General features: G+C 32.9%; 63 protein-coding genes and 2 tRNA genes (2 of these 65 cut by a window edge). 32 read left to right on the forward strand and 33 right to left on the reverse strand.

Translation table 11 applies throughout. The features are described 5' to 3' along the window. Positions 1-1287: the 3' portion of a M20/M25/M40 family metallo-hydrolase gene (locus K5790_RS07775; protein WP_297593909.1), read on the forward strand. It extends 879 nt beyond the left edge of the window; only the last 1287 of its 2166 coding nucleotides appear in the window; the start codon falls outside the window, past its left edge; the stop codon is at positions 1285-1287. Between the two features lie 17 nt (positions 1288-1304). Here the strand turns inward: K5790_RS07775 and K5790_RS07780 are convergent, their stop codons facing one another. Continuing rightward, entirely contained in the window at positions 1305-1961 is a 657-nt protein-coding gene (locus tag K5790_RS07780) for a superoxide dismutase (protein ID WP_297593911.1), read from the reverse strand. Between the two features lie 113 nt (positions 1962-2074). Between K5790_RS07780 and K5790_RS07785 the strand changes: the two genes are divergently transcribed. The 3 genes from K5790_RS07785 (at position 2075) to K5790_RS07795 (ending at position 3218) form a co-directional block, all read left to right on the forward strand. Then, complete coding sequence (locus K5790_RS07785; protein WP_297593913.1) at positions 2075-2542, forward strand: pyridoxamine 5'-phosphate oxidase family protein; 468 nt, start codon at positions 2075-2077, stop codon at positions 2540-2542. Positions 2543-2648: 106 nt separating this feature from the next. Beyond that, positions 2649-2795, forward strand: a complete 147-nt coding sequence (locus K5790_RS07790; protein ID WP_297593915.1) for a hypothetical protein — start codon at positions 2649-2651, stop codon at positions 2793-2795. A gap of 42 nt (positions 2796-2837) precedes the next feature. Beyond that, a complete protein-coding gene (locus K5790_RS07795; RefSeq protein ID WP_297593917.1) occupies positions 2838-3218 on the forward strand; it encodes a hypothetical protein in 381 nt (126 codons plus the stop codon). A 33-nt stretch (positions 3219-3251) separates the two neighbouring features. Here K5790_RS07795 and K5790_RS07800 read toward each other — a convergent pair whose 3' ends face one another. Next, entirely contained in the window at positions 3252-3689 is a 438-nt protein-coding gene (locus tag K5790_RS07800; protein WP_297593919.1) for a universal stress protein, read from the reverse strand. Next, positions 3686-4174: a universal stress protein gene (locus K5790_RS07805; RefSeq protein WP_367182873.1), complete on the reverse strand. Its 489-nt coding sequence runs from the start codon at positions 4172-4174 to the stop codon at positions 3686-3688. Before K5790_RS07805 ends, K5790_RS07800 begins: the two co-directional genes overlap by 4 nt. A 91-nt stretch (positions 4175-4265) precedes the next feature. On the opposite strand from K5790_RS07805, the gene K5790_RS07810 reads away from it, so the two are divergent. The 4 genes from K5790_RS07810 to K5790_RS07825 all read left to right on the forward strand — a co-directional run bounded on the left by K5790_RS07810 (position 4266) and on the right by K5790_RS07825 (position 6380). Further along, positions 4266-5237 (forward strand): nitroreductase family protein, encoded by a 972-nt coding sequence (locus K5790_RS07810; protein ID WP_297593921.1) that lies wholly within the window; start codon positions 4266-4268, stop codon positions 5235-5237. Between the two features lie 175 nt (positions 5238-5412). Continuing rightward, on the forward strand, positions 5413-5658 hold the full coding sequence (locus tag K5790_RS07815) for a hypothetical protein (RefSeq protein WP_297593923.1): 246 nt from the start codon (positions 5413-5415) through the stop codon (positions 5656-5658). A gap of 171 nt (positions 5659-5829) precedes the next feature. Next, the gene (locus K5790_RS07820) at positions 5830-6192 is read left to right on the forward strand and encodes a hypothetical protein (RefSeq protein ID WP_297593925.1); all 363 of its coding nucleotides are present in this window, start codon (positions 5830-5832) and stop codon (positions 6190-6192) included. Beyond that, positions 6189-6380, forward strand: coding sequence for a hypothetical protein (locus tag K5790_RS07825; RefSeq protein ID WP_297593927.1), 192 nt, complete (start codon positions 6189-6191; stop codon positions 6378-6380). Before K5790_RS07820 ends, K5790_RS07825 begins: the two co-directional genes overlap by 4 nt. 16 nt (positions 6381-6396) lie before the next feature. On the opposite strand, the gene K5790_RS07830 is transcribed toward K5790_RS07825, so the two are convergent. From K5790_RS07830 to K5790_RS07845, 4 genes are read right to left on the reverse strand one after another with little or no spacing between them, the layout of a single operon-like run. Continuing rightward, complete coding sequence (locus K5790_RS07830) at positions 6397-6744, reverse strand: hypothetical protein (protein ID WP_297593929.1); 348 nt, start codon at positions 6742-6744, stop codon at positions 6397-6399. Positions 6745-6784: 40 nt separating this feature from the next. Beyond that, positions 6785-7546 carry a class I SAM-dependent methyltransferase gene (locus tag K5790_RS07835; protein ID WP_297593931.1) on the reverse strand — a complete coding sequence of 254 codons (762 nt, stop codon included), beginning with the start codon at positions 7544-7546 and terminating at the stop codon, positions 6785-6787. Positions 7547-7571: 25 nt separating this feature from the next. After that, positions 7572-7841, reverse strand: coding sequence for a UPF0147 family protein (locus K5790_RS07840; RefSeq protein ID WP_297593933.1), 270 nt, complete (start codon positions 7839-7841; stop codon positions 7572-7574). A gap of 36 nt (positions 7842-7877) precedes the next feature. Continuing rightward, positions 7878-8186 (reverse strand): non-heme iron oxygenase ferredoxin subunit, encoded by a 309-nt coding sequence (locus K5790_RS07845; RefSeq protein ID WP_297593935.1) that lies wholly within the window; start codon positions 8184-8186, stop codon positions 7878-7880. Between the two features lie 39 nt (positions 8187-8225). Between K5790_RS07845 and K5790_RS07850 the strand changes: the two genes are divergently transcribed. Continuing rightward, entirely contained in the window at positions 8226-9011 is a 786-nt protein-coding gene (locus K5790_RS07850) for a GNAT family N-acetyltransferase (protein WP_297593937.1), read from the forward strand. On the opposite strand, the gene K5790_RS07855 is transcribed toward K5790_RS07850, so the two are convergent. Genes K5790_RS07855 through K5790_RS07895 form a run of 9 tightly spaced genes read right to left on the reverse strand, consistent with a single transcriptional unit; the run spans position 9008 to position 17069 of the window. Next, a complete protein-coding gene (locus tag K5790_RS07855; RefSeq protein WP_297593939.1) occupies positions 9008-9877 on the reverse strand; it encodes a fumarylacetoacetate hydrolase family protein in 870 nt (289 codons plus the stop codon). The two genes, K5790_RS07850 and K5790_RS07855, sit on opposite strands and share 4 nt — an antisense overlap. A 6-nt stretch (positions 9878-9883) precedes the next feature. After that, on the reverse strand, positions 9884-11593 hold the full coding sequence (gltX, locus tag K5790_RS07860) for a glutamate--tRNA ligase (RefSeq protein WP_297593941.1): 1710 nt from the start codon (positions 11591-11593) through the stop codon (positions 9884-9886). A gap of 19 nt (positions 11594-11612) precedes the next feature. Continuing rightward, positions 11613-12593, reverse strand: a complete 981-nt coding sequence (locus tag K5790_RS07865; protein ID WP_297593943.1) for a polyprenyl synthetase family protein — start codon at positions 12591-12593, stop codon at positions 11613-11615. Beyond that, complete coding sequence (idi, locus tag K5790_RS07870; protein ID WP_297593945.1) at positions 12580-13257, reverse strand: isopentenyl-diphosphate Delta-isomerase; 678 nt, start codon at positions 13255-13257, stop codon at positions 12580-12582. The genes K5790_RS07865 and idi overlap by 14 nt, the downstream gene beginning before the upstream one ends. Then, positions 13223-13972 carry an isopentenyl phosphate kinase gene (locus tag K5790_RS07875; RefSeq protein ID WP_297593947.1) on the reverse strand — a complete coding sequence of 250 codons (750 nt, stop codon included), beginning with the start codon at positions 13970-13972 and terminating at the stop codon, positions 13223-13225. Before K5790_RS07875 ends, idi begins: the two co-directional genes overlap by 35 nt. Positions 13973-13995: 23 nt before the next feature. Continuing rightward, entirely contained in the window at positions 13996-14943 is a 948-nt protein-coding gene (gene mvk / locus K5790_RS07880) for a mevalonate kinase (protein WP_297593948.1), read from the reverse strand. Positions 14944-14961: 18 nt separating this feature from the next. Beyond that, positions 14962-15585 (reverse strand): 30S ribosomal protein S2, encoded by a 624-nt coding sequence (gene rpsB, locus K5790_RS07885; protein WP_297593949.1) that lies wholly within the window; start codon positions 15583-15585, stop codon positions 14962-14964. 7 nt (positions 15586-15592) lie between these two features. Further along, complete coding sequence (locus K5790_RS07890) at positions 15593-16831, reverse strand: enolase (RefSeq protein ID WP_297593950.1); 1239 nt, start codon at positions 16829-16831, stop codon at positions 15593-15595. Between the two features lies 1 nt (position 16832). After that, positions 16833-17069: a DNA-directed RNA polymerase subunit N gene (locus tag K5790_RS07895; RefSeq protein ID WP_297593951.1), complete on the reverse strand. Its 237-nt coding sequence runs from the start codon at positions 17067-17069 to the stop codon at positions 16833-16835. Positions 17070-17121: 52 nt separating this feature from the next. On the opposite strand from K5790_RS07895, the gene K5790_RS07900 reads away from it, so the two are divergent. Then, positions 17122-17206: transfer RNA gene (locus K5790_RS07900), tRNA-Leu, on the forward strand. 13 nt (positions 17207-17219) lie between these two features. Here K5790_RS07900 and K5790_RS07905 read toward each other — a convergent pair. Then, on the reverse strand, positions 17220-17834 hold the full coding sequence (locus K5790_RS07905) for an RNA-binding protein (protein WP_297593952.1): 615 nt from the start codon (positions 17832-17834) through the stop codon (positions 17220-17222). Between the two features lie 89 nt (positions 17835-17923). Further along, positions 17924-19129 carry a cation:proton antiporter gene (locus tag K5790_RS07910; RefSeq protein WP_297593953.1) on the reverse strand — a complete coding sequence of 402 codons (1206 nt, stop codon included), beginning with the start codon at positions 19127-19129 and terminating at the stop codon, positions 17924-17926. 124 nt (positions 19130-19253) lie between these two features. Between K5790_RS07910 and K5790_RS07915 the strand changes: the two genes are divergently transcribed. Genes K5790_RS07915 through cobT form a run of 3 tightly spaced genes read left to right on the forward strand, consistent with a single transcriptional unit; the run spans position 19254 to position 21578 of the window. Further along, the gene (locus tag K5790_RS07915) at positions 19254-19901 is read left to right on the forward strand and encodes an NAD(P)H-hydrate epimerase (RefSeq protein WP_297593954.1); all 648 of its coding nucleotides are present in this window, start codon (positions 19254-19256) and stop codon (positions 19899-19901) included. After that, positions 19898-20509 (forward strand): MBL fold metallo-hydrolase, encoded by a 612-nt coding sequence (locus K5790_RS07920; protein ID WP_297593955.1) that lies wholly within the window; start codon positions 19898-19900, stop codon positions 20507-20509. The genes K5790_RS07915 and K5790_RS07920 overlap by 4 nt, the downstream gene beginning before the upstream one ends. 4 nt (positions 20510-20513) lie before the next feature. Continuing rightward, positions 20514-21578: a nicotinate mononucleotide-dependent phosphoribosyltransferase CobT gene (gene cobT, locus K5790_RS07925; RefSeq protein ID WP_297593956.1), complete on the forward strand. Its 1065-nt coding sequence runs from the start codon at positions 20514-20516 to the stop codon at positions 21576-21578. Here the strand turns inward: cobT and glmS are convergent. From glmS to K5790_RS07945, 4 genes are all read right to left on the reverse strand, one after another. Then, positions 21565-23319 carry a glutamine--fructose-6-phosphate transaminase (isomerizing) gene (gene glmS, locus K5790_RS07930; protein ID WP_297593958.1) on the reverse strand — a complete coding sequence of 585 codons (1755 nt, stop codon included), beginning with the start codon at positions 23317-23319 and terminating at the stop codon, positions 21565-21567. The genes cobT and glmS overlap by 14 nt on opposite strands. A gap of 54 nt (positions 23320-23373) precedes the next feature. After that, a complete protein-coding gene (locus tag K5790_RS07935; RefSeq protein WP_297593961.1) occupies positions 23374-23988 on the reverse strand; it encodes a 30S ribosomal protein S4 in 615 nt (204 codons plus the stop codon). A 9-nt stretch (positions 23989-23997) separates the two neighbouring features. Then, complete coding sequence (locus K5790_RS07940; protein WP_297593962.1) at positions 23998-24573, reverse strand: 30S ribosomal protein S13; 576 nt, start codon at positions 24571-24573, stop codon at positions 23998-24000. Between the two features lie 92 nt (positions 24574-24665). Next, a complete protein-coding gene (locus K5790_RS07945; protein WP_297593963.1) occupies positions 24666-24818 on the reverse strand; it encodes a hypothetical protein in 153 nt (50 codons plus the stop codon). An 82-nt stretch (positions 24819-24900) separates the two neighbouring features. Here K5790_RS07945 and K5790_RS07950 point away from each other — a divergent pair, with 82 nt between their 5' ends. Then, entirely contained in the window at positions 24901-25212 is a 312-nt protein-coding gene (locus K5790_RS07950) for a hypothetical protein (RefSeq protein WP_297593964.1), read from the forward strand. Here the strand turns inward: K5790_RS07950 and K5790_RS07955 are convergent. Then, positions 25200-25706 carry a hypothetical protein gene (locus K5790_RS07955; protein ID WP_297593965.1) on the reverse strand — a complete coding sequence of 169 codons (507 nt, stop codon included), beginning with the start codon at positions 25704-25706 and terminating at the stop codon, positions 25200-25202. The genes K5790_RS07950 and K5790_RS07955 overlap by 13 nt on opposite strands. A gap of 156 nt (positions 25707-25862) precedes the next feature. Here K5790_RS07955 and K5790_RS07960 point away from each other — a divergent pair, with 156 nt between their 5' ends. Continuing rightward, the gene (locus K5790_RS07960) at positions 25863-26891 is read left to right on the forward strand and encodes a multicopper oxidase domain-containing protein (protein WP_297593967.1); all 1029 of its coding nucleotides are present in this window, start codon (positions 25863-25865) and stop codon (positions 26889-26891) included. After that, a complete protein-coding gene (locus tag K5790_RS07965; protein WP_297593969.1) occupies positions 26881-28056 on the forward strand; it encodes a divalent cation transporter in 1176 nt (391 codons plus the stop codon). The genes K5790_RS07960 and K5790_RS07965 overlap by 11 nt, the downstream gene beginning before the upstream one ends. Here the strand turns inward: K5790_RS07965 and K5790_RS07970 are convergent. Then, positions 28053-29405 carry a cation diffusion facilitator family transporter gene (locus K5790_RS07970; protein ID WP_297593971.1) on the reverse strand — a complete coding sequence of 451 codons (1353 nt, stop codon included), beginning with the start codon at positions 29403-29405 and terminating at the stop codon, positions 28053-28055. The two genes, K5790_RS07965 and K5790_RS07970, sit on opposite strands and share 4 nt — an antisense overlap. A gap of 128 nt (positions 29406-29533) precedes the next feature. On the opposite strand from K5790_RS07970, the gene K5790_RS07975 reads away from it, so the two are divergent. The 3 genes from K5790_RS07975 to K5790_RS07985 are packed head-to-tail and all read left to right on the forward strand — an operon-like array spanning position 29534 to position 34130. Beyond that, on the forward strand, positions 29534-32695 hold the full coding sequence (locus K5790_RS07975; protein WP_367182874.1) for a peptidase: 3162 nt from the start codon (positions 29534-29536) through the stop codon (positions 32693-32695). 55 nt (positions 32696-32750) lie between these two features. Then, the gene (locus tag K5790_RS07980) at positions 32751-33758 is read left to right on the forward strand and encodes an EB domain-containing protein (RefSeq protein ID WP_297593973.1); all 1008 of its coding nucleotides are present in this window, start codon (positions 32751-32753) and stop codon (positions 33756-33758) included. 48 nt (positions 33759-33806) lie between these two features. After that, positions 33807-34130, forward strand: coding sequence for a hypothetical protein (locus K5790_RS07985; RefSeq protein ID WP_297593975.1), 324 nt, complete (start codon positions 33807-33809; stop codon positions 34128-34130). Here the strand turns inward: K5790_RS07985 and K5790_RS07990 are convergent. The 3 genes from K5790_RS07990 to K5790_RS08000 form a co-directional block, all read right to left on the reverse strand. Continuing rightward, positions 34125-35705, reverse strand: a complete 1581-nt coding sequence (locus K5790_RS07990; protein WP_297593977.1) for a radical SAM protein — start codon at positions 35703-35705, stop codon at positions 34125-34127. The genes K5790_RS07985 and K5790_RS07990 overlap by 6 nt on opposite strands. 79 nt (positions 35706-35784) lie before the next feature. Beyond that, complete coding sequence (larB, locus tag K5790_RS07995) at positions 35785-36558, reverse strand: nickel pincer cofactor biosynthesis protein LarB (protein ID WP_297593979.1); 774 nt, start codon at positions 36556-36558, stop codon at positions 35785-35787. Positions 36559-36591: 33 nt separating this feature from the next. Beyond that, a complete protein-coding gene (locus tag K5790_RS08000; protein WP_297593981.1) occupies positions 36592-37506 on the reverse strand; it encodes a malate dehydrogenase in 915 nt (304 codons plus the stop codon). 89 nt (positions 37507-37595) lie between these two features. Here K5790_RS08000 and larC point away from each other — a divergent pair, with 89 nt between their 5' ends. Genes larC through K5790_RS08015 form a run of 3 tightly spaced genes read left to right on the forward strand, consistent with a single transcriptional unit; the run spans position 37596 to position 40773 of the window. Then, positions 37596-38813: a nickel pincer cofactor biosynthesis protein LarC gene (gene larC, locus K5790_RS08005; protein WP_297593983.1), complete on the forward strand. Its 1218-nt coding sequence runs from the start codon at positions 37596-37598 to the stop codon at positions 38811-38813. Between the two features lie 5 nt (positions 38814-38818). Beyond that, on the forward strand, positions 38819-39616 hold the full coding sequence (larE, locus tag K5790_RS08010) for an ATP-dependent sacrificial sulfur transferase LarE (RefSeq protein WP_297593985.1): 798 nt from the start codon (positions 38819-38821) through the stop codon (positions 39614-39616). Then, positions 39613-40773 (forward strand): cysteine desulfurase family protein, encoded by a 1161-nt coding sequence (locus tag K5790_RS08015; protein ID WP_297593987.1) that lies wholly within the window; start codon positions 39613-39615, stop codon positions 40771-40773. The genes larE and K5790_RS08015 overlap by 4 nt, the downstream gene beginning before the upstream one ends. A gap of 1 nt (position 40774) precedes the next feature. Here K5790_RS08015 and K5790_RS08020 read toward each other — a convergent pair whose 3' ends face one another. From K5790_RS08020 to K5790_RS08035, 4 genes are all read right to left on the reverse strand, one after another. Continuing rightward, positions 40775-41578 (reverse strand): PEFG-CTERM sorting domain-containing protein, encoded by an 804-nt coding sequence (locus K5790_RS08020; protein WP_297593989.1) that lies wholly within the window; start codon positions 41576-41578, stop codon positions 40775-40777. A gap of 69 nt (positions 41579-41647) precedes the next feature. After that, on the reverse strand, positions 41648-42478 hold the full coding sequence (locus K5790_RS08025) for a PEFG-CTERM sorting domain-containing protein (RefSeq protein ID WP_297593991.1): 831 nt from the start codon (positions 42476-42478) through the stop codon (positions 41648-41650). 122 nt (positions 42479-42600) lie between these two features. After that, a complete protein-coding gene (locus K5790_RS08030) occupies positions 42601-43455 on the reverse strand; it encodes a PEFG-CTERM sorting domain-containing protein (protein WP_297593993.1) in 855 nt (284 codons plus the stop codon). A gap of 247 nt (positions 43456-43702) precedes the next feature. Next, complete coding sequence (locus tag K5790_RS08035) at positions 43703-44527, reverse strand: PEFG-CTERM sorting domain-containing protein (protein ID WP_297593995.1); 825 nt, start codon at positions 44525-44527, stop codon at positions 43703-43705. Between the two features lie 178 nt (positions 44528-44705). On the opposite strand from K5790_RS08035, the gene K5790_RS08040 reads away from it, so the two are divergent. From K5790_RS08040 to K5790_RS08085, 10 genes are all read left to right on the forward strand, one after another. Then, positions 44706-44957, forward strand: a complete 252-nt coding sequence (locus K5790_RS08040; RefSeq protein WP_297593997.1) for a DNA-directed RNA polymerase subunit H — start codon at positions 44706-44708, stop codon at positions 44955-44957. After that, positions 44958-48305 (forward strand): DNA-directed RNA polymerase subunit B, encoded by a 3348-nt coding sequence (locus tag K5790_RS08045; protein WP_297594000.1) that lies wholly within the window; start codon positions 44958-44960, stop codon positions 48303-48305. After that, positions 48305-52096 (forward strand): DNA-directed RNA polymerase subunit A', encoded by a 3792-nt coding sequence (locus K5790_RS08050; RefSeq protein WP_297594002.1) that lies wholly within the window; start codon positions 48305-48307, stop codon positions 52094-52096. Before K5790_RS08045 ends, K5790_RS08050 begins: the two co-directional genes overlap by 1 nt. 29 nt (positions 52097-52125) lie before the next feature. Beyond that, positions 52126-52356: an LSM domain-containing protein gene (locus K5790_RS08055; protein ID WP_297594004.1), complete on the forward strand. Its 231-nt coding sequence runs from the start codon at positions 52126-52128 to the stop codon at positions 52354-52356. A gap of 77 nt (positions 52357-52433) precedes the next feature. Then, positions 52434-53579 (forward strand): hypothetical protein, encoded by a 1146-nt coding sequence (locus K5790_RS08060; protein WP_367182875.1) that lies wholly within the window; start codon positions 52434-52436, stop codon positions 53577-53579. 51 nt (positions 53580-53630) lie between these two features. Beyond that, the gene (locus K5790_RS08065) at positions 53631-55334 is read left to right on the forward strand and encodes a tetratricopeptide repeat protein (protein WP_297594007.1); all 1704 of its coding nucleotides are present in this window, start codon (positions 53631-53633) and stop codon (positions 55332-55334) included. A 53-nt stretch (positions 55335-55387) separates the two neighbouring features. Continuing rightward, on the forward strand, positions 55388-55711 hold the full coding sequence (locus tag K5790_RS08070) for a ribosomal L7Ae/L30e/S12e/Gadd45 family protein (protein WP_297594009.1): 324 nt from the start codon (positions 55388-55390) through the stop codon (positions 55709-55711). Positions 55712-55772: 61 nt separating this feature from the next. Next, entirely contained in the window at positions 55773-56237 is a 465-nt protein-coding gene (locus tag K5790_RS08075; RefSeq protein WP_297594011.1) for a NusA-like transcription termination signal-binding factor, read from the forward strand. Positions 56238-56240: 3 nt separating this feature from the next. Further along, positions 56241-56681, forward strand: coding sequence for a 30S ribosomal protein S12 (locus tag K5790_RS08080; RefSeq protein WP_297594013.1), 441 nt, complete (start codon positions 56241-56243; stop codon positions 56679-56681). A 2-nt stretch (positions 56682-56683) separates the two neighbouring features. Then, positions 56684-57283, forward strand: a complete 600-nt coding sequence (locus K5790_RS08085) for a 30S ribosomal protein S7 (RefSeq protein ID WP_297594015.1) — start codon at positions 56684-56686, stop codon at positions 57281-57283. Positions 57284-57295: 12 nt separating this feature from the next. Here K5790_RS08085 and K5790_RS08090 read toward each other — a convergent pair. Continuing rightward, a tRNA-Gln gene (locus tag K5790_RS08090) sits at positions 57296-57383 on the reverse strand. A gap of 45 nt (positions 57384-57428) precedes the next feature. After that, positions 57429-57671: the 3' portion of a hypothetical protein gene (locus tag K5790_RS08095; protein ID WP_297594074.1), read on the reverse strand. Its footprint extends 78 nt past the window's final position; only the last 243 of its 321 coding nucleotides appear in the window; its start codon lies beyond the right edge, outside the window; the stop codon is at positions 57429-57431.

The raw sequence follows: 57671 nt of genomic DNA on the forward strand, positions 1-57671 counted from the left end.
AGTTTAGGTAAAGGCGGTTCATTATTTTATGCTGCTAAAACTGCTGGTTATACCTATGAATCACTTATCAATAAAATATTAGACATTGCAGTGATTAGATACTTTGGAACTTCTATTCATCATCATGAAAATGAAGTTGATCTCACCCAACCATTACGCGTAGTAGCTAGAACATATCTGCGTGGACATCTACATACTCTAAAAGAAACATTAAGAGATTTTGTAAATCTCAACACACATGTATACAATTTAGAAAATGTAAATCAATTAGGAGCAATTATTTCTAAGAGATTAAAACATCTTGGATTCACTGAGCATATTCATCGACAGCCAGATGTAGGAAATTTCCATTATTTTAAAAATCATCCAGAATCAGAAAATGACATTTTGATTGTCTCTCATCTTGATACACATTATGGTCCCGATGATTTAGTCAGTTATTATGAAGATGATGATAGAATTGTTGGTTCAGGTATAGCTGAAAGTAAAGGTGGACTTGCTGTAATGTTGGGTGCACTTCACGCCTTACGCTATGCAAAAAAACTCAAAAAAGTCAGATGTGCAATATTGCTTACCACTGATGATAGTTTAGGGGGAAGATACAGTAAGAGATTTGTTAAAGAATACTCTAAAAAATCACATTACATAGTAGGATTAAAATCTGCTAGTATTGATGGTGGAATAATTACAACTTGTTATGGTAGAAGTGATTACAACATTAGATTCACCACAGCTTCTGAACAATTAACTTCAGATATTCATGGAATTATACCAGTTCTAGCAAAAAAATTATCTGTAATTGAAAAACTTTCTAAGGATGAAAAAGATTATCGATTAAGAACTACCTCTGTTGTTGCTCAAGGATCTCATGGTCAAACACCCAACTATGCATCACTATCATTAACTTGTAGTTACAAAACTGAAAAATTGGGTACATTACTTGATACTAAAATTAACACTATTATGAAAAAAAAAGAAACTGGTATCAAACTAGACGTATCAATCAATAAGATACAAACAAGACCCCCAGTAATAGAAGAAGAATCTGATACGAAATTCTATGAATTAGTTGAGGATCTTGCTAAAAAACATGAAATAAAAATCAAAAAACACTCTCAAATAATATCATCTGATATCAGTAATGTTCCATCGAAACTTCCAGCTCTTGATGGGTTTGGACCAATTGGCCACAAATATCGTTCCCCTAAAGAATACATTGTTCATGATAGTGTGGTAGAAAGATCAGCATTACTAGCCTCTGTAATTTACAAATGTGCTGAAAAATAATTTCTGTTCTCTAATTCTTATTCAAAATGTCTAGAAAATAATGCTTTAGCAGTAGTTGCTGCTCTGGAAAATCTATTTTCAACCTCTTCCCAATTTACTACATTCCACCACGCAGAAATGTAATCTGGTCTTTTATTTTCATATTTTAGATAGTATGCATGCTCCCATACATCTAATCCTAACAGTGGTACTACACCGTCCACAATTGGACTATCTTGATTTGCAGTTGTCCTGAATTGAATTTTTTTAGATTTTGGTTCGTAGACAAGCCATCCCCAACCACTTCCTTGAATTACTGCAGTATCTGCTGAGAACTTTTTCTTGAAATCATCAAAACTCCCAAAAACTTTGTTAATCTCATCTTTTAGGACCCCCACTGGTTCTCCACCCCCATTTGGTTTCATACTTGACCAAAATAATTCATGATTGTTATAACCTCCTCCATGAAAATTAAAACGATCTCTGATTTCAGGTTTTATTTGATCAAGATCTGATAATAAAATTAGCAATCCTTTATTTTGATTATCTTCTGACATTTCATCCCATACATCATTTAACCCATTTGTATAAGCTTGGTGATGTTTTGAATGATGAATCTCCATTGTCTGTGCATCAATATGTGGTTCTAATGCATCATATTCATAAGATAATTCGGGTAATTGAAATTCTGACATGCTACTAATTAGGATTCTATACTATTAAACAATTATTCTAGTATTCAAAAATCTAAATATCATTTTTGAAATTCAAATTATCTCTTTAATAGAAATTATCTCAATTCAGAGGTATGGTAAAAATTCCAGATAGCATTAAAAAATTTATTGATGAACAAGGAATTTTTGTTGTAGGGACAGTTGGTGGGACCAAATTTCCAAATGTCTCACCTAGGATATTCTTCAGAGTTGATGAGGATGCAATTTATTGGATTGATTTTTTCAAGCATAAATCCTACAAGAATATTCAGGTAAATCCTTGGATTACAGTTTCAGTTTTTAATAAGGATAATTTAGAGGGATATCAGTTTAGAGGAGTTGTAAGTTATATTACTGATGAGCCTACAAAATCTGAAATTAAAGAGTCTATCTTAAAAGAAATATTGGCAAAAAATTCGTCTCCTAAAGTAAAATCTCTATCTGAAAAAGAATATCAATTAGTGCAATTTGAGCCCAAAGTATGTTATTCTTTAAATCCCGAAAAATATTCTGATATGTCTATTGGCTCAGACATTGATGCTAAATATCTGTTTAAAAATTGATAACTCTAAATTTTCAGTTAAAATCTACTCAGAAAATATTATTCCAACAGATTCAGAATGTAAAATTAACCACTCACTTTATTTAAAACAAATTATTAATTTGTTTATGACTACATTAAGTGAATTACGTGCTTGTAAATCATGCGGAAATGTTTTTACGAAAAGAGCTGGTGTCACAATAATTACTAGCTGCCCTAATTGTGATGGTATAAACTTTGATACAATAGATTTGGATGAAGAATTAATGATCTGATTAGATGTGTCTATTTTAATAAAATAATATTTTGTTTGGAATATGACTTTTCAATTTTCTGCTAGTGATAAGGAATGGCACCAAACCTTGCTTAATGCATTTGAAAATATTTTAAAAATGAAAATCAAGCCTGTATTAGTTTATGATCGTAAACATTTTTCAAATTATGTCTACAAAAATAATGTTAAACCTGGTGAAGTTTGGGCAGAATGCATTAAGGAATGTGGTACTATATGGTTAAATCCACATTTGTCATCAGAACCAAAAGTTGAGACTGTAAATACTATTTACCATGAATGTTTACACATCAAATATCCGAAAAAAACTGAGCGTGAAATAACTAGATTAGCTAATAAAATGATACCTGTTACAAAATCTCTCACATCACGGAAAAAGAAATTTGATATTATACATTTACATTAGGAATACATTCATTATTTCTTTTTATTGAAAAATTTAATTCAAAATTAAAACTGCACCGTGGAAATTTTTAACAATATCTTCGATCGTACTAGGAAAATGAATTTTTTCAAATTTAGTAAGCTTTCTTTTCCCTAAAATGATAATATCAACATTATGTTTGTCTGCATATTCAAGAATTGTTAATGCTGGTCTGTCACTAATTATAATTTCAGAATTTACTGATACATCTGATTTCTTTGCATACTCTTGTAATTTATCGTGTTCTGATTTTATTTGACTTTTTTCTTTTTCAAACTCTTGTTTGTTGGTTTTAGTTTTGAATAACCCAAATGTTGCTCTTTCTTCAATACATGTTAAAATTGTGATCTTAGATTTTTCTAATCCAGCTATTGCAACTGCTTTCTTGAATGCCTTTTGACTACCATCAGTTCCATTAAATGGAACCAAAATTTCCTCAAAATTTTTACTCATTTCTTTTCAATATCAATCATTAAAATTGGACATGTTGTATTCTCCACGACTTTTCTTGATACACTACCAAGACTAAGCAGACCTTTGATTCCTTTGAGTTTTCTACGTTTTGCCATTACTACTAAATCTACCTTGTACTTTTTTATCGCTTTGAGAATTTCGTCATAAGCAGATCCAGTTACTACATGAGAGACTGACTCGATATTATTTTTTTGACATATCTTCTCTCTTTTTTCAAATTCAGGAATCATTCCTTTTCTAATATCTTCATTTGCATCTTTGATGTTTTTCAATAGTTTTTCACGTTCAGATGATGATAATGCGAAAGTTGGTGGATGCTGCATTTCTTCTACTACATGAAGTAAAATGATTTTGGCTTTGGTGCCTTTTGCTGCATGAACTGCATGTTTTAACGCTTGATCTCCAGCAGGTGTTCCTGCATGAGGTACTAAAATATTATTATACATAATTTCTTGAATGATCATTACATAATTAAATCATCCATTGTTTCTCACTTGCATTTTGAGCAATATATCTTCAAATCATTTTTAATAATCATGAAATTTATCCAAAAATATGAATAAATTTTCAAAGATAGAGCCATCATATTTTTCAAAAGATGGCTGTAGGCTGGTCTGGATAGGTATTGATGAAGATGATACAGATACGGTTATCTTAAACAAAGAAGAGTTAGAACGATTAGTAGAGATCCTAAAAAATAATCATGTTGGAAATGTGGAGCTTGAAGATAATGTTAGTGAAATATTGATAAATTCAGATGTTGTGCAGTTTAGATTAAAAGACAGAGATCAACTTGAAGCACCATCTAATGATTTTAGAGATAAGGTTTTAGAGTATGCAAAAATTCCTCATGATACATTATCGGTTCAAACTTCCTCAAAAGAATTCTATGCATCGGGATGGTCAACCGATCAAACTAGTAAATCTCCAGAAAAATCAAATAAACCCAAGATGAGTCTTTTACAAGCTATTCTTTCAGGAAATCCAAAAAAAATTGATCATGAAATTTCACCTTCTGATTTATTTCGAATTTTTGCAACAAGACGTTCAACAAGAAAATTTGCTAAAACTAAAGTTGAAGATTGGAAGATTGAAAAGATCCTAGCAGCAGCAGACACTGCTCCTACTGCAGGAAATTTTCAGGGATTGGAAGTGTTTTATGTTAAAAGCAAAAAAGCCAAAGAAGCGCTAGTTGAAGCTGCAAATAGACAACCATTTGTTAATGCTCCTCTAGTACTTGTGTTTTGTATGAATCCAAGTAGAGTAAAAATGAATTTTCCATCTGAAATGCTAGCAAAATTTTCGTTACAGGATGCTACAGTAGCGGCAACTTATTCTCAATTGGCAGCTCATGCTTTAGAGTTAAGCTCAATTTGGATTGGAATGATTGATGAGAAAAAAGTTCAAGCAATTCTTGGAACTGAATTAAGACCATCTTCGATTCTCTGTATTGGATATCCAGATATGCGAAAGCCACCAAAGTCTAGGCGTAAGTTAAAAGATCTTATTCATGTGCTTGAGGATTGATTTTTTATAAAAAGAGATTTGATGTTATCTAGAATCTATCAAATTTCTCTGGACTAGAAATTGGTTGCAATATATGCAAACTGAATGGTCATTAAATCAACTTCAAGCCAGAGTTTTAGTATAATTTGTAGTTTACAAAATAAATCTTTTAGATACTGTCAATAGTTAGTGGTATATGCCTCACGAAGATTTTTTTGAAGCAACCCTGATTGAGTTTACCTATTGGGAAAATAATATCGAAAAAATTTTATTAAAATTTGACAGTTTTGATGATTTGCCAAAATATCTTATGCATAAATTAGATGAAAAATCGCCAATTTTTACTATACGTGCTAAGAAATGGAGAATTCTAGATATTGATAAAAACATTCGTGCTCATGGTAAAGGAATTCACATTAGAATTAGATTAGAATCTATATGAATCTAAAAATTTTCTTTATTCTAATTTAGCATACCACAACCAGTTCATTATCCACAAATACATTTTGAACTTTACCTTATTGAGGAAAACGTATCTGAGACACAACATATCTGTTGGATGCCTTCGAATCCTGATAGTAGTCTCAAATACGTTCTATCCTGATGTGAAAAAATGATTGAAACTAAATTTACAAACAAAACAACTGCACTATCGCTAATTGTACTTTTGAGTGTATCATTATTTTCCGGTGTTGCTTTTGCAGAGGAAAAAAAGAAATCAAATGTTAATTTAATCAAAATACAATATTTGGCAAAAATATCTGCCAATTCTTATTATATTCAATTTAAAACATGTCTTGGAAATAATTCTGTAAATAATCCCTCATTTTCTATTAATTCTGATACTGATTCAAAATTTGTAACGTATCAAAAAGTGCATTTAGCAAACACTTGTAAGAACTATGAAACAAATATTGAGGCAAAAAATTCTAACAGTATTTCAATATTAATGACAAATGGAATGGTGAAAAAATGAATATCTATGATACAAAATCTATACTTTGCTCAAGATGTAATATTTCAATTGAGGAAATAGATTATGATGCTGAGGTTATTAGGCCACTTTGTGGTAAATGTGCAAATCCATTACCTGAAGGTGACAAAATAATCTATACTATGAGTCATTTCCAGAATAATTCTATAAAAAAATCAATTCTTGCATAAAACTAATTTAAAAATTTTAAAAAATACCATATTTGCTAGATTCCATTTCTTCTTTTATTGCAAGTTTGAATCTAGGAGACTTTCCCTCGATATTTTTTGTAAGCCATGAGAGAAATTTTTTCTCAATTCCTTTTCCTTTTAATTTCTCAAAATCATTGCCCATCAAATCTACCAATTTCTGAACAAGATCTTTGTTAACGCTTACAACAAAAAAATGCCATCCAAAGGCAAATTCAGAATCTGTCATCACAAAATCCTCCTGACCATGAACCATTTCTTCTAAAAGAGTGAGTTGATGTGTTAATGCTTTACTGGTTTTATCATAATCAACTGCTGATACATTGATGTTTATTCGTCCGTCCATGTTCTGATTGTGCAATTACAAAATAAAAGGATTACAGAAATTACTCCTTAAGCAAATATTCAAAATCAATATCAAAATGCATTTTCATTATGTTGATATAAGTTTGAATGGATTCAGGAATTTCATCAGTACATGATACTCCTAATTTTTTTGCATTAATCCAAATAATTAGTGTTTGAATTATTGTCAAAAATCGATCATTTTTGATTTCTGAGGAACCAATTGATTTTGTATATCTTTCCGCAAATTCCCATGCTGTAACAAAATCTACACATTTGACACCAAATACTGCAAGTAATTGTTCTTGCATACTTTGAGCTTTTTTTAATGGTATTTTATTAATAATGTAAGGAAAATTTACTTTTTCTGGAAGACAACCTGGTAATGGTCCCCAAATAGTAATAATTTTAGTCCCTGGTTTTAATTTTTCAAATTTCTTCATCATTTGATTGATGATATTTTCATCTGTAAACCAAAACAAAATTACTGTTGCATCTGAAAATTTACAATCTTCGATATTTTTGCATTCCAGCTGACCTTTTGAGTTTTTTTGCATCAAAATTTCATTTGCCTGTTTTATTTTTTCAAGATTATTGTCAATTCCAACTGCTTTTTTTACATTAAATTCATTTATTGCAATTTCTATTCCTTTACCATCTCCACATCCTAGATGATAAAAAACATCATTTTTTCCTAATTCTACAAATTTGAAAATCTCTCTAAATGCTTTTTCTGGAAGCTGTACGTCTTCACCACTCAATAAATTTTCAGGAAGTGTTTCTAAATATTCTTCAATTTTCAATAATGATTGTTAGGTGTCGGAGAATTTATTCTCTTATGCTTTCTAGTTTTGAAACTGCTTGCCATAGTTGTGTTCTAACATATGATGGCATGTTTGGGTCTTGTGTAACATCATCTAATAGGCTAATTGTGTTTGCTGCTCTGACTGATAAAGAATACTCTTCATTGTTCAAATCTGCAATTAAATCTGTAATTGATTTTTTTATTGTTTTTGGGGTAGAATTACTAGATACAATTTGATTTAATGTCTCTATTGCTTCCTTCATTGATTCTTTATTTTGATTTTTGTCTGCCATATTCTACACCTATTATTAAAAATTAGAGGTATATAGTTACACCTCTACAAAAACACTATCTGATTCAATTGTTACGTTGTATGACGTTAAATCTCTAATTTTTGCTGGAAATTTTACTAAATTACCTTTCTTACAATCAAATTGAGCTCCATGCCAACCACACGTAACCGTATTTCCTTCTAATTTTCCTTCAGATAAACTAGCACCTGCATGAGTACAAGTATCATCAGTTGCATAATATTCACCATCAATGTTAGCTACAAGGATATCTCTTCCATCAATTGACACTTTGATCATACTTCCTGGTAGAATGTCAGATGTTTTTCCAGCGATAATTTTTCCCATTGCAGTTTTTATCTGACCAGACTTAATATTTTTTCGGATATGTCTGAAAAAATAATTCGTAAAGGAACTATTTCAGATAAAAATTCTGTTTTGGAGTTTTGTAAAAACACTTTTTCATGGGGTGACTATATAGATCAAGTCTGGAATTATTGGTTAAAAGAAGGTAATCTGTTCATATTTGAGAAAAAGAGTATATCTGGCATTTGTCATGCATTTTATTCAGATACTCAAGTTTGGATTGAGGGCATTAGAGTAGAACCTAATTCTCGTAGACAAAAAATTGCATCACAATTAGTTCAGCATGTAGAACGTATTGGAAAACAAAAAAATATTTTATTCTCATACATGTTAATTGAAACTAAAAATAACCCCTCCTTGCTTATGGCAAAATCATTGAGTTACAAAATTTTTGAATGCTGGAATTTTTACACTTTGATGCCTAAAAAAAATATGTCTGATAAAATTCAATTTGCAAAAAACCTCTCATTGAATTTTTCACATTATGTAAAATCATGGAGATGGTTTCCAATGAATGATTCATTATTGCATTCTTTTCTAAAACAAAATAAAATTATCAAATCTGATGAGCCTGAAAATTTTTCTTTTGCTATTTTATCTGAATCTGAACATTTTACTAAAACATTGATTATCACCTTGTTTTCAAATTCTCAAAAATCTACTATTGAAATTTTCAAATTTTTACAAAATTATGCTATTGAGAATGACTATCAAAGAATTCAAATTTTATCTAAAGAAGATTTACCTGTTTTTGACAAATTAGAAAAGAAAATTTCATTTTATTTAATGAAGAAAACTCTTCTTTAATCTACATTTACAAATTTGATTGTATTTTTTAAAATCCCTAATCCTTCTATCTCCATTTCAATTTTGTCTCCATCTTTTAAAAAGACTGCATCTGGTTTGTTTAACATGACACCCGCAGGTGTTCCTGTAGATATTATGTCTCCTTTTTCTAATGTCATAACTTTAGAAATTTTTGAAATGATTTCAGGAATTTTTATAAACATATTTCTTGTTGTTGAATTCTGTCGTAACACTCCATTCACTTTAGTTGTTAGCTTTAGATCCTGGGCATTCTTAATTTCATCTACAGTAGTTATCCAAGGTCCACATGGTGCAAATGTATCAAAGCTCTTGCCTCTGGTAAATTGTTTGTCTTTCATCTGAATATCTCTGGCTGAAACATCATTGAAGACCATATATCCAAAAATTGCATCTGTTGCTTCTTTCTCGCTAATATTTTTACAATTTTTACCAATTATCATTGCAAGTTCTACTTCATAATCTAGTTGAGTGACAAAATTTGGGCATATTATCTCTGATTCAGTACTGTTTAATGCAGTTCTTGGTTTGATTACTAGAGCAGGATCCTCAGGTGCCTTTAATCCCTGTTCTTCGGCGTGGTCTATGTAATTAAATGCCAAACAAATTATTTTATTTGGATTTGGAATAGGAGATAGTAATTTAAAATCTGACAAATTTGATTCATACGGTAAATCCATAATTTTATTTTTAATCTCATCAAACCAGCCATCAAATAGAAAATCCTTTAGATTTTGAGGAATTGGAACTCCTGTAAGATAAGTAATTTCATCTTTAGTTGCAACCCTATCTCCTTTGATAAAACCATAGGTTTCATTATTTCCATTTGCTAACCGTGCTATCTTCATTGTAAATCACTTGTGAGTAAAAATTGCTTGATTTTGGGAATCTTTTCTACAATATCCATATCTAACAAATTGTATTTCTTCTCCTTCCTTTAATTGAAGATAATGTGGTTCTGTATAAACGTCTAATTCCTCTAAACTATCTTCATTAAAGTCATCTCCAATGAATAATACCTTTGGAATAATCATTTTAATTTCATGAGCTGTTTTTTGCGGAACCCACTGAATCTTTGGTATATTTGTAATGTCTCCATCCGATACAAATTCTCCTTCTAATTCTGAACCTATTTTTTTAATTAGAACATTTCCTAATCCTAAAAGCCTAACTTGCATTCCTTCCTTGAGTGTTTGTGCATCATCTCCTGAAATTAAAAAATTTTCATCAACATCTATTTTTCTTTTTCCCATATCCTTTATTGGATGATTTGGAATTTCAACAAATGTTAAAGTTAAATTTTTTACAAATAATTTTTTTGCATTTTTAACCATAAATAATCTGATACTTGATGTATCAACATATTTTCTGTTAAATGATTCTAGTGCATCAAATGGTGCTAGTGTGTTTGCTTTTGTTAATCCTAATGACATAATAAATTTTCTAATTGCTTCAGGTTTAATTCCCCTTCTTCTAAGTGCCTCAAGGGTTGGAAGACGAGGATCATCGTACCATGAAACTTTTCCTTCTTCAATTAATGGTTTTATAATTCGCTTTGAAATTGGCATTCCTTTGAATTCTAGTCTTGAGAAAAATCCTTGTTGGGGCTTTCTCATTTTTAGAGCATCTAAAATTGCATCAATCAATTCTTTTCTTAATTCAAATTCTTTAGAGCGAAAAGCATGAGTAACTCCATCAATGCTGTCTTCTATTGCAACAGCCATGTCATAGCTTGGCCAGATTCTATATTTCTCTCCTAACGTGTAGTGTTTTTCCTCTATAATCCTAAACAATACTGGGTCTCGCATTACGGCATTGTCTGCTTTCATATCTCCCCGAAATCTCACAATTGCCTCTCCTGGCTTGAATTTAGTATTCATTTTTTCCCAATTTTTGTTGTTTTTATCGATACCATCCATACTACATTTGCATGCTTTTCTTTCTCTTCTATTCTTGCTAATCTCATCTCGTTTACAAGTACAAATGTAAGCTTTTCCAGAATTAATTAACTCCATTCCTTTTTCATAAAAAATTTCCATATCATCTGATGTGTTTTTTACAATATCGAATTTAATTCCCAACCACTCTAACCCTACTTTAATTGCTGCATGATATTCCATTCTTTCCGCTTCTGGATTAGTATCATCCATTCTTAGAATAAATTTTCCACCATACATTCTTGCATATTCTGAATTAATTATTGCAGCTTTTGCATGACCTATATGTGGATAACCATTTGGTTCTGGAGGAAATCTTGTAATGACTTTCCCATGTTCTGCATTATCTAATTCAGGAAGTCCCTCTCTTTCCTCAATTTTTTCTTTAGGAATTAATATTTCTGGAAAATTTTCCTCAATCTCTTTTTTTTGTTCTTCCAAAGTTAAACTATTTACATATGAAACTATTTCAGAAATCTCTCCAGATATTTCTTTTACTTTAGTTCTTAATTCTGCTTTTACTCCAAGAATTTTTCCTAAAATTATTTTTGCATTAGTTTGACCATCATGTTCAAATGCATTTTGAAGAGACATTTTTTTTATCTCGTTCTTTAATTCTTCATCCATCTAAAATCTTCCTTTGAACTTATACGCTTCTCTTAACTACAAAATCTAATAGTGTGACTAATTCTTTTTTTTGAGTACCAGAATATTTTGATAGGGATTTTTCAGCTTTTTCAGCATATTTTAGTGCCTGCTTTCTAACATTTTCTTCAATTCCTAGAGATCGGATCACATTTACAGCTTTATTTAGATCATTTCTTGAGATTTTAGAATTACCAAATGCCTTTAGAATTATTTTTTTATCTCCTCCTTTTGCCAATTTTATTGCCATCAATATTGGCAATGATTTTTTTCCTTCTCTAAGATCATTTCCAACTGGTTTTTTTGTAATCTTTGAATCACCCATTACACCAATTAGATCATCTGTAATCTGAAATGCAATTCCTAGATTTCTTCCAAATGATGAAAGATTAGAAATATCTTGTGCCTTACTTGTTGCACAAATTGCACCCATTGCACATGATACATCAAATAATGCTGCTGTTTTTTTACAAATCATTGTGGTATATTCTGCTTCACTTGGAATTTTCTTTTCTTCTGCCATTTTGATATCTAATAACTGCCCCTCACAAACATCAACACAAGCTTTAGCCAATCTTGAAATTAACTGTGTAGTTGCATTTGCAGATAATTTTGATTCCGTTATCACTTGATATGCTTTAGAAAATAACACATCCCCTGCAAGAATTGCTATTGGCATTCCAAATTTTTTATGTACTGTTGGAACTCCATGTCGCATTTCATCATTATCCATAATGTCGTCATGAACTAGAGTAAAATTATGTATCATTTCTACTGCACTTGCAGCAGGCATTGCATTGGAAACTTTTCCACCTAAAATTTGGCAGCTTTTGATAACCATGTATGGTCTTAGTCTCTTTCCTCCATTAATTATCAAATGTCCAGCTGCTTCATAGAGTTTTTTTGGATTTCCCTTAAGTTTTGATTTTAGATGTCTGTTTACAATTTTTGCATTATTTTCAATAGGTCTAGTTTTTTTCATTTACTAACCTCCACTTTTCTATTGGTAGATGCGTTTTGATTGCCTTATCCAACCTATCATGAATTTCACTATTCATCCATGTAGATAAGATATTTGCATGCTTTTCCAGCATTTTTTTATCTGATTTATCTAATAATTCTAAAGCTATGAGCATCCATGGACAATACAATTTGGGGTTTTTTTCAAGTTCGGACATTAACTCATTTGCTGATATCCATTTGATTTCATCAATCTCACCAGGAATTTTTTTTAATTCTGTTGATTTATCAATTACTCCAATTAGAGTACCACAAATCTCATTTTCTGAACCTATGTCTTTGTAGGGTACATGATATTCAAATTTGTGTAAATAGTCTAATTTTCCTTCAATACCTAATTCTTCGGGCATTCTTCTCTCTCCTGAAGAAACATACGTTTCAGATTCTCTTGGATGACTAGCAAATGTACCATCCCAGTCATTTGGCCATAACATTTTCTCTTTTGCTCTTCTAGTGAGTACTAGTCTTCCTTCATTATCAAACAACAATGCTGTAAAAGCTCTATGTAATTTTCCATTTGGTAAATGACACTTTACTTTTTCTTCAGTCCCAATAGGATTGTCATTCTCATCAACTAAAATTACAAATTCTTCAGGCATTTTTTCCTCTAAACATAGTTCCTTCATATTTCCTATTTTTAATAGCTTGTACAATTCTTTCTGGATAATTTCCATTTACAAAAAATACATTCATTCCCATCTTAGCAATTTTTGTAGCTTCTTCAACCTTTCTTGACATTCCACCTGTAACATCCATCTTGTTTTCAGAAATTAACGGGTTTTGATCCTTTAGCTCATAGATCAATTTTTTTGATTTAAAATCAGAGTATAACCCATTCTCATTTAGAGCAAAAATTGTTAATTTTGGTTTTAGAATTTTTGCAAGATGAGTCATTATTTTATCTCCTGATAAAATGTAAGTTTTTTTCTGACCATACCATAATGCATCCCCAAATGTGACTGGTATTAATCCGGATTTTGCTATTTCTTGAATCTCTTTAATTTTTTTAACTATTGGTCTGTTTCCTGACATAAAATCTGTTGGAGGTAAACAATATGGATTTAGTTTATTTTTTAATAATGAATCTAAAATTATCTTGTTAAGATCTATCATTGAATTCTTTACAATTGAAACTCCTCTTATGTCATATTTTCTTTCTTTCGTATGCATATCATATTTTACAGACCAATAATGGCCATATGATCCTCCTCCATGAACAATCACTATTGGTTCTTTGATCTTTTTTAAGCTCTTAGCAATGCTGTCTATGGTTTTTCTTCTTGGAGATAATGGTTTTTCTTTATTTGTAATAATTGATCCGCCTAATTTTATTAGAATCATGTAGTTCCAAATTATCTTGTCAATTAAAAAGTATCCAGTCCTCTAAAATCAATTTTTACGGAAAAACATTCGTAATTTTTATTTCTAAATTCATTAATTATGTTATTCAAGTTTGATTCCTCTGTTAAAGAAAATATGCATCCCCCACCTCCAGCACCTGTAATTTTAGCACCAAGAGTAAATTTTTGACTTGTTCTAATCATATCTCTTAACTTCTCATTAGACACGCCAATTGTTTCTAAATATTCTTGATTTTGAATAATTTTCTTTCCTAATTTATCGATGTTATTTTCTTTAAGAATTTTTAAAACCTCTTCAATTAGTTTTGATTCTTTTTCACATAAGTTGGAAAATTCTTCTTGGTTTTCTTCTTTGAATTGATTTACTTTATTTACTATTGATTCTGTAGAATGCTCTATGTTTGAATTAGCAATTACTAGATGAAAATTAGGCTCATATTCTAGTTTTTCGAATCCATTTTTTTTATCATATTTCATAATTCCGCCATATGTGCAAACTGTACAGTCAGCTCCTGAAGTATTTTGAAAAATAGTTCTCTCAGCTTCAATTGCAAGTTCTAGCACTTGTTCTTTTGATTTTTCGCCAAATAACTTTGAAATTGCTCCAGCACCTGCTACACAACATGCTGATGATGAACCTAGACCTACACCCAATGGAATTTCTGAATCCACTATAATTTCAACACCTTTGATTTTGTTTTGAGATTGCAGCATTTTGTTGGCTAAATAATAAAATGGTTTTAATGGTGACTTTATTTCAGAAATTAATTTACATGGTTTTTCTGAAAGACTTCCAATATTTGATTCAATAATTATTTTATTTTCTTCTATATCCTTTGCAGTAACTGTGATTCTTTTATTTATTGCACATAGAATTGCTTTTACTCCATAAACTACAAAATGTTCTCCAAAAAGAATTACTTTACCAGGTGCTGATGCTTTAGATTTCAAGTGAACACTTGGATTGATTTATTCGATTTCCTCTTCGGTGATCTTTGTTTCGAAATCATCAATTTCATATTTCATTGATTCGCCTTCTTTTAGTTCTCCTCTTTCGATTAAAACTTGACGAACTAATAACCAGTAAACTGTTGCCAATGCTTTTCTTCCTCTATTGTTTGCTGGAATAATTACATCGATATTTGATGTAATGTTATCTGTATTTGCAATTCCGATGACTGGAATTCCTGCATTTGTTGCTTCGATAATTGCTTGTTCATCCACTTGTGGGTCTGAGATTAAGACTATTTTTGGTTCAATGTAATATGGCAAAGAAGGATTTGTTAATGTACCTGGCATGAATCTGCCTAAAAGTTTCTTTGAGCCTAAAATTTCACAAAATTTCTCAATCGGAGTCTCTGCATATTGTCTTCCAGAGCATACTATGAGATTCTCAGCACCTAATCTGTTGATGAATTTGGCTGCAGTTTGAATTTTTTCTAATGTGATATCCAAATCAAGCATGTAAAGCCCTTCTGGACTAGCTTTTGTAATAAAAGATTTCATGAATTTGGTTTTAACTTGAGTACCAACTCTGATACCTGTAGTTAGGATCTTCTTTTTGATGTCAGATGTTTCTGCTTGTTGGCTCATGACGATTTTAAATCTCTGCCATACCGCATATTAAATCATGCTCTGATAGGCGTAAAAGTTCATTGAGTTTTGCCACTCTTTCTCCTCCAACTACCCCTACTTTGAGCATTTTTGACTTTGTTGCTATTCCTATGTGTGATATTTGTGAATCAGTGGATTCTCCTGATCTGTGTGATGTGATTAATTTTATATTATTTTGAGTTGCTAAATTGGCAAATTCAAATGCATCAAAAAGACTACCTGCTTGATTTACTTTGAGAATTGCTGCATTACATGATTTTTTATCAATTGCTTTTTGTAAGATATCCTTGTTTGTAACAGTAAGATCGTCCCCTGTTACTAAGGTTTTTGGAAATTTGGCAGTCAATTCTGACATGTCTTCAAATGCTTCTTCGTGAACTGCATCTTCTGCATAAATTAATTTGTATTTTTCAATAATGTCTGCAGCAAAATCAATTTGTTCACCAGTAGAATTTTCAAATCCAGCTCTATTGTATACATATTTTTCTTTTTGCTCATTCCATTGCGTAGATGATGCAAAGTCAACTCCGAGAGATACTTCTTTTCCTAAGGTAAATCCTAAATTCTCAATTGCTTTTACAGAAACTTCCAATGCTTTGTGATTCTCTAATTTTGGTGCCCATCCGCCCTCATCTCCTCTTCCATTAGTAAAACCTGGATCTTCTTTTTCTAAAACACTTCTAAGCTCCCTGTGCACTGCCAAATTTGTCTCAATGGCACTTTCAATTGTTTTTGAGCCTGTTGAACAAACTAGTATCTCTTGAATGTCTGGTGTTCCAGGACCTGCATGTGCTCCTCCTCCTAGAATGTTTCCTAGTGGAAATGGAAACTTGTATGATGATTGTGGTGAGAGTATCTTGAATAATGGCTCTTCTGCTGCTTTAGCAGCTGATTCCATAGCTGCAATAGTTACTGCAAAAGCAAGTGCTCCTCCAACTTCTGAATAATTATTTGTTTTATCCAAACTTCTCACTGTATCATGAATAACTTTGAGATCCGAGGAGTCTAATCCAATAAATTTCTGAGCATTTTCTGATAAAACCCTTAGGCTCTCTTCTGGTTTTCCATTTGGGAAACTGACTGCCTCATATTTTCCTACACTAGCTCCTGATGGTGCACAAACTCTTCCTAGAAATTTTCCATCTGATTTCACATCAACCTCAATTGTCTTGCTTCCTCTACTGTTGTATAGAATACGTCCTTCAATTGAGGATATTTTGGCCAAGTTACTCTAACTCAGATTGAACTTCTTGTTTTCTTCTCTGAATTGCTTCATAAAATGGAATTACTTGCTGAATTGTTTCAACAGTAGTCAATAACATTCGTCTACAACAATATCTTTCAATTCCTAAAGAATCTAAAACTTTGACTGGATCTTCTCCAGCTTTTACTTTATTTTCATAATCTTCAAATTTATCGGCAACTAAATTACCACATGTAAAACATCTTACTGGAATTAACATACGAACAAAAAAGTAATCAAGGATTATAAAAACCATGCAAGGTCATTTTGTTGCGGGCGTCGCCCAGCCTGGCCAAAGGCGCTAGCTTGAGGGGCTAGTCTCTTAGGAGTTCGTGGGTTCAAATCCCATCGCCCGCATTATATGTAAAAATTATTTTTCTATATTTTGTAAAGTCTTGATTAATTCTGAACGTCTTTTTTCTTCAGTTATTGCAGATCTAACATCATCGACAAGTATTCTATTAACATCTATTTTTCTTCTAGCTTCTTTTACAACTTTGTCATATAATGAAAAAGTGTAAAGATTAAGATACAAATTCTCCATTACATCAAAAATTCTTGTAGCCTCTTCGATGTTACCTGTTCGAATTTTATCAAATACCATTCTTTTTAATTCTCCAACACAATCAAGTAAACCTAGAACATAAGATTCTGGAGATACTGATAATTTTTTATCAGACGGAATTACTTTTTTCTCAACTATTGCAATAAGACACACTGCTTCAACATATTCTTGTTCAGGAGTTATTAGATATCTTTTAAGATCGCCCAATGCTTTTTTCTTATATTTTTTCAATAATGTTTCTGCTTGTCTCAAATGTTTTTTGCCTGTTTGTAAATCTCCTTTGTGAACTGCAATAATTGATCTACTACAAAGAATAATCACTTCTCTGGTATTTTTTAAAAGAAATTCTCTTGAATCTTGAACTGTTCCTAATGATTTTGCAATTTTATCTAATGAAGTTTTAACATTTCCTAATGACATTACTAATTATCCTAAATCCTAGGATAAAGCCGTTTGCCAAACTCTTAGGAAGTTCTCAACATCCATTTCCTAAATCAAATTTTTGAAGACTATGATTTGAATGCATTTCTCAATAAAATTGGCGCAATGAATATTGTTGCTAAAATCACAAATACAAGTGTAGAGTAAATCTCATCTGAAAGTATCTCAAAAGCTAATCCTATTCCTGCAACAATAAATGCTACTTCTCCTCTTGCAATCATTCCATATCCAATTAAAAAACCTCTTTTCTTGTTTTTTAACAAAATGGATGCAGGAATTCCACATCCAAGAACTTTAGAAAATACTGCAACTATCAAAATTACTGTAAACAAAACCCAGTTGATTGAAGAAATTTGTGTAATGTCTACATATGTTCCAATTACTGCAAAAAACAATGGAGCGACAATAACCTTTAACCTTCCAACAAACTCGTGCACCTGAACTGCTAATTTAGAACCTGCTAATCCCATTCCAGCCGCAAATGCTCCTACAATGGGATTTAATCCAATACTAGATGCAATTGCAGCTAAACCAAACGCTGAACCGAGTGCAACACCTTCTCTTGTACCTCTTGCATCTAATGTTGACGGATGTGTTTTTGAAACTATGTGAACTATCTTAGGCAACAAATACACTGCTCCTAATAAAATTAAAATCCAAAATACTATATCTGTAATTGTAGTTATTGCAACTGATTCTATTGTTGGAATTGTTTCCAAAGTAACAATCGAAATTACTGCTGAAAGAATTGCAAGACCTAATACATCATCCAATACAGCGGCATTTACCAGAATATTTCCTTCTTTTGATCTCTCTTTTCCTAGTTCTTCTAAAATTACGACAGATACAGCAATACTTGTTGCGCTAAGGGTTGCACCAATTAATACTGCAACTGTCCAATTAAATCCCATAAGAAATACAATAAAGTACCCTGTGGCAAGAGGAACGATTACTCCACACACTCCAATAATTGCAGACTTTGGACCTGCTTTGATTAGATCATGAAATGTAAAATGTAGTCCTGCAGAAAACAAGATTATGATTCCAGAAATTTGCCATAAACCCAACATTACCTCATTCAGTTCAACAATTGGTCTCTCAAAAATTGGGATTACACCACCTAATGCCGTAGGTCCTAGGATAATCCCTGCAAACACAAATCCAACTACCTCTGAGATTTTGAAATGAGAACATAATCTTCCCAAAAGTAATGCGGGTAAGACTAAAAATAAAATCCCGATAATTGTTGGAACTACATCAAACTCTGAGACCATTTGTGCCTAATTTTGATTTATTGCCTTAAAACTCTAGTCTCTTATTTGCAAAACTGAAATCTATGATTAGGCCCTATTTTGTACTTCCAAAGCTCTTATTTTGGTAATTATTTTCTTGAACAATATGGAAATTACCGTAGATCAAATGTACAAAATTGAAAACAAAGGTCATGATATGGGCTTTTTAAAAAAATTCATGATGGAAAATGCTGGAGCCGTATCTGTTAGAAGATTAGTAGAAAAACTCGTAAATTTAGATTCAAAAAAAGTGCTAATTTTTGTTGGTTTGGGAAATAATGGTGGTGATGGATTAGTAATGGCAAGACATTTGGCAGGTTATGGTGCCGATGTAACAGTAATTTTACTTGGAAAACCAGAGAAAATTAAAACTGAAGAAAGTAATTGGAATTGGTCAATCTTAAAAAAAATGCCATCAGTGAAATTAGTCTCAGGTGATTCATTTGATGTAAGTTTTAAACCAGATGTAATTGTGGATGCCATACTTGGCACTGGAATTTCAGGAGAAATTCGAGAACCATACGCATCAGCAATAAATTACATTAATCAAACAGATTGCTACAAATTTGCAGTTGATGTTCCTTCTGGACTAGATCCGCAAACGGGAGAGACAGCAAATATTTACACAAAATGTAACATGACTGTAACATTTCATAAGATGAAACAAGGTATTCCAAAAAGAAAGGATCTTACTGGAGAACTACATGCCGAAAAAATTGGAATTCCACCAGAAGCTGAGGAGGGAATACTTTGATAGTTCATCAAATCCAAGTTGGAAATATGCAGAATTTTACATATATTGTTGAAGATGAAGAAACCAATGAAGCAATAATTATTGATCCTTCATGGGATTTAATGGAATTGGAATTGGTAATTAAAAAAAATGATCTTAAAATTAAATATATTGTAAATACACATCACCATTTTGATCATACTATTGGTAATGAAGCAATGCATGATTCCACAAAGGCTCCAATTATCCAACATGAGTTTTCAGAATTAAAACACGACATTTCTGTAAAAGATGGTGATTTTATTGAGTTTGGAAATTCAAAACTCAAAGTACTGCATACGCCTGGGCATTCAAAGGATAGTATCTGCTTGATAGGTGATGGAAAAATTTTCTCAGGTGATACATTGTTTGTTGGAAATTGCGGTAGAATTGATCTTCCTGGAGGAAGTGCAAAAGAACTGTATCATAGCCTCTTTGACATTCTATATTCTTTAGACGATAATCTGGTCCTTTATTCAGGTCATAATTATGGGCATTCAGAGACATCTGCACTTGGACAAGAAAAGATTACTAATCTTGTATTGCAGAAAAGAACCGAACAACAATTTCTTGAAATGATGGGTCAGTGATTTTTTGGAAAATTTTGAATTATTTGGAAATACTGAAAATGCTCAAAAATTTCTTAATTGTATAAAACCCGGAAAGTTTCTATTCTCTCTTGTACTGTCATATACTGAAACTTGTGAAATTCCAGGAATTTCTTTTGCAGGTGCAGACAAGGACTCGATAAAATTTACTCCTCCTGCTGATGCAGAATATCTTCATTATGGATATTGTAAAACAATTGAAAAAATCCCAATGACTCCTGATGGAAAACCAACTCCTGGATTACTCACTAAAACTGCTTTAGAATCTGCTAGCATTCCTCATATTACAATTAATGCTGGAAGTAAAATTTCTCCACAACTACCATTCATTAATACTGGAATGTCTTTTGGAAAGAATATTTCAATTCAAGATGCAATGACTGATTCTGAAGTATCTCATGCCGTAGATTATGGGCGAATAGTTGGAAGAACTTTAGCTTCTCTAACTGATTGTCTAATAATTGGTGAAAGTATTCCTGGAGGCACTACTACATCATTAGCAGTGCTACGTGCATTGGGTTTTGATGCAAAAGTTAGTTCAAGTATTCCAAACAATCCTGTAGAACTAAAAAATCAAATTGTAACTTCAGCATTAGAACGAATTGATTCAGATCATCCTTATAGAATTATTTCTAAAGTTGGAGATCCTATGATTCCTTTTGTAGCAGGAATGCTAAGTTCTGCCTCTGAGGTATCTAAGGTAATGCTTGCTGGTGGGACTCAAATGACTGCTGTGCTTGCCTTTGCATCAAAAATTGGATTTAATGATGAAAATGCGGCCATTGGAACAACTTCATACATTACTAATGATCAAAGTGCAAATTTTCAAACTTTAGTTTCAAAAATTGCAGATGTTCCAGCATTTTCTGTAGATCCAGGATTGAGCAATTCTAAATTTCCAGGATTAAAGGCATTCTCAGAAGGTTTTGCAAAAGAGGGAGTTGGTGCAGGAGGCAGTATTATTTCATCTATGATCAAAACAGGAAATTCTTCACAAAAGTTTCTGGAATTAGCAGAAAAAGAATATCATAGATTGTTTACTTCACAGTAACTGATTTTGCAAGATTTCTTGGATAATCTGGATCTGTATCTTTCTCTAATGCAGCATAATACGATAATAACTGAATAGGAATTATCTCTGAAATTGGATATGTCAGCTCATCTGTTTTTGGAATTTCTATCCAATAATCATACACATCACTTTCAATGTCTGAAATTCCAATAATTTTTGCATTACGTGCTTTAATTTCTCTTGCACTAGTTAGGGTATCTGCATAAGTCGAATCATTTGGATTGATAATCACTACAAACACATTTGAGTCCATTAATGCCAGTGGACCGTGTTTTAATTCCCCCCCTGCAATTCCTTCAGCATGAATGTATGTTAATTCTTTTAATTTCAAAGCTGCCTCAATAGCAATTGGATAGTGCATCCCTCTGCCCAGAATATAAATATCTGAAATGTCTTTGAGCTCCTTTGCAATTTGCTGAATTTTTTTTGGGTTTTCTAACGTTTTTGAAACTGTTTGAGATATTTTATCAAAATCTATGGTTATACTCATTAATTTTTCAACAATTTTATAGATGATGACTAGCTGTGAAGTAAAACTTTTTGTGGCGGCAACCCCTATCTCAGGCCCACAGTTCATGCCAATTATAACATCTGCCTCTCTTGCAAGAGATGATGTTAACAGATTTACAATTGCAATGATCTTACAATTTGCCTGTTTTGCAATCTTTACAGCCTCAAGCACATCTGCACTTTCACCGCTTTGAGAAATGGCAACAAGTATTGAATTCTCTTCTATGCTGTCAGGGGAAAATTGTAGCTCACTTGACATTATAGTGTCTATTTTGATTTTGGCATACTTTGAAAAAATTTGTTTGGCAATTAATGCTGAATTATAACTAGTTCCACTTCCTGTTACATAGATGTTTTTAGCATGTTTCATATAATCCGCAGTTTGCTCTATTGCCTTTGTTGTTTTTTCTCCAGCTTTTAGTATTGTCTCATGTTGTTCATAAATTTCCTTTAATGTGAAATGTGCATAGTCTCCTTTGTATGCATCTCCAAATTCTTTTGAGACTTTGGTAATCCCATACTTTGCATGTTTTCCATTAAAATCTAAAATTTGAAATTTATTTTTGTCTAAAATTACAAAATTTTCATTTTCCATGTAAATTGCATCATCTGTGTATTCAATAAATCCCAATACATCACTTGACAAAAAGAAATCACTTTGTCCTACTCCAATAATTAGTGGCTCATGAAATTTTGCAGCTGCAAGTTGCCCATTCTCAAACATTGCTACAAATGCATAATGACCTTTTAGTTCTGCAACTGTTTTAATTATTGTTTCTTTAACATCGTTACTTTCTTCATAATTTTTCTGGAGTAAATTAGCAATTATTTCGCTATCTGTTTCGCTTTTGAAAACATATCCCTTACTTTCTAACTCTTTTTTTAGCTCTTGGTAATTTTCTATTATTCCATTATGCACTATTGCAATTTTTCCTGAATTGCTAGGATGTGGATGTGCATTTACATCTGTAACTTTTCCATGTGTTGCCCATCTGGTGTGGCCAATTCCTATCTTTCCTGGAAGAGAATCTAATTTTACTTTGAGATTTACTTCATTTACTTTACCTGTTCCTTTCTTTAACTCGATTTGATTGTTTGATTCTGTTGCTACTCCAACACTATCATATCCACGATATTCCATTCGTTTTAGCCCCTTTACTATAATTGGGGCCGCAATATCGTTTCCATAATATCCAATTATTGAACACATTTCTTATCTATCTGATAATTAGGGGGTTATTTACTGATAAGCCTATTTTTTCTATTATTCTGTTGAAGAACTTTCATCTTTTGTTGCTGTTTTTGCTGGAGTCTCTGCTACAGGAGTCTCAGCACCTTCGACTTCCTCAGCTGGAGCCTCAACAACAGGCTCCTCTTTTGTTTTTTCTAACATTTGAGGAATTTTTGATTCAGGTGAAAAATGAATATTGTTTTCTTCTGCAACAGTCACAATATATGATGGAATGTTTACTCTTCTTTCTCCAATCATAATATGACCATGAATTACTGCTTGTCTTGCTTGATAAGGTGTTTTAAATCCAAGTTTCTTTGTTACAATAGTCTGTAATCTACGAGAAAGTAAATCATTTGGAGTCAAATTCAACACATCGTCTAATGATGCATCACCACTAACTAATCCAATTCGTGCAAGTGATTTCATTAATATTGGTTCTTTTTCTTCTCTGATTTCTTGTCCTAATGCAAGTAATGATCTTGCTTGATGTCTAACTCTAGATAATTCAGTATGTGCTTTCCATAATTCTCTTTTAGTTCTTAATCCAAATGTTCCAAGAGTTTTCAACTCTTCCATTTTTAATTCATAATTAAGTGGTCTTTTTGGTTTTCTCCAAACTCTTCGTGGATATTTAGGATCTCCCATTCAAAACACCTATTTAGCTTTCTCCGCTGGAGCTTCTTTCTTTTCAGCTGCTGGAGCTGCGGCTGCTGTAGTTGGTGCTGCTGCCGTTGGTGCTGCTGGAGATCCACCAGAAGAATCTTTTGTAGGAGCTGCTTGTCCACCAGCTTTAGCTACACCTACTGCTCCACCCTTTCTACCTGATGTTCTAGTTCGCTGTCCTCTAACTTTTAATCCATTAAGGTGACGATAACCTCTCCAACTAGCAACTATTCTTTCTCTTTCAATATCATTTCTTAAAGTAAATGGAATATCTGATGTAAGTAAATGTAAATCCGTTCCTGTTTCAATATCTTTTCTTCTGTTGATAAACCATGAAGGAAAATTTCCTGCAATTGGATCTGTAATTAATTTTTCAATAGCTTGAACATTCTCTTCTGTCAAATTTCCTATGTGGGAATTTGTGTCAATATTTAGGGTGTCAAGAATTGCAGTGGCAAAATTATAGCCAATGCCTTTGATTTTAGTAAGACCTACGATTATCTTTCTCTCTCCTGGGATATCGTTACCCACAATCCTTACAATGTGTCTGTATTCCTGACTACTCAAGTATTCAAAAATTCAAAGAAACCCCGATAAAAACCATGCTAGGCGTCAAATTCTGTGATTTGTTTATGATTATCTTCCTCATTAAGGACAAGTCATCTAAAATCCTCATCATCTGTCCAATCTCTTCCTTGGATATTCCAAATGTTACATTTGCAGCATTTTTTGACTCCTCTTTGAGGGTCAATATCTATGCAATAGCAATGTTCCCCTTTTCCTGAAGGATCAAGTCTGCATAGTTTTTGCATGATCTCTATATTCTCTTTTTCCTAATTATCTTTTTGAAATAAATCAAAAAGTTATAAATTTCAACATTTTTTCTGATAGTAAATGGAAGTCTCATTTGATAGAGAAAAAGTTGTTGAAAGTATGTTTGATCCAATAACTTCATCAATTATTGCTGAACTTGAAGACGGCGAGAAAGAATGTTCTTTTTTAGCCAAACAAACAGAAATCTCAGAGAATGATGTACTTGATAGACTTGGATATTTAATTGAGCATGAATTTATTTACAAAAAATCTAATGATGGTAAATATTTTCTTTCAGCAAATACTGATAAACTTAACACCGTAATTGAAAATAGTGAAAATTTTGAAAATACAATTAGCGGTCTTGAAAAAATGGATAGTTATTTGAATTGATTTTTTTTATTTTTAATTCCTATTACTGCTATTACTACTAATCCTCCCATGCCTATTATTAATACGTAAATTGATAGAAATCCAAGTATTTTCTTTCCAGTATCTGGAACTGGTCCTATTGCTCCGAAGACTTGTGATTCTTCAATATCTGCACTTTCAATAATTAATTTATAGGTACCAGATTCAAAAACCTCAAATTCATTTTCAATTGTATCTTGATCAATCTTCTGTGAAACAATTTCAATACTAAATGGATCTAAAATTTTTGCTGAAAATGTATTTTCTTTAAACTCAATTACTTGAACTGCAAAAACTCCTGTTGATGTTTTTTGAGAATCAAGTTCGGTAGAGATTAGAATTTCTTTTGAGGAACTGATTTTACCACTTCCTTGATTTACCCCTTCTAGAATTATCTGATTACCCACGACCAGTAAAGCTAATCCTAAAACAATTAATCCTCCTGATACAACAAGAATTATTCCTGATTTTTGCACAGGTTAAGTGGAATCATCTTTAGTTTAAACCTAATTTTTATTAAAATTATTAGGCGTTTGTGATAAAGTTAGACTGGACTAAAAAAGTTAGCTTAGGGTAAATTTAAATAGAGATTTTTGTAATTTTTATTATTGCAAATTACTCGATCGAATATAATGATCCTAGTGATATCTCTACTACTTGGTTTCTCTGTAGTGATGATCTATCCGACAATCTCTGAAGCTCAATCCGAAGAGAAAACATTTGTTACGCATTCTGGTGCATTAGTAAAAACATCTGGGGAAATAATTGATCCACTCTATGTTATATCTGATGTAGAATTTGATCCCATGGAATACTTGAGAGATTTCAACTATGGTAAAGTAACACAACTTTCTGATGGAACTACGTTGAGAGAATATACGATAATAGCTGAAGATGATAAAATAATGGAGGTATCTCCAGGTGTTTTCTATAATGTTTGGACTTTTAATGGAACTGTTCCAGGACCAACAATTAGAGCAACTGAAGGTGATCTGTTAAGAATAAAATTTATCAATAATGGTGATAAACAACACACAATACATTTTCATGGAATTCATCCAGCAGAAATGGATGGAGTTTTTGAACCAGTAGGGGCAAATGGGGGACAATTTGTATATGAATTCACAGCAGGACCTACAGGCGTTCATCCATATCATTGTCATGTAATGCCTCTAGAGGAACATATTGTTCATGGTCTTTATGGTGTCTTTATTGTTGATCCAAAAGAAGGAAGAATGCAAGCCGATGAAATGGTAATGGTTCTTAATGGTCTTGATACTGATTTTGATACTGAAAATAATTTCTATGCTGCAAACACTATTCCATTTTATTATCAGCATCATCCGATCCAAATTAACACCAATGAGTTAATTCGAATTTATGTTGTAAATATGGTTGAATTTGATCCTATCAATAATTTTCATCTTCATGGAAATTTGTACAAGTATTATCCTACAGGAACTGATCTAATTCCATCGTTTTATACAGATATGATTACACTATCTCAAACTGAACGTGGAATAATGGAATTTGAATACCAATATCCTGGCAAATATCTATTCCATGCGCATAAGGTGGAATTTTCAGAAAAAGGATGGGTTGGGATATTTCTTGCAAAGAATAGTCCTGTGACAAATGAGGATTTTGAATATGGAAGTTAGCAGTACTTCAAAAATTAAAGTAATTGCCAGTGGACTAATTCCTTTTGCTTTTGTGGTATTGATGATGTTGTATATTTTTGGCCCAGGTGCAAATTTACTTGATTTTGGAATTCCTCTACCTGAGATAACAATTGAAAAAGTTGATTTTGTAGACTCTGAAATACAAGCTACTGTTAGAAACACAGGTCCGATTCCAGTTGAAATTGTAATGGCAGATGTCAATGACAGAATTCAACCTGCTGCAATTGAACCAGATAGGTTTCTTGAACGATATGAAACAGCATTAGTTAGAATTCCATTTGAATGGAATGAAGCTGAGCCGTATATCATAGGAATGACAATAGAAGATGGAACAAGATTTGAAAAGGAAATTGAAGCTGCTGCATTTGCATTAGAACCTACTCTTGATCTTGCTATATTTTTTGCAATTATTGGAACGTATGTTGGAATTATTCCTGTAATGATTGGATTATTGTGGCTTCCATTTATTAAGAAAATTAGTAAACAAAAATACCATTTCTTTTTGGCATTAACTGCCGGACTATTGCTTTTCTTAGCAATTGATTCTGTAGAGGAGGCAATTGAAGTATCTGCTGAGAGTTTAGCTCCAAGTTTCAATGGCTCCTTACTCATTGCAACAGTTACTGTATTGTCATTTCTTGCATTATATTATTCGGGTGATAAAATAGTCAAAAAGGCTGATTCTTCAAAATTGTCAAAACCTGTTGCTATTGCACTTATGATCTCTATAGGAATTGGTTTACATAATTTTGGAGAAGGACTTGCAATAGGTGCATCGGTTGGTTTGGGATCAATTGCTTTTACTACTTTTTTGATTGTAGGTTTTGCATTACATAATACTACTGAGGGAATAGCTATTGCAGCTCCAATGTCAAGGGGAAAATTGATGATTGGAAAACTTGCAGCAATGGGGATAATTGCAGGAGCTCCTGCAATTTTTGGTGCATGGATTGGAGGTTTTGTATATTCTCCATTCACATCTGTAATTTTTCTCGCAATAGGGGCTGGTGCCATTTTTCAAGTAATCCTAGTGATAATGAGAATGATTAGAGAAGAAAATAACAATAATTTATCCAGTCTTTCAATTGTATCTGGATTTGGAGTTGGGATGCTGGTAATGTATCTGACCAGTATTCTGGTCTAGTTTGGTTCTGGGTGTATTGTAATTACAGCATTATTGATTTCTGCTCTAATCACATGCTCTATTTCAGATGTTAAATCATGGACTTTTTCAATTGATAATTGTCTATCAAAAGAGCAATCAATGTCAATCTTGAGAATATTTTCAAAATTTAATGATACTATTCGTCCAATTTTCTTAATTTCATTGTATTTTTCTAATATTTTCTTGATTTTTTCCTCAGTTTCTTTATCTTCCAAATTTAAATTCTCAGGCACAGAAATGAATGGCTCTAAATGAATCGTAGAGTGTTCAATTTCGGAAATATTTTGTTGAATTCTTTGTTCAATTATCTCAGAAATTTTGTGAGCTGATGATAAGTTGATGTCTCTGTCTACCATTACATGTAAATTTGTAAATGTCTTTCCGTTTGTTTTGTGAGTACTAACATTATGAACTCCTTTTACACCGTCAACGCTTTTAGCTATTTCTAGAATTTTTGCATCGAGTGGCACGTCTTCCCAGTTGGGTTCAAAATGGATTGTAATTTTTGCATTAGGTATTTCTTCCTTGATGTTCTTTTCAACATTACTACTAATCTCATGGGCTTTGTCAAAACTAGTATCTCCTCTTAGAGAAATAGTAATGTCTGCAAAAATTGTATCCCCTGATCTTCTCATTAGAATAGGATCAGCGTTAATTACATCTTCAGTCGTATTTGCAATTGATTTTACTTTTTTTACAAGTTCTGGAGAAATAATATCTGTTAGATCTTGAGCAGTCTTATAGACAAGTTTGATACTAAGAATTGCTAGCAATACTCCTAAGATAAGGGCTGCAACAAAATCACCATAGTATAATCCATACGATACAAGAATAATTCCAACAATTGCAACTAATGTAGAACCTAGATCCATAAATGCATGATAAAAATCCGCTTTTAGCGTGGCCCCTCCTATTTTCTTAATTGATCTTCTAAGAAGTATTATTCTAAAAATATCAATTCCAATTGTATATACACCTCCGATTATTGCATACATTCCAGGAAGAATGCTTGGATGAGGACTTTGTAATCTGTGAATCGATTCATAAATGAAAAAACATGCTATAAGAAAAATAGCAATACCACCAATTAATCCCCCCAATGATTCTATTTTTCCATGTCCATAGGTATGTTCTGCATCTGGTGGTTTTATTGCCCATCTAGCAGCTAAAAGTAAAACTAGAGTAACTACACTATCTAAGAGAGCATGTATGCTGTCTGTAACTAATGCCAGACTGTTTGAAATAAGACCAAAGATTAACTCTACTAAAAAAGCTGAAAAAATAGCAAAAAGTGAAATCTGTAAAACTTTACTTCTTCGAATAAACATTTTCCTTCTTTTTTGATATTATTACTCTTGTATAACAGGTTTCAAGAATGAATGATACGACAACATTATTTGTCATGAAGCAGAATTGGCTTTGGTTGGATTTGAACTATTATTTGCTACCTTTTCTATTGTTATTGCTAATTCCAATCGCTAATGCTGAGGCAACGCATAATTCCAACTTGTTTGTATCTGCAGAAAATCCTCAATTTGAGAATTATTTTGCAGGTTCTATGGTGGTAGAAGTTGTTGTGAATAATCCAAATCTCAAGGATACAGGTCAAGGCAAGGGCGAGCCTGATGTAACTGTTAATGGAAAGTCTTTGAGAATGGCACAAGCTGTTGATGGTAGTTGGTATGGATATTTTGCCAATGTTGCAAGTGCAAAGAGGGCTGATGCTACTGTTGGATTAGCTGGCAAAGGCTTGGATTTTGGTGTTTTTTGTAGCAGAGATACAGCATCATCTGTTTTTGGAATTTCACTTTCTGAGACGGATGGATTTGCAGTTCCAAAATCTGCAGGATTATCTGGATTCACTAATGGAGATACTTCATTTACTCCATGCACCGGTTCGCCTACTGGTACTGCTGTTCTAAATAATGTAGTTAGAAATGCAAAGTCTCTTAATACAAATTCAAATGTTCCAACAGGTCAAATAGGACTTAAAACAAATGCCTGGCCTTTAGTACAACTTTTTTCATTTGATAAAGTAATAATTCAGTATAATCCTGGAGGGCCATTACAATCAGTAACATTAGAGTATGATGAAATCCCAAATATCTCTTTAAAATTGGATAGAAAACTTTATCCAAATAATTCTGAAGTTTTTCTTACAATTAGTGATGTTCAATTAAATCAAGATCCTACTGATGAAGATTCTTGGACATTTGATGTTGGAAATAACCCTTCAACATTCTATCAGGCATTTGATGAATCTGGTTCTTCATCTTCAAATGGTGGTACAGGATTGGTGAATTTAGTACCACATCTTACAAAAATTGGATTTAAAAATAATGGAAAACTTGGAGTTAATTTAGGGTCTGTATTAGAATTAAAATCAAATGATGAACAACCAAGTACAAGTGTTACAAATGGAATACAAACATTTGCTACGATTCTAACAATTGTAGAAAATAGTCCAAACTCTGGTATCTTTGATAATGCTGATGACAATGATGAATCAACGTTGGGTGTTCTAGCGAATGCACCAAGGGGACAATCAGGTTCTATCACTTATGATAAAAAAACAGTTTCTGTTCTTACTGGTTCTTCTACTGCAAATATTGCACTAAATCCCTCTTTAACTATTGGTGATGGTTCTGCTTACTTGAAGCCTGGAACAAAATATCCTATAGTTTTGGTAGATCCTGATCAGAATATTAATTCTGGAACAAGGGATCACTTGGATGTATTTAGGGATACTTCAATTATTCCAACATTAAAAATTGGAAAACCTGTGACTCTTGAAAAGGCATCAAATGTTAAATTTTACACTTTGTCTACTGATTCTCTTACAATAGGCTCTCTAGCAAATTCTGCAGTACCTGATTCAAATTCTGCACGCCTGATTATTGACACTTCGAGTGTTCCTAATGGTGCATTTGAGAAAATATCTCTGAATTTGGGAATTACAGCATCTGATTTGCAGTCTTTGTTCATTGATGATTCCCTTTCGGATTCTGACGGGACAAATTGGTTAAACTATGATTTTAGATCTTTTTTAAATGATCTGGGAATATCTGATTTTTCTGATACTTCCCTTGAATTATCTTTTGGTACGCTTGGTGCATCTACAGTAAAAATTATTGATTCGGGGGATTTGACTTCATCCCAAGGTTTTCTTGAATTAGATGATTCAGACATTCAAGCCATATCTAGTAAAAGCGGAAATGTTTTTCTCGTAATTAATTTTGATTCATCTAATGATTCTGCAATTGTGGGTGCTATATCAAGTGAAACAAAATCTCAACCTATAACTGTTGATTTCTTTTCGTTTGGTTTAGTTGATTCAGATGATGTTAATAATGCAATTTATAGATTTGAGTTAGAAGAAACATCTGATGACTCTTCTACATTTGATGGAACTTTAGAATATTCAATTGCAAATCAACTTAATATTTTAGATTCTTCTTTTATTCAAACAATTCAACCAATTGATGATCAGATTAAATTTATTCTTACAAACCGACTTGTAAATGATAAGGGGATTAGTATTTCTTATTCAGACATTACTGAAACAGGTAATATTTCACCTACATCTACAAAATCTCAAATCTATACAAGCTCTGGCACTTTAAGATCTGATTCAACATCTTACCGTTTTGGACAACCTGTAACAATTACTCTTAATGATCCTGATCTTAATTTGAAAAATGATTTAATTGATATTTATTTTGTAGTAAATGATCCAAATTCTTCTATAGTTGATACAGTTGGGGCAAATGGAAATATCTTGCTTGAAGTTCTAATCAAAGATATTCGATACAAACGTTGTACTGTAAATGGTGTTGAGCATGGAGGATTAGGTGCAAGTGGATTTACTCTTGTTGAAACTGGGCCTAGTACAGGAATTTTTACTGGTACATTCAAAATGCCATCAAATATTTGCAATAAATCAGGCACTGACTTAATTTCATCAGCAGGTGGTAGTCTTGATGTCAAATATTATGATTCAAGAGATAGTTCTGGAAATGCAAATATTTTCAGCTTATTAAAAAATAAATCTCAATCTTCCTATCCTACCGTTCCTACATTAAGTGCATATTCTGTGGTAAAACCATCTGCTGGACAAATTAATGAGATAATTTTGTCTGGAACTCTTGGAAATTATAAAAGAGGATTGCCATTGGAAGTGACAATCATTTCTCCTGATGGAAACTCTCAAAATTTTGCAGCAACCCTTGCAAATGGAGGAACTTATAGATCAATTATTACCATTAATGAAAATTCTTTGGTAGGCAATTATGAAATTAAATTGTCTCATAACAATTCACCGGTAAAGACAATCACATTTGTTGTATCTAATCCTGAAATCCCTAACTGGATTAAAAATAATGCAAAATGGTGGTCCTCCACATCTATCTCTGATTCTGATTTTATTCGTGGTTTGGAATATTTGATTGAAGAAGGTTTGATTAAAATTTCACCTTCTGAGCGCAGTAAAATTTCAGATCAGATGATCCCTAACTGGATTAAAAATAATGCAAAATGGTGGTCCGAGAATCAAATTTCCGATGATGACTTTTTAAAATCAATTCAATACTTGGTCAAAAAAGGTATAATTCGAGTATAAACTGGTCAATTTTTCTTTCATTGAATACATAAATACTCTCAACTCATGAAAAAAAATGAAAATGAGACTGGCAGGATTACTAGCGTTTGCATTGTTATCCGTATCTGTTCTTTCTTATGGTATTAATGGCTCTGTTTTTGCAACTAGTGATCCAAATCCTGCATTATCAGTTGCATCTGACACGGAGATTTATACAAATGGTGCAAATGTTAAAGTCACAGGAAAAATCAAAGGCTATGATCCTAACTTTGGAAAAGGACTTACTTTTATTATTACATCTCCCGATAACAATATTGTTGGAATTGGACAAATAACTCCAAATTCTGATGGTTCATTTTCAAAATCTTTCGTTGCTGGTGGGCCTTTATGGAAACTAAATGGTGATTACGCAATTCAATTTCATTATGGAGCCGACGAATCAAATATTACAATTAATTATGTTGGAGGAGAGCAAGTTATTAGCAAACCAACGCCAGAACCTCCTGTAACCTGTCCTTCTGGTGAAACATTAGTAAATGGAAAATGTATGACTAAAGAACCAGAACCTCCTGTAACCTGTCCTTCTGGTGAAACATTAGTAAATGGAAAATGTATGACTAAAGAACCAGAACCTCCAACATGTGGTGCTGGAACAGAATTAGTAAATGGAATTTGTCAAGTGGTAAAAACTGAAAAACCAGGTGGAGGTTGTTTAATTGCAACAGCAGCATATGGTACTGAGCTTGCACCACAAGTTCAATTCCTTAGAGAAATTAGAGATAATACAGTAATGAGTACTTCTTCAGGAGCAGCATTCATGTCTGGATTTAACCAATTATACTATTCATTTTCACCAACAATAGCTGATATGGAAAGAGAAAATCCAATGTTCCAAGAAGTTGTTAGAGCATTTATCACACCTATGATTTCAACTCTATCAATTATGACACTTGCCGATGATGGTTCTGAAGTTGAGGTGCTAGGATTGGGAATTTCTGTAATTGCATTAAATTTGGGAATGTATATTGCTGCACCTGCACTGATTGGATTCAAGGTTCACAAACATTTCAAGTCTAGAAAATAATTATCATTTTCTAGTAGGTTATTATACTCAAACACATCATCTTAGATAATGCATATTGAATATGAAGAATTTGACACTATAGAAGATATTTTCATGTATATGGCATCTGCTGCCCCTCCGATGAAAAATACAATGCCCATTAATTCTTACAAGGGATATGTGATGTCCTTTATTCCTCTTAGTCCTTCTAATGGAGACACATACTTGATGATTTATTCAAAGGGTTCTCTTGATCCAGGAATTTATGAATTTGATGTATCATCTAAATCCTACAAAAAAGTAGAGTCTATTGAAAGAGCCGACAAAGTTTATTTTATTTCTCTATCACCAAAGCGAAATACAATTGCAGATTTTGCAATTGACAAACTATAGTTTCTTTGTCTGAATTTTAGGAGCAGATACAGATCTACTTCTAGCATATTTGTCAATTATCTCATCTGGTGTTCTACCATTGAAGAGATCTTTGCACAACCCTCTTAGGTATCTCATGATTGCCCAAGTTCCTGCTTTAAGAATTCCATACATAAAGACCTTCATAGGTGGTCCATAGGTCTTGTTTCTTAGGATGATTGGAATAATGTCATTGATTACTCTGAGATTATTTTCCCAGCATTTCCAAAACAATGTAAACTGAGCCTCATTCAAATTTCCAAAGTGCATTGAATTCTTTTCACTAAAGTCTTGGTAGAGTAAAGGAGCTACTAATCCTCTGAAATCCATCTCTCTAAAGTCACTCATCATATCAATTGTGTATTGAATATCATCTGGGGTTTCATCAGGCCAACCAATTATGATGGTTGCAGCTGGGAACCAATGATTTTCATTTAGAATCTTTGCTCCCTCTCTTACAACACTGCCCCATTCTTCAGGTGCAAATGGTTTAGTTTTAACTCCAAGATGTTTTTTTACCATTGCAGGTGCAACTGTTTCAATTCCTAAATTTGTTGCAAGCCATCTACCTGTTTGATCTTGTTGATTGATATGTGATATTTGTTGCATCAAGGTAGGATCTGCTGCAACTGCTGAAAATGTCATATGTGTAGTACCTACAAAGTTAGCACCTAACCCTTTCAATCCCTTCCATAAATCAGTAATAGCTTCTCTGTTTGGAACAAAATCCCTATTATCGCATCCATAAAGTAACATCTCATCTGAATGTAACCAAATCGAATCAAATCCATAATCTAAATTAATTTTAGCCTCATGTTGTAATCTTTCTAATGGTAAATCTTTTTTTGAACGTTTGTTTACATCACAAAAGTCACACCCTCTTCCACATCCTCTCATTGCTTCAATTAGAGAATTGATGGTAGGTCCTTCAATAATTGGAATATTTTCTAGGTTTCTAACAAAGCAATGCATTAATTCTGGTGCATCTCCTTTCTCTAGATCTTGAAACAGATCTACTGCTAATTCATCTGCTTCACCTACAACTACAGTATCTAATCCGTGAATTTTCATTCTGTCTGATTTTGCTAATTCCCATGCTCCGTTTCCGCCTACAACTACTTTGAAATCATATTTCTTTTTTAGCTGAATTATACTTGCACACATTTTTTTAAATTTCATTGCAACATATGATAATTTTTCAGGTGACATTGTTGTAGTAACTGGAGCCATACCAAGTGGATCCATGACATTAATTCCAACAACTTTGGTGTCTGGACCAATTGATTTATGTAACATTTCAGGATGTGCTAAGAAGACATCTTCTCGTTTGTATCCTCCCTGTATTAATGAGCTCTCTACTCTTCTTAATCCAACTTGAGCAACTTTGACTTCTCCAGTAATTGGGTCTGTTTCTACAGATGGACAGAAAACTTTGTCAAAAACCCATTCTGGTAGAACTTCATATGGTCCACACGCAATAAACCCATAAAGAAAATTTCCTCTATAATTTGTCATTAAACTACGATCAGCAGTTAATACAATACGTTTGCCGGCCAACTACAAAACTTCGTTAAAGTATGTTATATATGATTTACGAGGATAACTTGCTTTGATAGTTGTAAATTTTTTAATTATTTTATTTCTTAATTTTTGCTCTATTTGCAATGTTTGCAGCAATTCCTCCTGCAGCAATACCGTTGTCGATATTGACTATTGCTAATCCCAATGAGCAGCTTTGAAGCATTGACGCAAGAGCCGCAATTCCTTTTTCTCCATACCCATATCCAACTGATGTTGGGATGCCAATTATTGGAATGTCTATCATGGTGGCAACAAGTGTAGCTAACGCGCCCTCCATTCCAGCTGCCACGATAATACAATCAACATCTTCATTGATCATTTCTTTTAAAATTGGAAAAATTCTCTGGATTCCTGCAACTCCTACATCATAACTTGTAATACATTTACAATTCATTGCTTCACACATCAATCTCGATTCTTCTGCAACTCCAATATCTGATGTTCCCGCAGTTATAATTCCAACTTTGCCACCATAAAATTTTAATGGTTTTTTGTATAATAGTATGGATGATGATCTATCTCCTTTTTTCAAATTAACTTTTAATTTCTTTGAATAGTCTAAAATTTTGGGATAGTCTTCTTTTTTTATTCTTGATACAATCACTGCATTTGTTTTTTCTAGAGTTTTTTTGATGATTTTCTTGATTTCATCTAATTCTTTTGTTTCGGCAAAAATTACTTCTGGAATCCCTCTTCTCTTTTGCCTATTAATATCAATTTTAGCAAACCCTTCAACTTCTTCTATTGAATATAATGAAAGAAGTTTTTTTGCATTATTTACAGAAATCTTACCTTCTTTCAATGATTCTAAAATTTTTTGAATTTCCAATGGTTGTTTTTCTTTAATTGGATAAAAAAATGCTTAGATCTCTATTCCTGAAATTGCACTCTTTACACTGTCAACTGCTTTATCAAAAACTTGTTTTTCTTCATCATTTAGATCCAATTCAATAATTCTCTCTACACCGTTTTTACCAATAACTGCTGGAACACCTATTGTGACATCAGAATGACCATACTCCCCATTAAGATATGTAGCTACTGGAATGACTTGCTTTCTATCTCTGACTACTGATTCTATAATTGCTGAAATTGCATTACCCGGGGCATGCACTGTGGCCCCTTTTAGCTCAATAACTTTTGCAGCAACTTGCTTGGTGTTTAAAATTAATTCATCTAATTTTTCTTTTGGTAGAAAAGAGGATAAAGGAATTCCAGAAACTGAGGAGAATCTTGGTAATGGCAACATGTTTTCACCATGCTCTCCGATAACAAGTGCTCTAATAGAATCACGTGAGTGACCGGTTGCTTCATGAATAAATTGTCTGAATCTAGATAAATCTAACATTCCTCCCATTCCAAAAACTCTGCTTCTATCAAAACCTGATACTTTGTAAGTAATGTAGGCCATAGGATCCAGAGGATTTGTAACTGGAATAATCATAGAGTCGTCTGCATATTTTTTTATATTTTCTACAACACTCTTTACAATTGAAGCATTAATTTTTAGTAAATCCATTCTTGTCATTCCTGGTTTTCTTCCAGAACCTGCAACTACTACAACAATATTTGATCCCTTCATATCTGCAAAATCATTTGAACCCTTTACTTCTACATCTATTCCTTGTTCTGATAGCATGTGATTGATATCCATTGCCTCCCCCTGAGGTAGTCCTTCAGCAACATCTAGAAGCAATATTTTATCATCTAATCTTTTTAATGCAGAGAATAAAGCAGCATCTCCACCTACTTTACCAGAACCAATTATTGTAATCATGCAAACCGCTGTTAATTTTCAATAATTAAATCTAATGAAATCCAGTTCATATTAGGCGAATTTATAAGCATTTTTGATCTTTTTTAATTATGGTATTAGTTATTGATCCTCAAATTGCAGGGATTTCAGGTGATATGTTACTATGTTCCTTAGTAGATTTAGGTGCTGATAAAAATAAAATTATTTCTGGAATTAAAAACTCTGAGAAATTCTTTCCAAATTCATCAATTAGTAAAATTGAATTTCAAAAAATCCAAAAAAATGGAGTTGAAGCTTTAGAATTAATTTTAGATGTTACTGATAACATCCATGAAAGAAAAGGTTTAGAAATTAAACAAGCTATTGATAATTCCATTGATTCTTTAGGATTATCAGATAAAGCAAAAAAATTTGCTAATTCCTGTATTTCTACTCTAATTACATCTGAATCCATAATTCATGGGATATCTGAAGATTCTGTACATTTTCATGAGGCATCAAGTATTGACACTCTTGTAGATATTGTTGGAATTACAATTGCATTAGAAGATTTGAATTTGCTTGATGAAAAAACTGTTTGTCTGCCTGTATCCGTTGGATCTGGTACTGTAACTTTTTCTCATGGAACAATGTCTAATCCAGCTAGTGCTGTTCTTGAAATTTTTAAAAAATCTAATCTGATCATTAAAGGAACCCCTACAAATGAAGAATTAACTACTCCAACAGGCGCCTGTGTTTTAGTTAATTTAACAAATACTTCCATAGAATATTATCCAAAAATGAAAATTGACTCCATTGGATATGGTGCTGGGCAGAAAAATTTTGATTCATTTTCAAATGTTTTGAAACTTATCCGCGGAACTGAGGATAAATTTGAAATTGATTCAGTGAAGGTTTTGGAGACTAATGTGGATGATGTTTCAGGAGAAATATTGGGCAACCTAATTGAAAAACTAATGGATAAAGGGGCAAAGGACGTTTCAATTTATCATGGAATTACAAAGAAAGGAAGACCAACAAATCTTGTCACTGTAATCTGTGATGATAAAAGAGTTGATAATTTAGTTGATACTCTAGTTCTTGAAACTGGCACGCTTGGAATTAGGATTTTTGAATCTAATCGATTTATTGTACCTCGAATTTCAGATAGTATTTCTTTAACATTAAATGAAGAAACATTTGAAGTTCACTTTAAAAAATCTACTTTTAAAGGAAAAACAGATTTTAAAATTGAATTTGATGACTTGAAAAAAATCTCTAACACTATTGACAAATCAATTAAAGAAACCGAGTCATTATTAAGAAAGAAAATTGAAAAACTAGAGTAATAACAATGTCAAAAATTGATGAACTTGTTAATTGGTTCGAAGGCAGAAATAAAGTTCTTGTTGCTTTATCTGGTGGTGTTGATAGTGCCCTTGTCGCATATGCAGCTTTTCAAAAATTAGGAGAATCAGCTATTGCTGTAACTGCAGATTACAAAACGTTATCAAAAGAGGAATTAGATGCTTCTAAACAAATTTGCTCAGATATAGGCATTAAACAATTTCTTTTGGATTATAATGAACTAGAAAATGAAGAATTTACAAAAAATGCTCCAGATCGTTGTTTTCATTGTAGGATGGAATTAGGTTCACATTTGATAGATTTTGCTCAAGAACATGATGTGCACTTGATTGTAGATGGAACAAATATTGATGATTTAGGTGAATATAGACCTGGGATTGAGGCATTAAAACAAAACGGTGTTAGAAGCCCTCTTGTGGAAACCAATTTTTCAAAAAATGAAATTAGAGATTCAGCAAAAATAATTGGTTTGTCTGTTTTTGATAAACCCTCTAATTCTTGTTTAGCATCCAGAATTCCATGGGGACAAAGAGTTACTGCTGAAAAATTAGCTAGAATTGAATATGGTGAAATTATTGTGAAACAACTTACAAAAGTTAACCAAGTAAGAGTACGTGACCTTCAAGGTTCTGCAAAAATAGAAGTAGAAAAAGAAATGATTTCAGTTTTTGATATTGATATTATGAAACAATTAACTGAGAAATTAAAAATGATTGGATTCTTAAATGTAGAAATTGATCCAGAGGGTTATTCGCCAGGAAAAATTAATGTGATTGCAGATTGATATATTTGGATAATGCTGCATCCACTCAAATTCATGAGGATGTTTTGACTTCTATGTTGCCCTATCTTAAAGAACAATATGGAAATCCATCATCAATTCATAGATATGGCAGACTAGCTCATAAAGCAATTGAGAAAGCAAGAAAACAAATTGCTTTGTTGATTAATGCTGATCCTTCTGAAATTCTTCTAACTTCTGGTGGAACTGAATCAAATAACACTGCATTAAATGGAATTGCCTTAAAAAAACCATTATCTCGAATTATTACTTCTTCTATAGAACATGATGCTGTTTTAGAACCATGTAAAAAATTATCTAAAAATGGATTTGAAGTGATTTATCTTCCAGTAGATCATTTTGGGCTTGTCGATATTAAAGAATTGAAAAATTCAATTTCTGAAAAAACATCTCTTGTATCAATTATGTTTGGCAATAATGAAATCGGCACAATACAACCAATTTCTGAAATTTCAAAAATATGCCAAGAATATAAAATTCCTTTTCATACTGATGCCGTTCAAGCTGTAGGTAAAATTCCAATTGATGTTAAAGAATTAGGCATAGATTTACTCTCGATCTCATCTCACAAACTCTATGGTCCTAAAGGAGTTGGTGCTTTGTATATCAAAAATGGACTTGATATACCTCCCTTCATTTTGGGAGGAGGTCAGGAAAATGGATTGCGTTCAGGAACTGAAAATGTTGCAAATATTGTTGGATTTGGGATGGCATGTGAAATTGCAATGAAAAATATACATGAGAATTTTTCATACGTAAAAAATCTTCAGGAATTATTAATTCAAAAGATATCTGATGAAATTCCTCAAGTTACATTAAATGGACATCCTCAATTAAGATTGCCTCACAATGTTCATTTTACTTTTCTTGGTGTTAATGGAGAAGATCTTATTATAAAACTTGATGAGCATGGAATTGCAGCATCTACAGGATCTGCGTGTTCTGTAAATACACAAAAAGCATCTCATGTTTTACAGGCAATGGGATTTTCACACGAACAAATAACAGGCTCTTTAAGATTGACTATTGGAATTTATAATAATCAAAAGGAAATTGATCAAACAGTTGATGTTCTCAAAAAAATCATTGTTGAATTACGTGCAGTTTCCCCATTTAAAGAGAAATACTCTTTTGTTTAAATTAGTAATTAATTTGTAATTTGTTTCGTGAAACTAAAATTGTTGATAAAATTCCTATGGTTAGAATTATTAGAACAATAGTTCCAAATTCTGGAACAACATAAGTTCCAATTACTTCAATATCTGAATCATCCTGTTCGAAGTTTATGGTAATTATTCTAGAATCTGCATGTACAACTGATTCCTGATATGGGGCCTCTATTCCATCAATTAGTATGATAAATGCATCATCTTTACCATCTTGTTTTTCAGCGCCTATGAATTCTCTAGGTAAATCTAATGTTATAGTTCCTTTATCTGTGGCATCTACCTGGACTATTAATGCAAAAATATCCGAATCTACTATCATATCAATTACTGATCCTCCTTTGATGCTGTATTCTACATCAAATGTACCTTGATTTCCAGCATCTACTTCAAAAATTTCTGTTGTTGTAAATGATTTTGATTTTGGACTATAGTCAAATTCAGCTTCAGCTATATTTCCTTCTCCATATGAGACTCTAACTGTGTATACTCCAGCATTTTTCCAAAGAGGACCTTCTGCAATAACTGTGTGTGAATAACTTCCATCTTTTGCTACGCTAATCTGTGCAATATCTACTAAATTTCCTTGAGAAAACAATTGTAATGTAACTGGCGTATCACCCACTTTAGTTAAAACAATTCCAGAAATAACAATCGTATCACCTTCATCATAAAGATTATCATCTGTTTGAACAGAAATTAAAGATTCTTGTGCAAATGCTGTTCCAGTTGAAAATATTAACAAAGAAATTATTCCATAAACTATTCTAGAATCCACAACGTTTGAAATGCACATTTGTATATTTCCTTTACTATTAAAAATGAAAAAATGAAAAAAGTTGTGATTTTAGTATCTTGGTATAATGCTAAGTCTTGACTTTGCAGAGATTGCAATTATTGAGATAATTGCTACTGCTAGAATCATGGCTGCAATTGTACCAAACTCTGGGACTACATAGGTACCAATGATTTCAATTTTCTCAGCGCCTGCTAGGAACATGATTGTTACTTTGTTTGTAATCTTATCAATTTGAACATCATTCCATTCTTCTCCATCAACAAGTACCATGAAGATACCGTCTTGGATTGATTTTGCTGGAGTTACTGTTAAGGTTCCATCATCTTTAGCGTTGATGTTAATGACTATTGATTTGTCATCAGTATTGATTTTTGCACTGGTTACTGTTCCACCTGTAATGCTGTATGGTATACATTTACCACTTGCAGTAATTTCATTTGTACCGCATGTTGCACTTGGTGTTGTTGGTTTTACCATTGCTTCTCCACCAGTTAATTCAACTTGGACTTTGTTACTTTTTTCAGTATTTCCATAGTTTACTTTAATGGTGTAGGTACCATCGTATTTCCATAAAGCACCTGCTGTATTTATTTTAGTCTCAAAACTACCATCTTCTGCTACCTTGACTTGATCAATTGTAACAATGGAGTTTAATGGACTTACAACAGTCACTGTAACTGAAAATCCCGAAGCTACATTTGCTACTTGACCCATTACCATAATCATGTCATTATGACCATATTCTGCTTTATCTGTCCAAACTGATATTGGAATAGATCTCATCAGAGCTTCTTTAGCTGATGTTTTTGCATTTTCTGGCTCACACTGTACACATGCTGGTGGCAAATTATTGCTATCAGCAGCATATGCTGATGACATGGTTAAAGTACCGACTGCAGTCAAAAGGGCTAGTAGCGCGAACGACGTACGGCTGTTCATCTTATTGCGACTTGCATCTGTCTCTATTTATGTATATTTAAAAAGAGAAAAAAGTTGTGAACTTAGTATCTTGGAATAATGCTAAGTCTTGACTTTGCAGAGATTGCAATTATTGAGATAATTGCTACTGCTAGAATCATGGCTGCAATTGTACCAAATTCTGGCACTACGACTCCTTCTCTAATATCTACTTCAGCTGAAGCAGTATATTTTGGATCATCAAATTGCTTTCCAGTTACAGTGTAAATTCCATCTTGTTTCCAAAGAGGTCCGCCTGTAGTGATTGTAGTAGTAAATTCTCCATTAAGCATTGGTGATACTTGACCTACTGATACTTTATTTCCATTTGGTGCTGTTACTGTCAAAGTGATGTCTTGACTAACTCTATCAGTTGTTCCTGAAATCTCAATAGTTGTAGATCCCAATACTGCATCTGCATAAAGTTCAAGTCCTGCATCTTTTGCAACATTTGGAGTATATGGCTTATAGATTCCTGTTTCTAAGTTAGACTCAGTTACAGATGTCTTTTTTGCCATTCCATTTGCTACTTCAACAAGTACTTTTAATGAATACAATGAATTTTGTTGCATTGCTTTGATTGTATAGAATCCATTCTCAGTCCATGTTGGACCAATTTTGAATTGGGTTCCAAAATTACCATTATCATCCGGTGATACTTGACCGATGGCAACTACATTGTTTCCACTTGGAGATGTCACTCTAAATGTAACATCATTCATTTTTGAAATTGTTGTTCCTGTTAAGGTGATTGTATCTGAATTTCTATCAGCTGTTACTGTAACAGCCATTCCTTGAACAGCGGCAGCAGAAGCATCTTGTTGAATTGAGGTCATTGAAATTAATGACAGTGCCAAAAGGGCTATTGCCATTGATGTTGTTGAACGTTTAAAATTCATCCTATTTCAACCCAACAATCTTTTGGTATTTATGTATATTTAAAAAGAATATTTTCATCCTTACCTATCTACGATCAGACGTTTACCCATTTTTATTCCGATCTATTGATTCATACTTTAATTCATTAGTAAGGAAGTCTGCCAAATGTTTTAAGAATAATATAATTTCAGAGATTTTTTTGAATTAAATTTTAATTTTTGTAAATCCATGATTGGGGGATGATTAAAAAGAGAAAAAAGATGAAATTTAGTATCTTGGAATAATGCTAAGTCTTGACTTTGCAGAGATTGCAATTATTGAGATAATTGCTACTGCTAGAATCATGGCTGCAATTGTACCAAATTCTGGGACTACAAATGTACCGATTATTTCGATTTCTTCAGCCCCTACTGGGAATGCTATGGTGAGTGTTCTGTCTGTTGATGTTGTTGTTTCACTAAAGTCTACTTCTTCTCCATCAATTAAGACAAAGAAGTCGTCATCTTCACCATTGATTGTTGCATCCATTACAGATCTTGGAATTGTTAGGGTTAATGTTCCATCGCTAGTTGCATCAATAGATATGATCAGTGAATTTGCATCCACATCAGGCATTACACTAAGTAATTTGCCGCCTGTGATTGTATATCTTATTAAATCACTAGAACCTTCAACTGCAATTGTATTGCCAGTTATAGGACCCTTTGGTGGTGTTGTAGAACCCCCAAATTCAAATTCTGTTGTTGCTGAACGATTTTCGGTTCCGTATTGAACTGTAACTGTGTATGTTCCAGCTGCTTTCATCAAAGAGCCTCCTGCAGTAATTTCAGTACTGAATTTTTTATCAGCACCAACTGTTACTTGTGCAATTGATACCAAGTTTCCATTAGGAGCCTTGACTATTACACTAACTGGGGTTCCAGAATACAGTTCTTTGACTTGACCTGTTACCATGATTATTTCACCCTGTGAATAGGATGTTTTATCTGTAGTAACAACAATCGAACTTTGTATTTGTCCAAATGCTGGTGCCATGCCAATACTTACAATTAAGATTGCAGATAAGGCAAACACCGATAGATGAGTTTTCATCAATCTTACGCCTGAATTTATCTTATTTAAGGTTGTGAAAAAATTTGTTGACAAACAAGAAAAAACGCAGCGTTTAACGAATTTCAGATTAGATATATATTAACCTGAGCGTGAATTTTTTACAGTTTGTGTGTATTATTTGCTGTTACATTTAATGTTCGATCTGGAGGTTTTGTAGATGGCAACTAAGAAAAATCAAGTTTTAGTACCTGATCATATCTATGTTCCAAAACATGAAATTATTACAAAACAAGAAGCAGAAGAAATTCTAAAAAAATACAATTGTAAACCTACTGAATTACCATTAATCTTTGTAAACGATCCTGCAATATTGGGACTAGGTGTTAAACCAGGTGATGTAATTAAAATCACTAGAAAAAGCCCAACTGCTGGTGAAAGTCTCTATTATCGATACGTGGTGGAAATTTAGATGGCAGATCCCTCAACAAAACGTTGGCCAGTAATACAAGATATCTTAAAACGAGAAGGTATTGCAAGACAACATCTTAACTCTTTTGACGAATTTTTAGAAAAAGGTCTTCAAAGTATTATCAATGAAGTAGGGCAAATTGATATTGAAAACGCAGAATACCCATACAAAATTCAACTAGGAAAAGTAAAACTACAACAACCAAGAATGATGGAACTTGATGGTTCAATCACTCATATCACTCCTGCTGAAGCTAGATTGAGAAATGTTTCTTATTCCGCACCTGTAATGATGGAGGCAAGTGTTGTTGAAGATGGAAAAATTTTGGAATCCAGATTTGTCCATATTGGTGATGTACCTGTAATGGCAAAGTCCAATGCATGTATCTTGCATAATTTTTCTACTCAAAAATTAGTTGAGCATGGGGAAGATCCAAATGATCCTGGTGGTTACTTTATCATTAATGGATCTGAGAGAGTCATTGTAGGATTGGAAGATTTATCCTATAACAAAATTATTGTTGATAGAGAAACGGTTGGTGGAAATATTGTTTTCAAAGCTAAAGTATATTCCTCTATTGTTGGTTATCGTGCAAAACTAGAACTTGTAATGAAAAATGATGGATTAATTGTTGCAAGAATTCCTGGTTCTCCTGTTGATATCCCAGTTGTCACACTAATGAGGGCACTTGGATTAGAATCTGATAGGGAAATTGCAGCTGCAGTTTCACTTGTTGATGATCTTCAAAATGAATTAGAAGGATCATTTGAGAAAGCAGGTGATGTTCCAACCTCAAAAGATGCGATTGTTTACATTAGTAAAAGAATTGCACCTGGAATGCTTGAAGAATTCCAAATCAAAAGAGCTGAAACATTACTTGATTGGGGATTATTGCCTCACCTAGGTAAGCATCCTGAAAATAGAAAAGAAAAAGCACAATTCCTAGGTGAAGCAGCATGTAAGTTATTAGAATTAAAACTTGGTTGGATAAGACCTGATGACAAAGACCATTATGGAAATAAAGTCATCAAATTTGCAGGACAAATGTTAGCAGATCTGTTTAGAACTGCATTTAGAAATCTTGTAAGGGATATGAAATACCAATTAGAAAGATCTGGACAAAAACGTGGAATTAATGCTGTGGCTGCTGCAATTAGACCTGGAATTATTACTGATAAGCTCAACAATGCTATTGCAACTGGAAACTGGGGACGAGGTAGAGTAGGTGTGACTCAACTACTTGATAGAACAAACTATCTCTCAACTATTAGTCATCTTAGAAGAATTCAATCCCCACTTAGCAGAACTCAGCCAAACTTTGAAGCAAGAGATTTACATGCAACTCACTTTGGAAGAATTTGTCCAAGTGAAACTCCTGAAGGCTCAAATTGTGGTTTGGTAAAAAATCTTGCACTATCTGGAATTATCTCAGTTAATGTACCTTCTGAAGAAATTGTAGAAAAACTATACGATCTTGGAACCGTTCACTTTTTTGATGCTAAAGAAGAATTGAAAAAAGATGGAACAAGAATTTTTGTTGATGGTAGACTAATTGGATATTTTAAAGATGGCGAACAACTTGCAGAATCTTTAAGAGAACTTAGAAGAAACTCAAAAATTCATCCTCATGTTGGAGTCTCTTTCCATAAATCTGAAATTGAAGGCTCAACTAGACGACTCTATGTTAATTGTAATGCTGGTCGTGTTTTACGACCATTGATAATTATCAAAGACAACAAAGCTTTGCTAACTACCGAATTATTAGATAAGATTTCTAAAAAATTACTTTCATGGACTGATCTTTTGAGAATGGGAGTTTTAGAATTAATCGATGCAAATGAAGAAGAAAATTGTTATGTTACACTAGATGAAAAAGATACAAAGAAACATACTCATCTTGAAGTTTTCCCACCAGCAATTCTAGGTGCAGGAGCTTCAATCATTCCATATCCTGAACATAACCAATCTCCAAGAAATACATACGAGTCTGCTATGGCAAAACAAAGTCTTGGATTCTCTACTCCTATGATGAATACAAGTACCTATGTTAGACAGCACTTTATGCTGTATCCTCAAGTTCCAATCGTTAATACTAAAGCAATGAAATTGTTGGGACTAGAAGATAGACCTGCTGGTCAGAATTGTATTGTAGCTGTATTGCCATTTGATGGTTACAACATTGAAGATGCAATTGTTCTTAGCAAGTCTTCAGTTGATAGAGGATTAGGTAGAACATTTTTCTATAGAATCTATGATGCAGAAGCTAAACAATATCCCGGCGGAATGCGTGATAATTTTGAAATCCCAAATGCTGAAGATAATATTAGAGGCTACAAAGGAGAACGTGCATACCGATTACTTGAAGAAGATGGAGTAGTTGCATCAGAGGCTCCAGTTAAAGGTGGAGATATTTTGATTGGCAAAACTAGTCCTCCTCGATTTATGGAAGAATATAGAGAGTTTGAATCAACTGGTCCTTACAGAAGAGATACATCAATTGGTGTAAGGCCTTCAGAAACTGGAGTTGTAGATACTGTTGTAATGACTCAATCAAACGAAGGAGGAAAAATGTACAAGATTAGAGCCAGAGATATGAGAATTCCTGAAATTGGTGACAAATTTGCATCAAGACACGGACAGAAAGGAGTTCTTGGAATTTTAGCTAAAGCAGAAGATTTACCATATACTGCAAATGGAATGTCTCCTGATGTCTTAATTAATCCACATGCTTTCCCTTCAAGAATGACTGTTGGAATGATGATGGAATCAATTTGTGGAAAGGCAGCAGCACTACGTGGTAAAAGATTTGATGGTTCTGCATTTGTTGGAGAGAAAATGGATGAAGTTAAAGAAGTAATGGATGCACATGGTTTTGAATATTCTGGTAAAGAAATAATGTATGATGGAAGAACTGGTAAATCTTTTCCAGTCCATGTCTTCATTGGAGTTGTATATTACCAAAAACTACACCATATGGTTGCAGATAAAATACATGCAAGAGCACGTGGACAAGTTCAAATGTTAACAAAACAACCCACAGAAGGAAGAGCAAGAGGTGGTGGTCTTAGATTTGGTGAAATGGAAAGAGATTGCTTAATTGCATATGGTGCTTCAATGATACTCAAAGATAGATTACTTGACGAATCTGATAAATCAGATATTTTTGTATGTGAAAGATGTGGTCTAGTTGCATATCATGATGTTAAACAAAGACGCTATGTATGCAGAGTTTGTGGTGATAAAGCCAAAGTTTCATCCGTGTCAGTTGCATATGCATTCAAACTACTATTACAAGAGATGCAAAGTCTTAACGTAGCCCCACGATTGTTAATCAAGGAGAAAATCTGATGTCTGTTCAAGCAATTAAAGCAATAGATGGAATTCGTTTTTCTGTATGGTCTCCAACTGAGATTAGAAAATACTCTGTTGCTGAAATTACTGCACCTGAAACTTATGATGAAGATGGAATGCCAGTTCAAGGAGGTCTCATGGATGGCAGACTTGGAACTCTGGAGCCGGGACAAAAATGCTTAACTTGTGGAAATACCGCAGCAAGATGTCCGGGGCATTTTGGACATATTGAGCTAGCAGAGCCAATATTACACATTGCATTTATTGATAATATTTACAAATTATTACAATCTACATGTCGTTCTTGTGCACGACTAAAAGTTCCTCAAGAAGATTTAGATGCATTCAAAAAAATTAAAGACAAACATGCTGCATATACTGTAATTTCTCAAAAACGTATCCCCGAACAAATTATTGAGAAAGCTAAAAAAGCAAAGGAATGTCCACACTGTGGAAAAACGCAGTATGAGTTAATTTTCACAAAACCTACTATCTTCGTTGAAAAAACTGAAATTGGTGAACATAGATTACTTCCAATTACAATTAGGGAGAGATTCTCACAAATTGTTGATGAAGATTTAGAATTATTATCATATGATCCAATTACTGCCAGGCCTGAATGGTTTATTCTACAAGCATTACCAGTACCACCTGTAACTGTTAGACCATCAATTATTCTTGAGACTGGAATTAGATCTGAGGATGACTTGACTCACAAAATGGTTGACATCATTAGAGTAAATCAACGTCTCAAAGAAAGTAAAGAAGCAGGAACTCCACCATTAATTGTTCAAGACTTGGTTGACTTGTTACAATACCACTCTACAACATATTTTGATAATGAAGTTTCTGGAATCCCACAAGCCCATCATCGTTCTGGTCGTCCTCTTAAAACATTAACTCAAAGATTAAAAGGAAAAGAAGGAAGATTTAGAGGATCATTATCTGGAAAAAGAGTAGACTTTTCAAGTCGTACTGTAATTTCACCTGATCCAAACTTGGATTTGTCTGAAGTTGGAGTTCCAGAACAAGTTGCAATGAAATTAACAATTCCTGAAATTGTTACTGAATGGAATATTGAAAGAATGAGAAAACTCGTAATTAATGGGCCTGAAAAATTCCCAGGTGTTAATTATATTGTGAGACCTGATGGTGTAAAAATTAGATTGGATTTTGTAGAAGATCGTTCTACAATTGCAGAAACTCTTGAGAATGGATACTTGATTGAGAGACATCTTGCTGATGGTGACATTGTAATGTTTAACCGACAACCATCACTTCACCAAATGTCAATTATGGCACATTATGTTCGTGTCCTTCCAGGCAAGACATTTAGATTACATCCTTCTGTTTGTCCACCATACAACGCTGACTTTGATGGTGATGAAATGAACCTTCATGTTCCACAAAGTGAAGAAGCAAGAGCAGAAGCAATTCTTCTCATGAGAGTTCAAGATCAATTAATCTCACCAAGATATGGTGGTCCAATTATTGGAGCCCTTAGAGACTTTGTTACAGGCGCATACCTTCTCACAAAAGATGATACTACACTTTCTGTACAAGAATTTTCAAATTATGCAATGCTTGGTGGTTACATCGATCCACTTCCAAAACCTGCAACAAAGACAAAAGATGGTCCAGCTTACACTGGTAAACAATTATTCTCATTATTCCTTCCCAAAGACTTCAACTATGTTCTTACATCAAAGTGGTCCAAGGGAACAAAAGGAACTCCTAAAGATGTTGTAATTAAAAATGGTGAGTTAATCAGTGGTGTGATTGATAAAACATCCATTGGTGCAGAAGAGCCTGAAAGTGTATTGCATAGAATTACTAAAGACTATGGTAATGCAGTAGGCAAAAACTTCCTTAATTCTATTCTAATTATGGTAAAACAATTCATCACTCATTATGGCTTTAGTTATGGATTTGGGGACCTTGAAGTTCCTGAAAAAGAGAGACAACAGATTCTAAACGATATTCAAGAGACTTATGATGTTGTAGCTGATCTTACAGAACAATTCAAGAAAGGAACACTCAAACTTACAAGAGGTATGAAAGCTGAAGAAGCATTAGAAGCATACATTGTTAATGAATTAGGAAAAGCAAGAGACAAAGCTGGTTCTACTGCAAATGATTCTCTTGATGACTCAAATGCTGGAAAAATTATGGCTACTACTGGTGCCAGAGGATCATCTCTTAACGTAGGTCAGATGGCAGGAGCATTAGGTCAACAATCAAGAAGAGGAAACAGATTACATGATGGTTACAATAATCGTGCATTACCACATTATCAGGAACATGATAACAATCCTGATGCTCATGGATTTGTAAAATCAAATTACAGAGAAGGACTTTCTGCATTAGAATTCTTTTTCCACGCAATGGGTGGTAGAGAGGGGTTAGTCGATACAGCAGTTAGAACACAACAAAGTGGTTACATGCAACGTAGATTGATCAATGCATTAGAACACATTAGATTAGAATATGATGGAACTGTAAGAGATCCACACGGTCACATAGTTCAATTCCTTTATGGTGAAGATGGTATTGATGTCGCAAAAAGTGATCATGGTGAAGCATTTAACGCAAGTAGATTAGCCGAATCTCAAACTATTATTGACTCTGGTAAAAAAGCAACCAAAGAAGAAATTGACACTCTTGCAAAGAAATACACTAAAACTTTCAACCCAAGACTGACTACACTTGTTATTGATGCATTACATGCATCTAATCTTAGTAAAGAAGGAGTTGAAGCAGTATGCAAAAAAGGATTATCATTATACAATAATGCCCAAGTGGAACCAGGACAAGCTGTGGGAATTATCACCGCACAATCTATTGGTGAACCTGGTACCCAGATGACTTTGAGAACATTCCACTTTGCTGGAATTAAAGAGCGAAACGTAACATTAGGTCTTCCAAGATTAATTGAATTAGTTGATGCTAGAAAGAAACCTGTAACTCCAACCATGGATATCTATCTTGATGAGGAATCAAAGAAAAATCGAGAAAAAGCTATTGAAGTTGCACGTAATGTGTTGCAAACAAAGGTTAGTGCATTGATTTCTTCAAGTGAAACTGATTATTCTACTGAAATTAAATTAATTCTAAGTGAGAATAGACTAAGAGAAAGAGGATGTTCAATTGCAGAAGTTGAAGCAGCACTTGGCTCTAATAAAAAATTCAAAATCGAAACAACTGGTGAATTAATTACTTTGAAACTAGTTGATGAATCTGATACTGCAACAGTTATTGCGATTAGAAATAAAGTTCTCAACACAACTGTAAAGGGTGTGCCAGATATTGAGCGTGTAACACTAGTTCAAAAAGACGATGAATGGGTAATTCAGACAACTGGTTCTAATATTGCCAAAGTTCTAGAAGTCAAAGGCATTGATAAAAGAAATGTACGAACAAACAATGTCTTTGAAATTGCAGGTACATTGGGTATTGAGGCTGCAAGAAATGCATTGATTAACGAATTAAATCACACCCTTGAAGATCAAGGATTAGAAGTCGATAATAGATACATCATGCTTGTATCTGATTTAATGTGTTCTAGAGGATATATGCAACAGATTGGAAGACATGGAATTGCTGGCACAAAAGATAGTGTTCTAGCAAGGGCTGCATTTGAAATTACAGTACCTACAATTGCACATGCTGCGCTTGGAGGAGAAATAGAACAACTAAAAGGAATTACTGAAAATGTGATCGTCGGAAGTAACATTCCAATTGGAAGTGGAACTGTTGACCTTTACATGCAAGTCAGTAAGAAAAAATGAGGAATAATAGAAATTATTAGATGATAATTATGGCAGATGAAATTTCAACATTAATGGCTAAAAGCAAGAATAAAGTTGTTTTACTTCGATTACGTAACTCAAAAACTATCCAAGGAGTCCTCCAAGATTTTGATATTCATATGAATTTAACATTAGATGATGCTGAAGATGTTTCTGAGGAAAAACCAGAAAAACTTGGAACTGTTTTGCTACGTGGTGATAATATTTTAGCAATATCTTTGCCTGAAGATGAATCTTAAATTTTACTAAACATTAAATTCTATATTTGTACATTTGTAGTATGTTCTTTTTTTTGTTGCTACTGAATTTGATATTTTTGCCCGTATATGGTGAAACCATTCCTGATTATGATAATCCATATGCTCCAATTATTACAGATAAGTCCGTTTACACTTGGACTGATAAAGTAAAAATAAGTATTATAGCTCCTAGTTGGAATAGTGATAAATTTCTAATAAACTCAATAGGTGACAGTCAAGATCATCCAATTAAAATTTCTACTAGGGAGCATTCCTTAGATCAATATCGATTTACCGAAACTGATGTTAACTCAGGAATATTTACTGCAGAAATTACATTAACTGGATTTCCTCATGATGCTGATGGTGATGGGGATATAGACACTACCCCTAGAACATTTGGAAGTGGTCCTACAAGTGGCTTTTTGGAAGTTGATAGAGATTCTGGAATTACCATTTCATTTGAATTTGCAGACGGCGTCATCTTGACAAAATCTGTTCCAGTTAGTTGGAATTTGGGAGAAATTCAATTTGCAAAAGAGATTTTTTTTACAAATGATGCTATAGTGGTAATAGTAGATGATCCTGATATGAATCTCAATCCTGAAGCACTAGATCAAATACCGATTCAAGTTTCTTCTGATTCCGACATTGCAGGAATTGAGATTACTGCCATTGAAACATCTGAAAGCTCTGGAACTTTTATGGCTTCATTCTTTCCGTCTCAAACTTCCCCATCTAGTGGAAATAGGTTGTACTCTATAACTGGTGATAATATTGTTGCAAAATATAGTGATCATACCTTGCCAAAACCATATTCAATCAATGATGATTTAGAACTAGTTACTTTAACAAAAATTGATTCATCAGTATCCCCTATTGACAGATTAAAAAGTTCACCTGTTTTTCTTTCTGATAGTCTAGGTAGTCCTTTACAGTCAATATCTGAAAGCAATCAAGTCCAAATTGTTGGTAGTGTTACAAATCAACAAAATTTTATGCAAAAATTTGTTTACATTTTTCAAGTGAAGGATTCTGATAATTATGTGGAATCTATCTCTTGGATTCAGGGTGAAATTTCACCAAATCAGATTTTAGATCTATCTCAATCTTGGACTCCGCTAAAATCTGGAACATATCAAATTGAAACCTTTGTTTGGACATCATTAAAAGATCCTACTGCTCTGTCTTCCCCGAATTTCAAATTAATCTCAGTTGAATGATTAGTATAATTTCTACGTGATTATTAAATAGAAAAATAGGTTTTTACAGATGTGTTAGGATATTTAATTGGAATTTCGTTAGTGTTAACTGCATTATTTCCTCTTCTTGCAAGTGATGTTTTTGCAGATTCTTTTGTAGTAGACTTTGATAAGGAATCATATCATACAGGAGATTCCCTTACTATCTCTGGTAAAATTCTTGATTATAGAATGCCAGTGATTGCTATGAGTATCTATAGTCCTGATGGAAAAATACTCTCTGCAAATAATCTGGAAATTGATTCTGAGAAAATCTTTTCAAAAACTATCCAATTGGATTCTCCATTTTATGAACAAGCAGGGGAATATAAAATAAAATTTGATTATGGACAAATATCTCAAAACCACTTTTTTTCTATTAATGGTGATTTTCTAGACTCTGAAATTTTTAATGATGAATATGTAGAGCCTGAAATTATTCTACTTTATACTGAGAAATCTGCATACACTGGCAATGATGTTATTGAAATCACTGGACTAGTTTCTACATTGGATTCTCCCACTGTATTGATTGGAATTTATGATCCCTTTGGAATGCCAACTGGATTTTATTTTGGTACGATTGATTCTAATTTAGAATTTTCTACAAGCTTTCTTGTAAAATCTGGAGTGAATTTTAGAACTGATGGAACCTACTCAATAAAAGCACACTATGTAGAATCAGAAGCAACTTCATTTTTTGATTATTATGAAAACTTAGAACAACATGTTGATAATTCGATAGAAGAAGAAACCATAGAAGAAGAAACCATAGAAGAAGAAACCATAGAAGGAGAAACCATAGAAGGAGAAACCATAGAAGGAGAAACCATAGAAGAAGAAACCATAGAAGAAGAAACCATAGAAGAAGAAACCATAGAAGAAGAAACCATAGAAGAAGAAATAGATGAATTAATTCCTGAACCTACTGTTGTTTCTGATAATGAAACTAAAATAATTCAAAACCCTTCAACTAACAATCCAAATTCCCCTATTGTCTCAGTTGATGTTGGGGAAAATAATGAATTAGAAAATAAACCACAAAATAATGATTCTGCAATAATTAATGATAATTCTAAAAACATTTCATATGAAAATGAAAACCAAGAACAAGACAACTTAACTGTTGAAGATATTGAATTAGGTAAAATGCTGAATGAAATTAATTTAAAATGTGATTCAAGTAAATTGATTGACACCATATCATATTATGATGGGATGGGACCTGCACTATATCGATTGTGTCAATTTGATAGTTCGCTGAAGTTTTTTGATGAATCTCTACAAAAAAACCCAAATGACGTAGAACTTCTTGTAAACAAAGGTTCTGCATTAGCAAAATTGGGGTATTATTCTGAAGCAATAGTGTATTATGATCAAGCCATCAAAATAGATCCTGATTTCCTTCCAGCAAAAAATAACAAAGCAAACGCTCTTTCAAATTTAGGAGAGATTAATGATGCTGTAATATTATACACTGAAGTTCTTGAGGAAAATCCAAATTATTTTTCTGCTAGAAAAAATTTAGAATGGATTCTCTATGAAAATTCTAACATGCAAAACTCTGTCCAACCTATTTCTATAGAACATGTTCCAGAAAACATTTCATATGATGACTCTATAGAAAATGAAAAAACAGGTTTAGTTAATATTGAAAAACAAAAACCAATTGATTTTTTTGAAGAAATGGGCTTTGTATTTTCATCTTTAGGTTCACTGTTTGGATTTTTAAATTGATTTTTCAATAAACCTATAAAGCCCTGTTGAGACGATCGACATAAGGAAATAGGATGAGTAAGATACTTGAAAAATCATTAAAGGATGCCCTAAAAGAGGATAAGTTAACTATGGGCACTAAACAAGTTTTGAACTCTGTAAAAAATTCCAAACTAATTGTATTGTCTCAATCAGTAAAAAAAGAAATATTTGAAAAAATTGAATCAGATGCAAAAAAAGAAAAAATTCCATTGGTGAACTTTCAGGGAACTTCAGTCGCATTAGGAAGATTATGTGGCTTGCAATTTCGAATATCCACAATTTCATTCACATCAATAACTGATGCAAACATCAAATCAATTCTAAAAGATACTGAAGCTGAGGAAAATAATGAATAGATACATTAGTAATGAAAGTTTAAATGAGACTTTTTTTGTTCGGAGTTAAAAAGGAATTTTTATGACACAATCAATTAAACTTACTACTGATCAAATGCGCTTGATGTCTCTTTTCCAAAATGTTACAGGTGCAACTGCACGTGATTGTGTTGAAGATGAAAAACAGGATAGAGTAATTTTTGTAGTTAATACTGGTAAGATGGGATTAGCAATCGGTAAGGGTGGAACTCATATCAAATCATTGCAAAATATTGTTAAAAGAAATGTGGAATTAGTTGAATTTGATGAAGATCCAGCAAAATTCCTCACCAATTTACTGAATTCAAAACTAGTTGATGAAGTAAAAATAAATAAACGAGCCGATGGGTCAAAACAGGCAATAGTGATGGTAGACCCAAGAAAGAAAGGTATTGTAGTTGGAAGAGAAGGCAGAAATGCTGAGAAGGCAAGAATGCTAGCTAAACGATATTTTGATATTACGAGTGTATTAATTAACAGTCCTGAACGCGCTACATTGGAGATGTAATGATTGACAAAAAAATCACCACTTGGATTATTTGCGGGTAGAGTTCTTACAATTAAAAAGAAGAAACAGAGATGGGCAATTTCTACATATAAGAGAAGAAAACTTGGTATTGATAAAAAAGCTGATCCACTTGGTGGTGCTCCGCAAGCAAGAGGAATTGTTTTAGAAAAAGTAGGTATTGCAGCTAAACAACCAAACTCAGCTGTAAGAAAATGTGTTAGAGTTCAATTAATTAAAAATGGAAAAACCGTTACGGCATTTTTGCCACGAGATGGTGCAATGAATTTCATTGATGAACACGATGAAGTTCACATTCAAGGAATGGGTGCAACACAAGGTGGTGCAATGGGAGATATTCCTGGTGTTAGATTTAAAGTATTCAAAGTAAATGGAACATCACTTCATGAATTAGTTATAGGAAAGAAAGAAAAACCAAGGAGATAGAAATGGCTGAAACTAAAAACTTACTACTATTTAGAAAATGGGATTTGTCTAATATTGAAGTTAAAGATCCTGGATTAAAAACTGCCATTTCATTAAGAAAACAAATTTTACCTTATACTTTTGGTCGTTCAGCACTAAAACGATTCAACAAGGCTGATGTGAATATTGTAGAGCGTTTAATTAACAAAACAATGCATTTTGGTAAAAAATATGCAAAAAATACTGGTAGAATGACCGGTAAAAAAACTAAACTTCTCAATACTGTAAAAACTGCTTTTGAAATAATTGCCTTAAAGACTGGACAAAATCCCGTAGAAGTTTTAGTTAGAGCAGTTGAATACTCCGCACCAAATGAGGATACTACAAGAATTGTTTATGGTGGTACTGTATATCATGTATCTGTTGATGTTGCTCCAATTCGAAGGGTTGATTTGGCTTTGAAATTTATCTCTGATGCAATTAAAGAATCCACATTTTCAAATCCAAAACCAATTGAGGAACATATGGCAGAACAACTTATTCTTGCAGCCTCAAATGATCCAAATGCTCCTTCTGTAAAGAAAAAGAATGAGTTAGAAAGAATAGCACAAGCTTCTAGATAATAATTTTACCAGTAGCCCGAGGCAGATTCGAACTGCCGTCTCCGCCTATCCACTCTTGAGATCCAGAGGGCAGAATCCTTGACCACTAGACTATCGGGCTACTTGAAGAAATTTTGATGTTTTAGAATATATTCATTTGTTGTAATCATTTCATTCTAACTTCATGAATTGCAGTTGCATAATCACAATTTGCTCTTAATCTCATGTATGGTATTAATCTAAAATGAATTGAATAAATTTCACCTTCTTTTAGCAAAATTCCTTTTTGCATTAGAGAAACCAACCCTCTAGACGGAATTGTAATCGTTACATTTTTTTCCTTGCATATTTGATTGCGTTTTTCTTGAAATTGTTTTAGTGTAAATGCAACATCATTGATTTCTAAAAT

The organism is Nitrosopumilus sp. (assembly GCF_025698945.1).
Classification (GTDB): Archaea; Thermoproteota; Nitrososphaeria; order Nitrososphaerales; family Nitrosopumilaceae; genus Nitrosopumilus.

Coding starts and splice junctions, on each gene's coding strand:
- K5790_RS08025 (WP_297593991.1), bottom strand. CDS start 42,478: ATGTCATCAGCATATGCTGCTGATAGCAATAATTTGCCACCAGCATGT.
- K5790_RS07820 (WP_297593925.1), top strand. CDS start 5,830: ATGATTGAAACTAAATTTACAAACAAAACAACTGCACTATCGCTAATT.
- K5790_RS07905 (WP_297593952.1), bottom strand. CDS start 17,834: ATGTCATTAGGAAATGTTAAAACTTCATTAGATAAAATTGCAAAATCA.
- rpsB (WP_297593949.1), bottom strand. CDS start 15,585: ATGAGCCAACAAGCAGAAACATCTGACATCAAAAAGAAGATCCTAACT.
- larE (WP_297593985.1), top strand. CDS start 38,819: ATGTCAAAAATTGATGAACTTGTTAATTGGTTCGAAGGCAGAAATAAA.
- idi (WP_297593945.1), bottom strand. CDS start 13,257: ATGAAGGAACTATGTTTAGAGGAAAAAATGCCTGAAGAATTTGTAATT.
- K5790_RS08040 (WP_297593997.1), top strand. CDS start 44,706: ATGGCAACTAAGAAAAATCAAGTTTTAGTACCTGATCATATCTATGTT.
- K5790_RS07840 (WP_297593933.1), bottom strand. CDS start 7,841: ATGGCAGACAAAAATCAAAATAAAGAATCAATGAAGGAAGCAATAGAG.
- K5790_RS07830 (WP_297593929.1), bottom strand. CDS start 6,744: ATGGACGGACGAATAAACATCAATGTATCAGCAGTTGATTATGATAAA.
- K5790_RS08085 (WP_297594015.1), top strand. CDS start 56,684: ATGGCTGAAACTAAAAACTTACTACTATTTAGAAAATGGGATTTGTCT.
- K5790_RS07780 (WP_297593911.1), bottom strand. CDS start 1,961: ATGTCAGAATTTCAATTACCCGAATTATCTTATGAATATGATGCATTA.
- K5790_RS07970 (WP_297593971.1), bottom strand. CDS start 29,405: ATGTTTATTCGAAGAAGTAAAGTTTTACAGATTTCACTTTTTGCTATT.
- K5790_RS08050 (WP_297594002.1), top strand. CDS start 48,305: ATGTCTGTTCAAGCAATTAAAGCAATAGATGGAATTCGTTTTTCTGTA.
- K5790_RS07855 (WP_297593939.1), bottom strand. CDS start 9,877: ATGAAGATAGCACGGTTAGCAAATGGAAATAATGAAACCTATGGTTTT.
- K5790_RS08055 (WP_297594004.1), top strand. CDS start 52,126: ATGGCAGATGAAATTTCAACATTAATGGCTAAAAGCAAGAATAAAGTT.
- K5790_RS07845 (WP_297593935.1), bottom strand. CDS start 8,186: ATGGGAAAAATTATCGCTGGAAAAACATCTGACATTCTACCAGGAAGT.
- K5790_RS07850 (WP_297593937.1), top strand. CDS start 8,226: ATGTCTGAAAAAATAATTCGTAAAGGAACTATTTCAGATAAAAATTCT.
- K5790_RS07935 (WP_297593961.1), bottom strand. CDS start 23,988: ATGGGAGATCCTAAATATCCACGAAGAGTTTGGAGAAAACCAAAAAGA.
- K5790_RS07960 (WP_297593967.1), top strand. CDS start 25,863: ATGATCCTAGTGATATCTCTACTACTTGGTTTCTCTGTAGTGATGATC.
- larC (WP_297593983.1), top strand. CDS start 37,596: ATGGTATTAGTTATTGATCCTCAAATTGCAGGGATTTCAGGTGATATG.
- K5790_RS07825 (WP_297593927.1), top strand. CDS start 6,189: ATGAATATCTATGATACAAAATCTATACTTTGCTCAAGATGTAATATT.
- K5790_RS07810 (WP_297593921.1), top strand. CDS start 4,266: ATGAATAAATTTTCAAAGATAGAGCCATCATATTTTTCAAAAGATGGC.
- K5790_RS07795 (WP_297593917.1), top strand. CDS start 2,838: ATGACTTTTCAATTTTCTGCTAGTGATAAGGAATGGCACCAAACCTTG.
- K5790_RS07790 (WP_297593915.1), top strand. CDS start 2,649: ATGACTACATTAAGTGAATTACGTGCTTGTAAATCATGCGGAAATGTT.
- K5790_RS07910 (WP_297593953.1), bottom strand. CDS start 19,129: ATGGTCTCAGAGTTTGATGTAGTTCCAACAATTATCGGGATTTTATTT.
- gltX (WP_297593941.1), bottom strand. CDS start 11,593: ATGGATGAAGAATTAAAGAACGAGATAAAAAAAATGTCTCTTCAAAAT.
- K5790_RS07800 (WP_297593919.1), bottom strand. CDS start 3,689: ATGAGTAAAAATTTTGAGGAAATTTTGGTTCCATTTAATGGAACTGAT.
- K5790_RS08035 (WP_297593995.1), bottom strand. CDS start 44,527: ATGAAAACTCATCTATCGGTGTTTGCCTTATCTGCAATCTTAATTGTA.
- K5790_RS07785 (WP_297593913.1), top strand. CDS start 2,075: ATGGTAAAAATTCCAGATAGCATTAAAAAATTTATTGATGAACAAGGA.
- K5790_RS07865 (WP_297593943.1), bottom strand. CDS start 12,593: ATGAAAAAAACTAGACCTATTGAAAATAATGCAAAAATTGTAAACAGA.
- K5790_RS07965 (WP_297593969.1), top strand. CDS start 26,881: ATGGAAGTTAGCAGTACTTCAAAAATTAAAGTAATTGCCAGTGGACTA.
- K5790_RS07875 (WP_297593947.1), bottom strand. CDS start 13,972: ATGATTCTAATAAAATTAGGCGGATCAATTATTACAAATAAAGAAAAA.
- K5790_RS07805 (WP_367182873.1), bottom strand. CDS start 4,174: ATGATCATTCAAGAAATTATGTATAATAATATTTTAGTACCTCATGCA.
- K5790_RS08045 (WP_297594000.1), top strand. CDS start 44,958: ATGGCAGATCCCTCAACAAAACGTTGGCCAGTAATACAAGATATCTTA.
- glmS (WP_297593958.1), bottom strand. CDS start 23,319: ATGTGTTCAATAATTGGATATTATGGAAACGATATTGCGGCCCCAATT.
- K5790_RS07950 (WP_297593964.1), top strand. CDS start 24,901: ATGGAAGTCTCATTTGATAGAGAAAAAGTTGTTGAAAGTATGTTTGAT.
- K5790_RS07945 (WP_297593963.1), bottom strand. CDS start 24,818: ATGCAAAAACTATGCAGACTTGATCCTTCAGGAAAAGGGGAACATTGC.
- K5790_RS07985 (WP_297593975.1), top strand. CDS start 33,807: ATGCATATTGAATATGAAGAATTTGACACTATAGAAGATATTTTCATG.
- K5790_RS07815 (WP_297593923.1), top strand. CDS start 5,413: ATGCCTCACGAAGATTTTTTTGAAGCAACCCTGATTGAGTTTACCTAT.
- K5790_RS08030 (WP_297593993.1), bottom strand. CDS start 43,455: ATGAATTTTAAACGTTCAACAACATCAATGGCAATAGCCCTTTTGGCA.
- K5790_RS07980 (WP_297593973.1), top strand. CDS start 32,751: ATGAAAATGAGACTGGCAGGATTACTAGCGTTTGCATTGTTATCCGTA.
- K5790_RS08000 (WP_297593981.1), bottom strand. CDS start 37,506: ATGATTACAATAATTGGTTCTGGTAAAGTAGGTGGAGATGCTGCTTTA.
- K5790_RS07915 (WP_297593954.1), top strand. CDS start 19,254: ATGGAAATTACCGTAGATCAAATGTACAAAATTGAAAACAAAGGTCAT.
- K5790_RS08075 (WP_297594011.1), top strand. CDS start 55,773: ATGACACAATCAATTAAACTTACTACTGATCAAATGCGCTTGATGTCT.
- K5790_RS07895 (WP_297593951.1), bottom strand. CDS start 17,069: ATGTTAATTCCAGTAAGATGTTTTACATGTGGTAATTTAGTTGCCGAT.
- K5790_RS08070 (WP_297594009.1), top strand. CDS start 55,388: ATGAGTAAGATACTTGAAAAATCATTAAAGGATGCCCTAAAAGAGGAT.